Origin of the sequence: Streptomyces kronopolitis (assembly GCF_014646275.1) — a bacterium.
Classification (GTDB): Bacteria; Actinomycetota; Actinomycetes; order Streptomycetales; family Streptomycetaceae; genus Streptomyces; species Streptomyces kronopolitis.
This window is the reverse complement of record NZ_BMND01000004.1, coordinates 138514-194191: the sequence shown is the minus strand read 5'-3', so window position 1 is coordinate 194191 and position 55678 is coordinate 138514. Positions and strand designations below refer to the sequence as shown.

Below are 55678 nucleotides of genomic sequence, written 5' to 3'. Positions count from 1 at the left end.
TGGGTGGTGGCTTCCTCTTCGGTGATCCGGCCCTCGTCGACCAGCCGCTGGACCCAGGTGTGGTCCTGGGTGATCTGGGTCAGCACGCCGTCGCGCAGCAGGTACGCGCGCGAGTCGCCGACGTGCACCAGGCCGAGGCGCTGACCGGTCCACAGCAGGGCGGTCAGGGTCGTGCCCATGCCCTCCAGCTGGGGGTCCTCCTCGACCATCACCCGCAGCTGGTCGTTGGCGCGTGTGACGGCCGTGCCCAGGGAGGTGAGGAGGTCGGAGCCGGGTACGTCGTCGTCGAGCTGGACGAGGGTGGAGATCACCTCGGAGGAGGCGACCTCACCGGCGGCCTGGCCGCCCATGCCGTCCGCGATGGCGAGCAGCCGCGGCCCGGCATAACCGGAGTCCTCGTTGCCCTCGCGGATCATGCCCTTGTGCGATCCGGCGGCGAAGCGCAGGGACAGACTCATGCGCACCTCACCCGTCGGCTCGGGGTACAGCCGGTCTCGTCGAGCCACACTGCCCACCCTCCGGTCGGGAGCCCACCGTGGTCCGTCGAGTGGACCGCCGCGGCTCGCTCGCTCCGCTCGCTCATTGTCGTACTACTTCCGCAGCTCGATGACGGTCTTGCCGATGCGGATCGGGGCTCCCAGCGGAATCGGTGTCGGGGTCGTCAGTCGGGTCCGGTCCAGGTACGTGCCGTTGGTGGAACCGAGGTCCTCGACGATCCACTGGCCGTCACGGTCCGGGTAGATCCTGGCATGCCTGCTGGACGCGTAGTCGTCGTCCAGCACGATCGTGGAGTCGTGCGCGCGGCCCAGGGAGATGGTCTGGCCTTGGAGGGCGACGGTGGTGCCGGTCAGCGAGCCCTCGGAGACCACCAGCTTGGTGGGGGCTCCTCGGCGCTGCCGGTTGTTGCCGCGGCCGCCTTCCTGGCGGCGCTGCTGCTGCTGCGGTGGCGGTGCGGCCGCCTGTCGCTGCGTACGTGCTTCCTGCCCGCCGCGCCGGGCGGCACCGCGCTGTGTGACGCGCGTGCCGAACAGATCGCTGCGGATGACCTGAACGGCCACGATGACGAACAGCCACAGTACGGCGAGGAAACCCAACCGCATGACCGTGAGGGTCAGCTCTGACATTGCCCCCGCTTCACCCTTCGGCTTGCCGGTAAACGATGGTGGTACTGCCCACGACAATCCGCGAGCCGTCGCGGAGATTAGCGCGAGTGGTGTGCTGCCCGTCCACCACGATGCCGTTCGTGGAGCCCAGGTCCTGGACCATGGGGGGCGTTCCGACCCGGATCTCGCAGTGACGCCGGGAGACACCCGGGTCGTCGATCCGTACGTCGGCGTCGGTGCTGCGGCCCAGCACGAGGGTGGGTCGCGAGATCTGGTGGCGGGTGCCGTTGATCTCGATCCAGCGCCGGGTCTGTGCGTGGGGCTGCGGTCCTGCACCGGGCGGTGCCGTACGGGGTACGGGCTGTGCGCCGCCGGGAGGCGGGGACGACGGCATCGGGGGCGGGCTCACGTGCCCGCCGCCGGGCTGGCTGCCGCGGGGCGCCGAGCCGGCGCGCTGGGCGGCCGCCGGGCCCGCGGGCTCCTGGGATGAGCTGGAGGCGAGCGTGCGGCTGCGGACGCGGTACAGGCCGGTGTCGAGATCGTCGGCCTTCTCCAGATGGACCTTGATCGAGCCCATGAAGGTGTAGCGCTGCTGCTTCGCGTAGTCGCGGACCATGCTCGAGAGCTCGTCGCCGAGCTGACCGCTGTAGGGGCTCAGCCGCTCGAAGTCAGGCGTGCTCAGCTCGACGATGAAGTCGTTGGGAACGACCGTGCGGTCGCGGTTCCAGATGGTGGCGTTGTTGTCGCACTCGCGCTGAAGGGCGCCGGCGATCTCAACGGGCTGTACCTCGGACTTGAACACCTTGGCGAAGGTGCCGTTGACGAGACCTTCGAGCCGCTGCTCGAAACGCTTCAGTACTCCCACGGGGCACCTCCTTCCTCAGTCTTCGTCGGGGTCGTCCTGATCGAGTCGTCCTGATACTGCTTACTGATCGTATCCACGCGTAGGGAAATCGGCTGGTTCCCCTTTCCCGCCTTGAGGACGAGTGTCGCCCCTCACAGGGTTGCCCGGTGCTTGTCTGCTCCTTGCCCACTGCTCGTGCACTGCGATCGTAGATGTGCCCCGTGAACAGTGTCCCGCAACCGCCGACCGGTCCGGCCGGGCGGGGCCCGGAGTCGGTCGTGGCACGGGGCCCCGGTACGGAGCCTGCCCTTCCGGCCGGCCCGTAGGCAGGCCGGTGCGCGCGCTCCGGTTGCGGCTACCGCGAGTGTGACCCCTCGGGGCAGCCCACGGCCAATGTCCGAGGCACGGAGGGGTGCGGCCCGGAGGTCCCCGCAGGTCGGGGACCGGGGGAAAGGCATGTGAAGGCACCCCCGACAGCGTGCTAATGTTCTGCATGTCGAAAGGCGCTCGCACAAGACCCGGACCGAACGGCCCGGATCAGGTGAGAGAATCAGTCGGCAGCACCCATGCGCGGGTGGCGGAATAGGCAGACGCGCTGGATTCAGGTTCCAGTGCCCGAAAGGGCGTGGGGGTTCAACTCCCCCCTCGCGCACAGATGAGACCCCCGGTCTCCGGAGAAATCCGGAGACCGGGGGTCTTTCGTTGTCTTCGTCACGTTGTCGGCTGTGTCACGGTGCGGTAGGGGTTCGCCGGGTGTGTGGCGGCCGGTGTGAGGCCTGCGTCACATATTTGATCTTGGGTGCGCGTGCCCGCGGGGCCGGGCGGACGGCTTCCGGGGGCGGGGCGCCGGGCGGTGCGCCGGGCGGTGCGGGCTAATCGGGCTTCCGGGGGCGGGAGTTGGGGCCCGGGGTCTGGGCGAGGGGCCGCGTCCGGCAGCTCTCTCCCAGGGCCCCGGGCCCCGTTTCTGTTCCGTCTTCCCCAGGCTGCTCCCGTTCCGGGCCTGGCTCAGGCGGCGAGGCGGGTGGCGAGGGCCTTCGCCTTGGCCGTCGCGTCCTCGTGCGCCTTGTCGCGGGAGGTCTCGTACAGCGGCACCAGCTCGGCCATCGCCGGGTTGCTGGGGGCCATGGTCAGCTCCGGGACGATGAAGTCGACGTCCAGGCCCAGCCCGCCGCCCAGCACGGCCTCCAGGTAGTTCTGCACGTACTCGAAGGGCTCACGGGGCGTGCCCGGCGCGTAGGAGCCGCCGCGGCTGGCGACGACGGTGACCGGGGTGCCCTTGGCGGACGGCTGCGCGCCCGATGTGCGGCCCATGAGGATCACCTGGTCGAGCCACGCCTTGAGCGTGGAGGGGATCGTGAAGTTGTACATCGGTGCGCCGATGACGATCGCGTCGGCCTGCTCCAGCTCCTCGGCGAGCTGAACGCGCAGCGCGAAGGCCGCCTGCTGCTCGGGGGAGTGGGTGGCCGGGTCGGCGAAGCCGGCGGAGGCGGCGACCGCGTCGAGGTGCGGCAGCGGGTCGGCGGCCAGATCGCGGTGGATGACGGTGCCGTCGGGGTGCTCCGCCTCCCAGGCCTTGCGGAAGGCGGCGGTGACCGAGCGGGAGGCGGAGCCGCCCTCGGGGAAGACGGAGGAGTCGATGAGCAGAAGCGTGGCCATGGGATCGGTCCTTCGGTACGCGGCCGGGCGGTGCGCGACCACAGGTTGAATTCCGTACGTCACTATTCATACCACAGGAGCTTACTTTTCCGCAGTAGCAAACGGGAGGGCGGTACGCTGGGCGTATGGCGGACCAGGGCGAGGCGATGTGCAGGCAGGTCGACGGCGGCATGACGCGCGTCTTCGAGGTCTTCGGGAAACGCTGGACGGGGCTGATCGTCGCCACTCTCATGCCGGGCCCGGTGCACTTCGCCGAGCTGCGGCGGGCCATCCCCGGGATCAGTGAGCGGATGCTCTCCGACCGCTTGATGGAGCTGTCGTCGACCGGCCTGGTCGTGCGCGAGGTGGACGCGGGGCCTCCGCTGCGGGTCTCCTACCGGCTGACGGAGGCCGGTCTGGCCATGGAGCCCTCGCTCAAGGAGCTGGCGCGGTGGGCGGAGACGTATCTCACCGACGGCGGGCAGTGCCCGGAGCGGTTCCGGAAGTAGGCCGGAGGCGGGCCGGAAGCAGGGTGATGGGCGCCTCGGGGCGGGCCGGGGCGGGTGTGTGGCGGTGCGGGAGCTGTCCCGGCGGTCTTGACCCCGGCCGGTGGCCTGATTCCTATCCCTGCCCTTCCTGGGCGGCGTTGTAGCGCTGCAGGTAGGTCGCGAAGCGGTCGAGGTCGTCCTCGTTCCAGTCCGCCAGCCGTTCGCGGAACGCCAGGCGGCGGCGGGCGGTGACGTTGGCGAGCACCTGGGCGCCCTGCTCGGTGGGGTGCAGCACCTGAACGCGCTGGTCGTCCGGGTCGATACGGCGCTCGACGAAGCCGAGCTTCTCCAGTGCGGCGATCTGCCGGCTGACCGTGGACTTGTCCAGGAGGTAGTGCGCGGCGAGGTCCGTGGCGCGGCATCCCTGCTGGTCATCGAGGTGGGCCAGCAGCGTGTAGGAGACCAGTGACAGCTCGGGGTGCATCCGGGCGGCGCTGGCGCGGGCCCGGCGGGCGAACGCGGTCATCTCCTGCTGGATGGTCTCGACGGAGTCGTCGCGATGGGCCACGGGTTGCCTTTCGTAGAGCTAGTTGTATAGTACAACGTGATTTGAGAGTTGTAATAGCCAACTACTGGATTCCGCCAGTGGCGACAGCTGAGCCGACGAGCTGAGAAGGCCTGCCCCATGAGTACGGACCGACGTCCCGACCACCGAAGTGATCACCCGCACGCCCACCGCTCCCGGCGGTCCCCGCACTCCGCCGGGCTGCGGCACGTCCTGACGCACCTGATCACCCCGCTGCTGATGTGCGTCGGGATGGGGCTGGCGTACCTGGGTGCCTTCGCCAACCCGGCGCCGCACCACCTGCCCGTCGCAGTCGTCGGTTCGGGCCGCAGCGCGCAGCTGCTCGCCCAGTCGATCAACGACAAGGCGGACGGCGCGCTGGAGGTGCGGACCGTCGCCGACCGGTCGGCGGCGATCGACGGGCTCAAGCACCAGGAGATCTTCGGCGCGTATGTGAGCAACGCCCATGGTGCGAAGGGCGCTTCGGGTGCTTCGGACGTTTCTGGTGCTCTGGGGGCTTCGGGTGGGGCGCGGGCGCGGGCGGGTGCCGACGGGGCGGCGGGGTCCGTGCGGCCGGCTCCCGAGTTGCTGGTGGCGACCGCCGGATCCGACACCAGCGCCACCGTCGTGCAGAAGGTCTTCACCCCGATCGCGGCGCACCAGGGCGCGCCGCTGAAGGTCACGGACGTGGTGCCGACGGTTGGGGACGATCCGACCGGGCAGGGCATCTTCTTCCTGCTGGTCGCGATCAGCATCGGCTCCTATGCGTCGGTCGCGGTGATCGGCGGCGCCGGCGCCGTGCTGCCGATCCGGCTGCGGGCGGGGCTGGCAGTGGGGATGTCCTTCGTCGTCGGCCTCATCGGCACGGCGTTCGCCGGTCCGGTCTTCCACCTCGTCGACCACGGCCTCGAGGGTCTGTGGGGCATGGCGTGGCTCTACTCCGCCGGCATCCTGCTGATCGGCACCGGTTTGCACACCTTCCTCAAGCGTTGGACCACGCTCGGTGTGATGGCCCTGTTCGTGATGCTCAACTTCACGTCCTCCGGCGGGATCTTCCGCCCCGAGATGCAGAACGGGTTCTTCGCGGCGCTGCACTCGTTCTGGAACGGTGCGGGCTTCGTCGAAGGCACCCGCAGCCACGTCTACTTCGACGGCTACGGCCTGTCCGGACACGTCTGGACGCTGGTGGGGTGGCTGGTCGCCGGTGTGGTGACGGTCGGTGCGGCGGCGCTGGCCGAGCGGCGGCGGCGCGGTGCGGAGGCCGAGGCGGTGGCCAACGCGGAGGCGTTGGCGGCGGCCGCGGTGCGGGCCGCGGTGCCGGAGCCGGTTTCGGTGTCGGGTGCGGCGTCCGGTCCGACGGCTGGACGGCCGGCTCGGGCGAGGGTGGACGAGGAGAGGGAAGAGGAGATGGAAGAGGCTGTGGGGGTTTGAGGGAGGGGGACCACGGGGGTGGGCTGGTTGCCTGTGCGGTGCGGTGGTGCGGTTGTGGGGCGGTGGGGCGGCGTTGGTCGAGAGGTGGCGGCGCGGTGTGGCCGTGTGACGGGTGTGCTGGGGGTGCTGTGGGGCGGCCGCTGGGGCCGGTGTCCTTGATGAGGCGTCAGGTTCGGGTCGGTGCAGTCGGGTTTGGTGCACTCCGGTCGGGTTCGGTCGCTCCGAAGAGTTATCCACAGGCCCTGCGTGCCGTGCGGGGATCTCGGTAACGTCGTTGCCGTCGGAGCGCAGGACCGTCCGCCGCTGGCGGGCCGGTGATCGCGAAGACAGGGACACAGCAGCGCAGTTCGTGAAGGGGGAGGTGGCCGCGATGTCGCGTGTGCCGTACGTACCGGGGTTCGCGAAGGCGGACGCCCAAGGGCCGTCGCCCAAGGCGGTCGGAAAGGCGCTGCGGGAGCGTCTTCCGCGCGCCGAGCAGGCCGCACTGTCGATCGCGCCCGGGCGACCGGATGCGGTGGCAGCGGTGGAGGCATCGAACGCCGGCCGGTTGCCCGAGCTGACACCGATACGGGTCGGCCGGATGGCCGCGAGTCCCTTCGCCTTCCTCCGCGGCTCGGCCGGGCTGATGGCGTACGACCTGACGGCCGACCCCACCACCGGCATCGGCGCGCAGATCTGTGGAGACGCGCACGCCGCCAACTTCGGGCTCTACGGCGATGCCCGGGGCGGCCTGGTCATCGATCTCAACGACTTCGACGAGACCTTGTACGGCCCGTGGGAGTGGGATGTGAAGCGGCTCGCCACCTCGATGGTGCTGGCGGGCCGGGAGGCGGGCGCGAGTGACGACGACTGCCACCGGGCCGCGCAGGATGTGACGGGCGCGTACCGGCGCACCATGCGGCTGCTGGCCAAGCTTCCGGTGACCGAGGCGTGGAACGCGATCGCCGACGAGGAACTGGTCTCCCACACCGACGCCCGGGATCTGCTGGGGACGCTGGAGCGGGTCGCGGACAAGGCGCGCAAGAACACCAGCGCGCGGTTCGCGGCGAAGGCGACGGAGCGGACGGCGGACGGCGGCCTGCGGTTCGTGGACGCGGAGCCGGTATTGCGGCGGGTGCCGGATGCCGAAGCCGCAGCGGTGGCCGCTTCCCTGACCGACTATCTGGACACGCTTCCCGAGGACATGCTGCCCCTGCTGGCCCGGTACGCCGTGCAGGACGTGGCATTCCGTGTGGTCGGCACGGGCAGCGTGGGCCTGCGGTCCTATGTGGTGCTGCTCCTGGACCATCGGGGCGAGCCGCTGGTCCTCCAGGTGAAGGAGGCACGCGCCTCGGTGCTGGCACCGTATGTGGAGAAGGCCGGCTTCCCGGTGCCGCCGGTGATACACGAGGGGCGCCGGATAGTGCTCGGACAGCGCCGGATGCAGGTGGTCAGCGACATCCTGCTGGGCTGGACGACGGTGCGGGACATAGCCTCACCCGGCTCGGTCGGCACGCCTCCGGGCACTGCCCGACAGGACGGACTGCCCTTCCAGGTCCGCCAGTTCAGAAACCGCAAGGGCAGTGTGGACCCGGCACAGCTCTCCGACGACCAGCTGGACGACTACGCCCGAATGACCGGAGCCCTCCTGGCCCGGGCCCACGCACACAGCGCCGACCCCCGCCTGGTGGCCGGCTACTGCGGAAAAAACGAGGAACTCGACGAGGCCATCGCCACCTTCGCCCTGTCCTACGCCGACCGCACCGAAGCCGACCACGCAGCACTGACCACAGCCGTAAGAAACGGCCGCATCCCGGCAGAGACCGGGGTCTGAGAGCGGGCTGGCCCGGGTGGACGCCGGGGTCGGAGGGTGCGGTTGTTTGGTGCGGGAGCCGGGAGCCGGGAGCCGGGAGCCGGGAGCCGGGGGCCGGGTGACAGGTGCGGGGCTGGGCTGGGGGCCGGCGCCGGGTGGCGGGTGCGGGCCTTGGGTGCTGGCAGCTGCCAGGTGCCAGGTGCCAGGTGATCGGTCCGGGCGATGGGCCCGGGTGTCGGGCAGCTAGGCGCGGGCTCGGGCTCGGGTGACGCGGGTGAAACTGCTGCGTACCGAGTACGGCATTTCGCGGGGCGGCCGTCGCACCGGAAGCCTCTCGCTGACCGCTGACCGCTGACCGCTGACCGCTGACCGCTGACCGCTGACCGCTGTCGCCGTTCGCTGACGTCTGGTGCGGGGGTCTGGCGCGGGGCGCTGCCGTCGGAGGGTCGGTGGCTGACTTCAGCTGGTCGGTTGGTTGGCCGGTTGCCCGGTTGCTCAGCTGATCGTGCGCTTGATTGAGGGGGAGGAGGGGTGGGGCGGGGGGGGAAGGGCCCCGGTCAGGAAGGGGGCGGGCGACCGTGGAAGCCCCGGTCCGGCATGGGCCGTACGCTGACCGGGTGACGAACTCGCACGCGGAGAACGCGCAGGACGGCCAGCACCGACCGGACGTATCGGGTACCCCGGACGACCAGGCCGACCCGCGGGCAACGGACGCCCGCGGCGGCGGTCAGGGCGCCCCGCTCGGTGACGGCGGCGGCCCGGAAGACCAGCCCGCGAGCCCCGAGGGGGGCAGCGCGGGCCAGGGCGAGACGGTCGGCCCGCCCGCCGGTCAGGCCGGGGCAGGTGCCGAGACGCCCGCCGGCTCGGCCGGGGCAGGGGGAGCGCCTGGGGCGGGTCCGGGCGACCCGGGAGCAGAGCAGGTCGACGTGCAGGATCAGCAGGCGGCGCAGGACGAGGCGACCAAGCGGCTGGCAAAGGCGGTGCTGGCCGCGGAGCAGGCGCTGATCGAGTTCGAGATCGCGGTGGAGACCTTCCGGGTGGAGGTCGAGAACTTCTCCCGCCTGCACCACCAGCGCCTCGGCCCCATGTACGCGCGGCTGGACGAGCTGGACGCGCAGATCGCCGAGGCGGTGGCCGCGCGTACGGGCGCTCCCGAGGACATCCGCAAGGCGCAGGAGGCCCGGGCCTCGGTGCTGCCGATGCCGGAGGTGGAAGAGCTGTTCCACGGCTGGATGGGGCCGGACGGGCTGTTCCCGGAGGCGCAGGCGATGCTCACCGAGCAGTCGGTGCAGCCGCCGCAGAAGGTGCGGCCCAGTGAGGAAGCCCGCAAGGTCTACCGCGACCTGGTGCGCAAGGCGCACCCCGACCTGGCGCGGGAGGACGCGGAGCGGGCACGGCGGGATGAGTTCATCGTGCGGGTCAATGCCGCGTACGCGCGGGGCGACGAGGCGCTGCTGCGTGAGCTGGCGCGGGAGTGGGAGGAAGGTCCCGTGCCCGAGGAGCGGCTCAGCGAGAGCGAGGAGCTCTACGCCCGGCTGGAGTGGCTGGCCGAGCGCAAGGAGCTGCTGGCTGCCGCTGCCGCCGAACTGGAGGAGAGCGCGATCGGCGCGATGATCAAGATGGCGCCGGAGGACCCGGACGCGCTGCTGGAGGAGATCGCCGAGAAGCTGCTCGCCGATGTCTCAGAACGCGAGGCCTACCTCGCGCAGCTGGTCGGGTAGCGTCGGGGCCATGCATTTTGGTTCTGTGCCCACGGTCGGTGTTGATGCGCTCACGTCGGAGGACTTCCTTCTGGATGTGCGCGAGGACGACGAGTGGGAGGCGGGGCACGCCGAGGGTGCGTTGCACATCCCGATGAGCGATTTCGTCGCCCGCTACGGCGAGCTGACCGAGGCGGCTCCCGCGGACGGCAAGGTGTATGTGCTGTGCCGGGTCGGCGGGCGTTCTGCGCAGGTCGCCCAGTATCTGATCCAGCAGGGCGTCGACGCGGTGAACGTCGCCGGCGGCATGCAGGCCTGGGAAGCCGCCGGCCGGCCCGTCTCGGACGGTAAGGGCGGCTCGGGGTCGGTCGTCTAGCCGGGAGGCGAGAGCCCGCACGGGGCGGACGGCCCGCCAAACGGCGGCGGCGAAGTCCTCGGAGGAGGCGGCCGGCGTTCGCGCGGCCTGCATCCGTGGCGGCGTCTCCCTGAAAGCGGCGCTGGTTTCACGTGAAACCAGCGCCGGGGCTCCTGTTGTCCCGGTACCCCGGCCTCCCGGGGCGCGTGGTGGAGTCTCTTTCCCTTCAGCCCAGTGGATGGGTCGCGAGCAGGTCGCCGAGGGCTTCCTCGTGGACGGCGGCGGGGCCGAGGGAGAGTTCGAGGTGTTTGGCCCAGGCGTGGTAGCGGTGCAGGGGATAGTCGGTGTCGGCGCCGAAGCCGCCGTGCAGATGCTGGGCGGTCTGGACGACGCGGCGGACGCCCTCGGAGGCCCAGATCTTGGCGACCGCCACATCTCCGGCGGGCGGTAGCGGGCCGCTCGCGTCGGTGGTGAGGCGCCAGGCCGCCTGCCAGAGGGTGGCCTCCATGGCGCGCAGGTCGATGAAGCGGTCGGCGGCCTGGACGGCGACGGCCTGGAAGGTGGCCACCGGGAACCCGAACTGCTCGCGCTTGCCGGTGTAGTCGCTGGTCATGGCGAGGACGCGCTCGCCGAGCCCCAGGGCGAGTGCACAGGTGCCGGTGGTCAGCACGTTGCGCAGCGACGCCCAGGCGGTGGCGTCGCCGATCATTTCCCGGGTGCTGATGCGTACGGAGTCCAGGTGGACCTCGGCGAGGCGCTCACCGTTGGTGGATGTCTGCTCGTCGAGTGTGACGCCGGGGTGGGTGCGGGGGACGAGTGCGAGGACGGCGCGGCCTTCGGGGGTGTGGGCGGGGAGCAGGATCCGGTCCGCCGTCCGGGCCCAGGGGACGGCGGTCTGGACGCCGTCGATGATCCAGTCGGTGCCCTCCGGGCGGGCCTGCACGGCGAGTTCGGCCGGTTCGTGTCCGGTGCGGCCGGCGGTGGCAACGGTCACGACGAGGTCGCCGGTGGCGATCCCGGGGAGGACTTCCGCCCGTAGTTCATCGGATGCGTGGCGCTGGAGGGTGAGTGCGGCGGCGCCGCATTCCAGCAGCGGGACCCGCGCCAGAACCTTGGCCGATTCGCGGAGGACGAGGCAGAGCGCGATCGTGTCCAGGCCTGCGCCGCCGTGCTCGGGTGCGATCAGCAGGCTCAGCAGACCGGCGTCGGCGAGCTTGCTCCACAGCGTCCGGTCGAAGTCGTCGGCGACCGCACCGGGGGTGAGCGCGGGGCTCGGCACGCTGTCCGGTGCGACCCCGGAGAAGACGGCCTTCGCGGCTTCGGTGGCGGCCTGCTGCTCCTCGGTGAAGGTGAAGTCCACTGGTTTGTCCTCCCACGCGGCGCCTCGTCCTGACGAAGCGCCAAGGTAGAACAGGTTCCAGGAATTGGGAATGGTGTGGTGGGGCGCGAATGCCGTGGAGGGTGGAGGAGTTGGCGTTTCGGGCCGGGCGGCGTGCCACGGGCAAGGTGTCGCGCCCGGCCGGTGGGACGAGAGCCTCAGCGGTCGAAGTCCAGCTCGACCTTTTCCGTGGCCGGGTGGGACTGGCAGGCCAGGACGTATCCCGCGTCGACCTCGTCGGACTCCAGGGCGAAGTTGCGGTCCATCCGGACCTCGCCCTTGACCAGGAATCCGCGGCAGGTGCCGCAGACGCCGCCCTTGCAGGCGTAGGGGGCGTCAGCGCGGTTGCGCAGGACCGCTTCGAGCAGCGACTCGCCGTCGTGGACGGGCCAGGTGCCCGAGCGGCCGTCGAGGGTGGCGGTCACCGTGCTGTGGGCGGGGGTGGGGACGGCAGGGGCTGTAGCGGTGCCGTTGTCGACGTGGAAGATCTCTTCGTGGATACGGGTGCGGGGCACGCCCAGGGTGTGGAGGGCGCGTTCGGCACCCTGCACCAGACCGTAGGGACCGCAGAGGTACCAGCCGTCGACGGAGTCGATCGTCAGCAGGGCGGGCAGGAGGGAGCGCAGCCGGTCCTCGTCCAGGCGGCCGGAGGGCAGGCCGGCCTGTTGTTCCTCGCGGGAGAGCGTGTGGAGGAGCTGGAAGCGCTGGGGATAGCGGTCCTTGAGGTCGGCGACCTCTTCCAGGAACATCGTCGATGCCGCCGTGCGGTCACTGCGGATGAGGCAGAAGCGGGCGTCCGGCTGCCGGGCGAGCAGGGTGGTGGCGATGGACAGCACGGGCGTGATGCCGCTGCCGCCGACGATGCCGACGAAGTGGCCGGGGCGGGGGGCGAGGGTGAACCGGCCGGCCGGGGCCATGACCTCCACGGTGTCGCCCACCGCGAGTTCCTTGAGCGCGTACGTCGAGAAGGCGCCGTCCTCGACGAGGCGGATGCCCACGCGCAGCACCGGCTGGTCGGTGGCCGGGGCGCAGATGGAGTACGTGCGGCGGATCTCCTGGCCGTCGACCGAGCGGCGCAGGGCGATGTGCTGCCCGGGGGTGTGCCGGAAGGTGGCGTGCAGCTCGGGGGGGACCGTGAAGGTGACGGCCACCGCGTCGTCCGTGAGCCGCTCGATCTCCCGGACCTGGAGCGGGTGGAACATCACAACTCCTTGAAGTGGTCGAAGGGTTCACGGCAGGACTCACAGCGGCGCAGGGCCTTGCACGCGGTGGAGGAGAACCGGCTCAGCAGGGTGGTGTCGGTCGATCCGCAGTGCGGGCAGCGCAGGGTGAGGTCGACGGCGACGGGTCCGCCGGCCGGTCCCGTGGGGCGTGGGGGTGCGATGCCGAACTCGGCGAGCTTGCGGCGACCCTCGGCGGTGATGGCGTCCGTGGTCCACGGCGGGCTGAGGACCGTGCGGACCTCCACCTCGGGGATGCCGTGGTCGTGCAGCACCTGCTCTATGTCGGCCGACATCGCCTCGATGGCGGGGCAGCCGGTGTAGGTGGGGGTGAGGAGCACCTCGGCCCGGCCCGGGGCCGTCAGCTGCACTCCGCGCAGCACGCCCAGCTCGGCGAGGGTGAGCACGGGCAGCTCGGGGTCGGGAACGGAACCGGCCAGGGCCAGCAGTTCCGCTTCGAGGGCGGTGGTGGTCACCATGTCGCCCCCGGGTGGCTGCGGTGGAGGTGCTGCATCTCTGCGAGCATCCGTCCGAACGACTCGGTGTGCAGCCCCTGGCGGCCCGTGCCGGCCGTCCAGCCGCCGCGTCGGGGGCCGTCGGGGATGGTGAGGGTCGCTTGCTCCAGGGTGTGGGTGATGCGGGTGGCCCAGCTGTCGTGCAGAGCCGGCCAGGGCACCGTTTCCAGTCCCTCCACCGGCTCGAACATCTCGCCGGTGAAGCGCCAGAGGGCGTCCAGCGCGCGCTGCATCCGGACCCGGCTCTCGTCGGTGCCGTCGCCCAGGCGCAGGGTCCACTGGTGGGCGTGGTCGCGGTGGTAGGCGACCTCCTTGACGGCCTTGGCTGCCAGGGGCGCCAACTCGCTCTCCGTGGTGGCGAGATGCTCGAACAGCAGCTCCTGGTAGGTGGAGAAATAGAGCTGGCGGGCGATGGTGTGGGCGAAGTCGCCGTTGGGCTGCTCGACGAGCTGGAGGTTGCGGAACTGCCGCTCCTCGCGCAGATAGGCCAGCTCGTCCTCGTCGCCGGCCAGGGAGAGCAGGACGCGGGCCTGACCGAGCAGGTCCAGTGCGATGTTGGCCAGCGCGACCTCCTCCTCCAGGACCGGGGCATTCCCGGCCCACTCGCCCAGGCGGTGGGAGAGGATCAGGGCGTCGTCCCCGAGGGGCAGGGCCGGGGTGGCGGTGGCGTTCCTCAAAGGTGATGCACCCCGTCCGGGATCTCGTAGAAGGTCGGGTGGCGGTAGGGCTTGTCGCCGGCCGGCTCGAAGAAGGCGTCCTTCTCGTCGGGCGAGGAGGCGGTGATCTGCGCGGAGGGCACCACCCAGAGGGAGACGCCTTCCGAGCGGCGGGTGTAGAGGTCCCGGGCGTTGCGCAGCGCCATCTCGGCGTCCGGTGCGTGCAGGCTTCCGGCGTGGGTGTGCGAGAGGCCGCGGCGGCTGCGCACGAAGACCTCCCACAGGGGCCAGTCGCCGGGCCGGGGAGCGGCGGCTGCGGCGGTTGCGGCGGTCTCGGCGGGGCGGGGTGTGGTCATCGGGTGGCCTTCCCGTGCTTGGCCGCGTGTGCGGCGGCGGCTTCGCGCACCCAGGCGCCTTCCTCGTGCGCCTGCCGCCGGCGGTTGATCCGCTGGGCGTTGCAGGGGCCGTTGCCCTTGAGGACCTCGCGGAACTCGGTCCAGTCGATCGGGCCGAAGTCCCAGTGGCCGCGCTCGTCGTTCCACGTCAGATCCGGGTCGGGGAGGCTGAGCCCGAGGGCCTCGGCCTGGGGGACGCAGATGTCCACGAAGCGCTGGCGCAGCTCGTCGTTGGAGTGCCGCTTGATCTTCCAGGCCATGGACTGCGCGGAGTGCGAGGACTCGTCGTCGGGCGGGCCGAACATCATCAGCGACGGCCACCACCAGCGGTTCACGGCGTCCTGTGCCATGGCGTGCTGGGCTTCGGTGCCGCGGCTGAGGGCCAGCAGGAGTTCGTAGCCCTGTCGCTGGTGGAAGGACTCCTCCTTGCAGACGCGGACCATCGCGCGGGCGTAGGGGCCGTAGGAGCAGCGGCACAGGGGGACCTGGTTGGTGATCGCCGCGCCGTCCACCAGCCAGCCGATGGCGCCGACGTCGGCCCAGGTCAGGGTCGGGTAGTTGAAGATCGAGGAGTACTTCTGGCGGCCGGAGTGCAGCTTGTCGAGCAGCTCGTCGCGGCTGGTGCCCAGGGTCTCGGCGGCGCTGTAGAGATACAGGCCGTGGCCGGCCTCGTCCTGCACCTTCGCCATCAGGATCGCCTTGCGGCGCAGGGACGGCGCGCGGGTGATCCAGTTGGCCTCCGGCTGCATGCCGATGATCTCGGAGTGGGCGTGCTGCGCTATCTGCCGCACGAGAGTCGAGCGGTAGGCGTCCGGCATCCAGTCCCGCGGTTCGATGCGCTCGTCCGCGGCCACGGTGGCGTCGAATACGGCCTCGCGGGCCGTGTCCTCCGGCGCGATCGTCGTCATGTGGTGCCCCCTCGCTGCTCCCGACCGACCGATCGTTCGGTTCAATGGTGAGTGGGCGGACCTCGGGTGTCAAGCCTGTGGATAACGCGGGTGAGGGTGTGCCCGGCGGGGCCGCGTAGGTACCGTTCCGGAGCGGAGTGGACCGCATGGATTCTGGGAACGGGGCGGGAATGCAGTCATACGGGGACGAATCGCGGCCACTGGCCGCGCTCTCGCTGCCCTCGCGGATCATCATCGGGGTGGCGGCGTGCGTCGTCGCGGTCGTCGTCGCGATCCATCTCGCCATGATGTTTCTGCACGTCGCGCCGTCGAACACGCTCAGCAAGCAGCAGGGCGGCCTGATCAGCGACTACGTGTATCCCGAATACGAACAGAACTGGAAGCTGTTCGCGCCCAACCCCCTCCAGCAGAACATCGCGGTCCAGGTCCGCGGGCAGCTGCGTACCGCGGACGGCGCCGTGCGGACCACGGGCTGGACGGATCTGACCGCCCGCGACGGCCAGGCCATCCTCCACAACCCGCTGCCCAGTCACACCCAGCAGAACCAGCTGCGCCGGGCCTGGGAGCTCTTCAGCAGCAGCCACAACGCGCAGAACCGCCCGGTGGGCACCCGCGGTGAGCTGTCCGAGCGCTACATCCGGCGGCTGGTGCTGGCGCGGATGGAGGGTGAGTGGACCCGGGGCGGCGGCCGCGTCGAGCAGATCCAGGTCCGCTCGCAGACGACCGCGGTCACCCCGCCGCCGTGGAGCTCCGAGAAGATCAGCGACAAGCCCGTGTACCGCGTACTGCCCTGGTGGCAGGTCACCGCTGACGACCTGCCCGAGGGGGCGAAGCACCAGTGACGTCACCGAAGCCCCAGCAGCCTCAGCAGACGCCGGACGACGACCGGCAGCCGCCGCACACCACGGAGCCGACCGACGTGCCTCAGCAAGCACAGGCGCCACAGACGCCCCAGGAGGCCTCCCCCTACGAGGAGACCCGCATGGAGCGCGCCATAGGCCGTGGCTTCGGGCTCGTCACCGCACGCGCGCTGGCGCCGTACCAGACCGCCCTGATCCGGATCGGCTTCTCGGCGACCTGGCTGCTGTTCCTGCTGCGCGAATGGCCGCACCGCGCGGTGCTCTACGGGCCCGACAGCCCCTGGAGCCTGGACATGGCGCGCCGGCTCCTGGCCGGCAACCACGCCTTCTCCGTGCTGCCCTGGTCCGACAGCGGCGCCTGGTTCGAGTGTGTCTACCTCCTGGCCGTCGTGGCCTCCGCGCTGCTGATGCTCGGCTGGCGCACCCGCACCATGTCGGTGCTCTTCATGGTGGGCGTGCTCTCGCTGCAGAACCGCAGCATCTTCATAGGGGACGGCGGCGACAACGTCATCCACCTGATGTCGATGTATCTCGTGCTGACCCGGTGCGGGCAGGTCTGGTCGCTGGACGCGCGGCGCGCCCGGCGGGCCGCGGCCGGCGCCCCTGATGGCGCTGCCGGCGGCCCCACCGCCTCCCGCGACCTGACCGGCGTCGTGCTGTGGACCGTGCTCGGCCTCGCCCTGGCCGTCGCCCAGCTGACCGGTGGCGACGGCCTCACCTGGTTCGGGCACGGCCCGTTCCCGCACCTCGGCTGGAGCCTGGTGCTGTGGGGCCTGTGGCTGACCCACGGTCTGTGGTGGGCGGTGCAGCGGTACGCGCCCGGTGAGCCGCGGATCGTTCTGGACACCCTCGCCAAGCTCGCGCACAACGGCGCACTGCTGGTGATCATGGTCGAGGTGTGCCTGATCTACGCCACCGCCGGCTGGTACAAGATCCAGGGAAACCGCTGGCAGGACGGCACGGCGGTCTACTACCCGATGCACCTGGACTACTTCTCCCCCTGGCCCGGGCTGTCCGACCTGCTCGGCAGCAACGGCGTGATGGTCATGCTGATCACCTACGGCACGGTGATCGTGCAGGTCGCGTTCCCCTTCACGCTCTTCAACCGCCGGCTGAAGAATGTGCTGCTGGTCGCGATGATCTGCGAGCACCTCTCGATCGCGTTCCTGCTGGGACTGCCGTTCTTCTCGCTCGCGATGATCACCGCGGACGCGGTCTTCCTGCCGACGAACTTCCTGACCTGGGTCTCCGGGCGCCTCTCCGGCCTGCGGGAACGGCTCTTCACGCGGGACCGGAAGACCGATCCCGCTCCGGGATCCGGGGACGGTGAGCCGCCGGCCCGTACGGAGCACGGCGGCGGGGGCCATACGCTCGTGGGGTGAGCAGCGAGAACACCGCCCCCGCCGAGCCCCTCCAGTACGACGAGGGGTACGGGACCCAGATCGGCGTCGGGCCGCACCCCGAGCCCTGGCCGCAGGACGAGCGGCTCGACCCCGAGCTGCTCGCGCACGGCGACCGCCGCAACGTCGTCGACCGGTACCGCTACTGGACGCGGGAGGCGATCGTCGCCGATCTGGACACCCGGCGCCACGACTTCCATGTGGCCGTCGAGAACTGGAGCCACGACTTCAACATCGGCTCGGTGGTCCGGACCGCCAACGCGTTCCTGGCGAAGGAGATCCATATCGTCGGGCAGCGCCGCTGGAACCGCCGCGGCGCGATGGTCACCGACCGCTACCAGCACGTCCGCCACCACCCGGACACCGCGGATCTCACGGCCTGGGCGGCGGCCGAGGAGCTGCCGATCATCGGGATCGACAATCTCCCCGGCTCCGTGCCGCTGGAGACGACCGAGCTGCCGCGGCGCTGTGTGCTGCTGTTCGGCCAGGAGGGGCCGGGGCTGACCGAGGACGCGCGCCGGCACGCCTCGCTGGTCTGCTCGATCGCGCAGTTCGGCTCGACCCGCTCGATCAACGCGGGGGCCGCGGCCGCCATCGCCATGCATGCCTGGATCGGCCGCCACGCACGGATCGAGGGGCCGTCTGCCCCCTGACGCCGTCTGCCCGCTGACCGAACGGTGAGAGGCCCGGAACAACGCTCCGGGCCCCCGTCCGGCCCCGGCGGCCCTCACGCCTGCCGGCGCACCTCCACCGTCCGGAAGCGGTTCGCCACGAAGGCGCCGTCGCACAGCACCGCGTTGGCCGCCGGGTTGCCACCCGAGCCGTGGAAGTCCGAGAACGCCGCGGTCTGGTTCACATAGATCCCGCCGGTCAGATTCAGCGACAGCTGGGCGCACTCCTCCAGACAGGCCTCCTCCACCAGCTGCTCCACCTCCGCGGAGGTGGTGTACGCGCCGACCGTCATGGCGCCCTGGTCGCGGATCGTGCGCCGCAGGAGTGCCACCGCGTCGGCCGCGGAATCGACGGCCACGGCGAAGGAGACCGGGCCGAAGCACTCCGACAGATAGGCCGCCTCGTCGTCCGGCTTGGCGCCGTCGAGCTTGACGATCACCGGCGTGCGGACCGTGGCCCCGGGGAATTCGGGGTTGGCCACCTCACGGGAGGCCAGCGCCACCTCGCCGAGCCCGGACGCGGCCTCGAGCCGCTCCTTGACCTGCGGATTGACCAGGGCGCCCAGCAGCGCGTTGGCTCGGGCGTCGTCGCCCAGCAGCCCGCCCACCGCGGCCGCGAGATCGCTGACGACCTCGTCGTACGACTTGGGCCCGGCGTCCGTGCTGATGCCCTCGCGCGGGATCAGCAGATTCTGCGGGGTGGTGCACATCTGGCCGCTGTAGAGGGACAGCGAGAAGGCGAGGTTGCCGAGCATGCCCTTGTAGTCGTCGGTGGAGTCGATGACGACGGTGTTGACGCCGGCCTTCTCCGTGAAGACCTGCGCCTGCCGGGCGTGCGTCTCCAGCCAGTCGCCGAAGGCGGTCGAGCCGGTGTAGTCGATGATGCGGATCTCGGGGCGGACGGCCAGGGTCTTGGCCAGGCCCTCCCCCGGCCTGTCCACCGCCAGGCACACCAGATCGGCGGGGAAGCCGGCGTCCTCGAGGACCTCGCGGGCCACCTTGACGGTCATCGCCAGCGGGAGCACGGCCCGCGGATGCGGCTTGACCAGCACCGGGTTGCCGGTCGCCAGGGACGCGAACAGGCCCGGATAGCCGTTCCACGTCGGGAAGGTGTTGCAGCCGATCATCAGGGCGACGCCGCGCGGTACGGGCGTGAAGCTCTTGCTCAGCTCCAGCGGATCGCGCTTGCCCTGGGGCTTGGACCACGGCGCCTGCCGCGGGGTGCGGACCTGCTCGGCGTACGCGTACGCCACCGCCTCCAGGCCGCGGTCCTGGGCATGCGGCCCGCCCGCCTGGAACGCCATCATGAAGGCCTGTCCGCTGGTGTGCATCACGGCCTGGGCGAACTCATGGGTGCGCGCGCTGATCCGGGCCAGGATCTCCAGGCACACCGCCGCCCGCGCCTCCGGGCCGGCGTCCCGCCAGACGGGGAGCGCGGCGCGCATGGCCGGCAGCAGCACCTCCGCGTCCGGATGCGGATAGGTGATGCCCAACTCCGGTCCGTACGGGGAGATCTCCTCGCCCGTCCAGTCGTCGGTGCCGGGCTGGTCGAGCTCGAACCGCTTGCCGCGCAGCGCCTCGAACGCGGCGAGCCCGTCGGGAGCGGCGGTCTCGCCGTACGCCTTGGGGTGCTCGGGGTGCGGGGACCAGTACGCGCGGGTGCTGATCGCCTCCAGCGTCCGGTCGAGCGTCGGACGGTGCTTCTCGATCAACTGCGCTGCGGTCATTTCGGCGGCCATCGAAGACCAACTCCTCGTCGAGCCGGGCGGAGAGTGGACAGGGGCTGGGTGCGCACGGGCAACAGAGTTAGAGTAACCGAACGATCGGTCGGGGCAAGAGGGCCCGGCCAGGCTGTGGAAAAGTCGGTCGGGGAGGATCAGCTGGCATGACGGCACTCGGGACCAGCAACACCGTGGCAGTGGTGGGTACCGGCACCATGGGACAGGGCATCGCGCAGGTGGCGCTGGTCGCCGGCCACCGCGTACGCCTCTACGACACGGCCCCCGGGCGCGCCGGGCAGGCCGCCGGGGCGATCGCCGGGCGCCTGGACCGGCTCGTCGAAAAAGGCCGGATCACGGCGTCCGAAAGGGACGCCGCCGCGGACCGGCTCTCCCCCGCGGCGGATCTCGCGGAGCTGGCCGACGCGGCGCTGGTGATCGAGGCGATCCTGGAACAACTCCCGGCGAAGCAGAAGCTGTTCACCGCCCTGGAGGACATCGTGGCGGCGGACTGCCTGCTGGCCACCAACACCTCCTCGCTGTCCGTGACGGCCGTCGCGGGAGGGCTGCGCCACCCCGGCAGGTGCGTGGGCCTGCACTTCTTCAACCCCGCGCCGCTGCTGCCCCTGGTCGAGGTGATCAGCGGCTTCGCCACCGACGAGACGGCCGCCACCACCGCGTACGACACCGCCGCGGCCTGGGGGAAGACACCGGTGCGCTGCGCCGACACCCCCGGTTTCCTCGTCAACCGCATCGCCCGCCCCTTCTACGCCGAGGCCCTGCGTGCCTATGAGGAGCGGACCGCCGACCCCGCCACCCTCGACGCGGTGCTGCGCGAGGGCACCGGCTTCCGTATGGGGCCCTTCGAACTGACCGACCTCATTGGGCAGGACGTGAACGAGGCGGTCACCCACTCCGTGTGGAACGCCTTCTTCCAGGACCCGAAGTTCACGCCCTCCCTGGCGCAGCGCCGTCTGGTGGAGTCCGGACTGCACGGCCGCAAGGCGGGGCGCGGCTGGTTCGACTACTCCGAGGGCGCGCCCCGGCCCGAACCGCTGACCGCAGACCCGTGCCCGGCGCCCGCGTCCGTCGCCCTGCACGCGGCGCTGCCCGGCCCGGCGGCGGTGCTGCGGGAGCTGATCGAGGAGGCGGGCATCAAGGTCACCGAGGAGGGCACGCCGTACGGACCGGAGGGCTTCCTCCGGCTGCCCGGAGGGGCCCGCCTGATACTGACCGACGGCCGTCCGGCGACGAGCCGGGCCGACGGCCGGTACCTCTGCTTCGATCTGTCGCTCGACTACCGGGCCGCTACCCGGATCGCCCTGGCCGCCTCGGCGCAGGCCTCCGAGGCGGACCGCACGGAGGCCGTGGGGCTCTTCCAGGCGCTCGGTAAGCAGGTCAGCGTGATCGACGACGTGCCCGGCATGATCGCCGCCCGGACCATCGCGATGATCGTCGACTTCGCCGTGGACGCGGCGGCCCGCGGGGTGGCGACCCCCGAAGACATCGACACGGCCATGCGGCTGGGCGTGAACTATCCCGGCGGCCCCATGGAGTGGGCCGAGAGGCTGGGCGCCCGGTGGGTGTGGCAGCTGCTGGACGCGATGTACCACCACAACGCCGGCGGACGCTATGTACCGTCCTGGGCACTACGGCGCCGTGCGGACCTCGAGGAGTAGGTGCTCTAATCATGACCATGGCCAAGCGCGACACCTATACGCCCGATTCGCTGCTCGCGGTCGCCGTCGAGGTGTTCATCGAGCGCGGCTACGACGGCACCTCCATGGAGCACCTCTCCAAGGCGGCCGGCATCTCGAAGTCCTCGATCTACCACCACGTGCGCAGCAAGGAAGAGCTGCTGCGGCGCGCCATAAGCCGTGCCCTGGACGGGCTGTTCGGCGTGCTGGAGGAGCCGGGCGCGCTCCAGGGGCGGGCGATCGAGCGGCTGGAGCACGTCACCCGGCGGGTGGCCGAGGTGCTCATGGACGAACTCCCCTATGTGACGCTGCTGTTGCGGGTGCGGGGAAACACGGACACCGAGCGGTGGGCCATGGAGCGCCGCCGGGAGTTCGACCACGAGGTCGCGGATCTGCTCAAGCGGGCCGCCGCCGACGGTGACCTGCGGGACGACGTGGACATCCGGCTGGCCACCCGGCTGCTCTTCGGAATGATCAACTCGATCGTGGAGTGGTACCGCCCCGGGCGCGGCGGTGCGGCGCGCCGTGACGAGGTCGCCGAGGCCGTGGTACGTACGGCGTTCGCGGGGCTGCGCAAGGTCTGAGACGCCCGCCGGGGGCGTCTCCCGGGCCCGTCGCGGCACGCCCCGGGGCCGCCGGGCGGGCGCGGGCGGTCAGTCCCCCTCGGGCCCGAGGTCGGTCTCCTCGAAGACCAGCAGCGTGCGGGTGCTCAGCACCTCCGGGATCGACTGGATCCGGGTGAGCACGAGCTCGCGCAGCTCGCGGTTGTCCTTGGTGTGGACCAGTAGCAGTACGTCGAAATCGCCGCTGACCAGCGCGATGTGGGTGGCTCCGGGCAGCGTGGTGAGCTGCTTGCGCACGGTGCGCCAGGAGTTCTGCACGATCTTCAGCGTGATGTACGCGGAGGCGCCCTGACCTGCCCGTTCCTGGTCGACCAGGGCGCTGAAGCCGCGGATCACCCCGTCGTCCAGCAGCCGGTTGATCCGGGCGTAGGCGTTGGCGCGCGAGACATGGACCCGATCGGCCACGGAGCGTATCGAGGCGCGGCCGTCGGTCTGGAGCATGCGCAGGATCGAGCGGTCGATGGTGTCCAGCGGGCGCGCGGGCGGGACGGGCGGTGCGTCGTCCGCGGGCGGCTGTCCGCCGGACGGTGCCTGCCCGCCGGAATTGGCCATCTGTTCGTCCGGCATGTGCTCCCGCCTCCCCTTTGTGGACGCCCTGCCTTCATCTGAAGCTGTGGAGAACCGTTTGTCCACAGGCTGAACCCACCCGTAGCCAAAATGCATCAGCGACCGAACAATCGGTAGGGAAGGGCGATCCCGTCGTCCTGACCCGATGCATCCTGCCCACCCGCCGTCGGCCCACCACCCACATGAGGCGCATCGCGCCACCCCTTCGATCAGAGGAGGTGCTCGACATGACGGTCCTTGAGCAGCCCGGCAGCAGCAGGAACACGAGCAGCCTGGCCGGCCCGCCGCCTTCCTGGCAGCCGCGCACCGACCCCGCGCCCCTCCTGCCCGACCCGGAGCCGTACCGCCTCCTGGGGACGGACGCCGCCGCCCGGCTCGACTCCGGACTGCTGACCCGGCTCTACACCCAGCTGGTGCGCGGCCGCCGGTACAACGCGCAGGCCACGGCCCTGACCCGGCAGGGACGCCTGGCGGTCTACCCGTCCTCCACCGGGCAGGAGGCGTGCGAGATCGCCGCGGCGCTGGCGCTGGAGGAGCGCGACTGGCTCTTCCCGAGCTACCGCGACACCCTCGCCGCGGTGGCCCGCGGCCTCGACCCCGTCCAGGCGCTGACCCTGCTGCGCGGCGACTGGCACAGCGGCTACGACCCGCACGAGCACCGCATCGCCCCCCTGTGCACCCCGCTCGCCACCCAGCTCCCGCATGCCGTGGGTCTGGCGCACGCCGCCCGCCTCAAGGGCGACGAGGTGGTGGCGCTGGCGATGGTCGGCGACGGCGGCACGAGCGAGGGCGACTTCCACGAGGCGCTGAATTTCGCGGCCGTGTGGCAGGCGCCGGTGGTCTTCCTCGTCCAGAACAACGGCTTCGCCATCTCCGTGCCGCTGGCCAAGCAGACCGCCGCGCCGTCCCTCGCCCACAAGGCGGTCGGCTACGGCATGCCGGGGCGCCTGGTCGACGGCAACGACGCCCCCGCGATGTACGAGGTGCTCGGCGAGGCGGTGCAGCGGGCCCGCCGGGGCGGCGGCCCCACCCTGGTCGAGGCCGTCACCTACCGGGTCGAGGCACACACCAACGCCGACGACGCCACCCGCTACCGCAGCGCGGCCGAGGTCGAGGCCTGGCGGGCGCACGACCCGATAGCCCTGCTGGAGCGCGAGCTGGCGGCCCGCGAGCTGCTGACCGACGCCTTCGTCGACGACATCAAGGAGGGCGCCGAGCAGCTGGCGGCCGACCTCCGGGAGCGGATGAACGCCGACCCCGCACTGGACCCGATGGACCTGTTCACCCACGTATTCGCCGAGCAGACCAGCCAACTGCGCGCCCAGGCGTCCCAGTTGCGTGCCGAACTGGACGCCGAGGCCGCCGGGCACACCGAGGACGCGGCGGGCGCCGGCGGCGTCGCCGAGGAGGCCAGGCCATGACGACCACCGTTCCGGCGACCGCGCGCAAGCCCGCCACCATGGCGCAGGCGCTGACCCGCGCGATGCGCGACGCGATGGCCGACGACCCGTCCGTTCATGTCATGGGCGAGGACGTCGGCACCCTGGGCGGCGTCTTCCGGGTCACCGACGGCCTCGCCAAGGAGTTCGGCGAGGACCGCTGCACGGACACCGCGCTCGCCGAGGCCGGCATCCTGGGCACCGCCGTCGGCATGGCGATGTACGGGCTGCGGCCGGTCGTCGAGATGCAGTTCGACGCGTTCGCCTACCCGGCGTTCGAGCAGCTGATCAGCCATGTCGCCAAGATGCGCAACCGCACCCGCGGCGCCCTGACGATGCCGCTGACCATCCGCGTCCCCTATGGCGGCGGGATCGGCGGGGTCGAGCACCACAGCGACTCCTCCGAGGCGTACTACCTGGCCACCGCGGGCCTCCAGGTCGTCACCCCGGCGACCGTCGAGGACGCCTACGGGCTGCTGCGGGCGGCCATCGCCTCCGACGACCCGGTCGTCTTCCTGGAGCCCAAGCGGCTGTACTGGTCCAAGGCCGACTGGTCGCCGGACGCACCCACCGAGGTCGCTCCCCTGGGGCGGGCCGCGGTCCGGCGCCGCGGCAGCAGCGCCACCCTGATCACCTACGGCCCGTCGCTCCCGGTCTGCATGGAGGCCGCCGAGGCCGCCCGGTCCGAGGGCTGGGACCTGGAAGTGGTCGACCTGCGCTCCCTGATGCCGTTCGACGACGACACGGTCTGCGCCTCGGTGCGGCGCACCGGGCGGGCCGTGGTCGTGCACGAGTCCAACGGGTTCGGCGGTCCCGGAGGGGAGATCGCCGCACGGATCACGGAGCGCTGCTTCCACCACCTGGAGGCGCCGGTCCTGCGCGTCGCCGGGTTCGACATCCCGTACGCGCCGCCGATGCTGGAGCGGCACCATCTGCCGGGCGTGGACCGGATCCTGGACACCGTCGCCCGCCTCCAGTGGGAGTCGGACTGGACCGCCGGAGGTGGTGAGTGATGGCCGTGGTCCGCGAATTCACCCTGCCCGACCTGGGGGAGGGCCTGACCGAGGCGACCATCGTGCACTGGCTGGTGGAGGTCGGCGAGGTGGTGGCCATCGACCAGCCGGTGGTGGAGGTCGAGACGGCCAAGGCGATGGTGGAGGTGCCCTGCCCCTACGGAGGCGTGGTGACCGCCCGCTTCGGTGAGGAGGGGGCGGAAGTCCCGGTCGGCGATCCGCTGGTGACGGTCGCGGTGGGGGCCGTGCCGGATGACTTGGCCGAGGCCGGACCGGGCGCGGAGCCGGGCTCCGGCGGGTCCGCGGAGGACGCGGCTGATTCCGGGTCGGGGAATGTGCTTGTCGGCTACGGCACGGCCGCGGCGGCGGCCCGGCGGCGCCGGATCCGTCCCGGGGGAGCGAGCCCCCTCGGCGGAGCACAGCGACCGCCGGCACGGGCGGCGCACGGACCGGCCGGGGCCGCGGTGGCCGGTGACGCGCCGGGTGGCTCGGAGACGGTGCACGCCGGGGCGACCGCCGTGGGGGCGGCCGGTGCCGGCGGGCAGGCCGGGGCGGCCGGCACCACTGGCACCACTGGGGCGAACGGGTCCGTCGGGGCCGGGGTGGACGAGGCCGACAGCCGCACGGTGGCCGTCATCTCGCCGCTGGTGCGCCGGATGGCGCGGGAACACGGGCTGGATCTGCGGGAGTTGACGGGGTCCGGGCGGGACGGGCTGATCCTCCGTACGGACGTGGAGTGCGCGATCCGCGAGCGGGACCGGGAGGTGACGGGCGCCGCGCCCGCCACCGGGGCCGGGGCCGCGACCGGGGCCGTGGTGCCCGCCGGGTCCGTGGTGCCCGCCGCGGCCGCTGCCGGGACCGGTGTCGTGCCGGGCGAGGAGCGGATCCCGTTGAAGGGGATGCTCGGTGCGGCCGCGGAGAAGTTCAGCCGCAGCCGCCGGGAGATCCCGGAGGCGACCTGCTGGGTGGACGCCGATGCCACCGAACTCCTCGCCGCCCGCAGGGCGATGAACGCCGCGGGTGGCCCCAAGGTGTCCCTGCTCGCCCTGCTGGCCCGGATCAGTACGGCGGCCCTCGCCCGGTTTCCGCAGCTCAATGCCACCGTCGACACCGCGTCCCAGGAGATCGTGCGGCTGCCCGCCGTGCACCTGGGCTTCGCGGCCCAGACCGATCGTGGCCTGATGGTGCCGGTCGTACGGGACGCGCATACCCGCACGGCCGAGGAGCTGTCCGCGGAGATCGCCCGGCTCACGGAGACCGCCCGGGCCGGCGGGCTCTCCCTGGCCGACCTGACGCGCGGCACGTTCACCCTCAACAACTACGGGGTGTTCGGCGTCGACGGCTCCACGCCGATCATCAACCACCCGGAGGCGGCGATGCTCGGCGTCGGCCGGATAACCGCCAAACCCTGGGTGCACGAGGGCGAGTTGGCCGTCCGGCAGGTCGTGCAGCTTTCGCTCACCTTCGACCACCGGGTGTGCGACGGCGGCACGGCGGGCGGCTTCCTGCGGTTCGTGGCCGACTGCGTGGAGCAGCCCGCGATGCTGCTGCGGACGCTGTGACCGGTTGACGGCCGGTGGCAACGGCGAGCCGGCCGGCGAGGGCAAGCCGGCCGGCAACGGCGGGAGGGCTGACTCGACGGCCGACTGGAAGGTGCTGCCAGAGGTGGGAACCCGCTGCCAACGGCGGGACCATCTCCGAGAGCCGAGAGCCGAGAGCCGAGAGCCGAGAGCCGAGAGCCGAGAGCCGAGAGCGGGACCGGTGCCGCTGTGGCCGATCTGACACCCGTCCCGGCTCCGGCGGCGGTGTGACCCCCGTGCCCCTGGCGATACTCAAGGGGTGAACGAGCACACCACCGACTACGACGCGATCGTGCTGGCCGGGGGTGCGGCCCGGCGGCTCGGCGGGGCGGACAAACCCGCGCTGTCCGTCGGCGGCCGTGCCCTCCTGGACCGGGTGCTCGCCGCCTGCCCTGACGCGGCGCGCACCGTCGTCGTCGGCCCTGGCCGTCCGACCGTCCGGCCCGTCGTCCATGCCCTGGAGGACCCGCCCGGCGGCGGCCCGCTCGCCGCGCTGGAAGCCGGGCTGCGGCACACCACCGCCCCGGTGGTGCTGGTGCTCTCCGCCGACCTCCCGTTCCTGACCACCGAGACCGTCCACCGCCTCCTGGCGACAGCGACCGCGACGACCACGGCCACAGCGACGGCGACGGCCTCAGCCACCGCCGACGGCCCCCGACCCGGCGCGGACGGCGCACCATACGACGGGGCGATGCTCCGGGACCCCTCCGGCCGGGACCAGCCGCTGGTGGCCGCCTACCGGGCCGGTCCGCTGCGGCGCGAGCTGGCGCGGCTGCGGGCCGGGCACGGCACCCTGGCCGGGCTGCCGCTGCGTGCCCTGTGGACCGCGCTGCTGCTCGCACGGGTTCCGGACGCCGCGGCCACGGCCTCGTTCGACTGCGACACCTGGGAAGACCTCGGCGCGGCACGTGCCCGCATCAGGGAGCATGGCACCGTGCTGGACGAATGGATCACCGCAGTCAAGGCCGAACTGGGCATCGAGCTCGATGTCGACGCGGCAGCGCTTCTCGACCTCGCGCGGGACGCGGCGCACGGCGTCGCCCGCCCGGCCGCCCCGCTGACGACCTTTCTGATCGGTTACGCGGCGGGCCGGCAGGGCCGGGACGTGCAGGAGCTGTCCGACCGGGCGGCCGCGCTGGCCCATCGCTGGGCGGCGGAGTCCGAGGAGTCCGAGGGCGCGGCCCGGTCCGGCGGCGGCGCCACCCACGACGATGCGAAGCCCGCGGAATGACCGGCGGGCAGCGGGACGACACGGCGCGAGGGGCGGCAGGCACCACCCCGGACGAGGGAGACTCCCACGGCGGCGACCCGTTCGACGATGCGCTCGCGCTGGTCAACGGCCCGCGCCGACCGCCTGAACGCCCCGGAGCCGGAGCCGGAACCGGATCTGCGACTGGAGCCGAGGCCAGGTCCGGCTCCGGTGCCAGGCCCGGACCCGGCACCGGAGCCGAGGCCCCGACCGTCCGGATGTCATACACCGCCCGCGCGGCCACGCCCGGCGACGCCGGTGACACCCCCCGGACGCCCCCCACCTCCGACGTCCCCTACACCCCCGACGACCCGTTCGCCCCCGACGACCCCTTCGCCTCCCGTACCCCCTCCCCCTCGGACGCCCGCCACGCCTCCGACACCCCCGCCCCCACCGGCAACCGCCCCGACCCCACGGACCCCACGGCACCCACCCCCGCCCTCCCCTGGCACGCCGCCCGGGACATCGCCCGGCGGGCCGTGACCGAGCCGCCCGCCCCGTGTACGTCGGCGCTCGCCGCGGCGCTCGGCCGGACGCTGGCCGCGCCCCTCACCGCGCTGACCGACCTGCCGTCGTTCGACACCTCGGCGATGGACGGCTGGGCGGTCGCCGGCCCCGGCCCCTGGCGCCTCGACCACCCCGCCGGCACCCCCGAGTCCGGCCCCGCGGCCGGCATCCTCGCCGGTCACGCGCCCACCGAGGTGCTCCTGGACGGCCAGGCGATCGCGATCGCCACCGGCGCCCGCGTCCCGTCCGGCGCCACCGCCGTCCTGCGCAGCGAACACGGCGAGGTCCGTGCGTCCGGCGGCGGGCAGCGGCTGTACGCCCCGCGGCCGGTGCCGCCCGGCCAGGACATCCGTCCGCGCGGCCAGGAGTGCCGGCGCGGCGACCAACTGCTGCCGGCCGGCGCCCTGGTGACCCCCGCCGTCCTCGGCCTGGCCGCGGCGGCCGGCTATGACGAGCTGACGGCCCATCCCCGGCCGCGCGCCGAAGTCTTCGTCCTGGGTGACGAGTTGCTTGCCAGCGGGCTGCCCGAGGAAGGCCGGATCCGCGACGCGCTCGGCCCGATGCTGGCGCCCTGGCTGCACGCGCTGGGCGTCGAGACGGCCCCGGCGCGCCCGCTCGCCGATGACGCCGGCGCCCTGTACGAGGCGCTCGCGGCCTCCACCGCGGACGTGGTGATCACCACCGGCGGTACCGCGTCGGGCCCCGTCGACCATGTGCACCCCACCCTGCGCCGCTTGGGCGCCGAGGTGCTGGTGGACGGGGTGGCGGTCCGCCCCGGGCACCCCATGCTGCTCGCCCGGCTGGCCCCGGGCCGGCATCTCGTCGGCCTGCCGGGCAACCCCCTCGCGGCGGTGTCCGGGCTGTGCACGCTCGCCGAGCCGCTGCTGTCCGCGCTGGCCGCGCGCCGCCCCGCTCCGCCGTACCGGGTGCCGCTGGCCGCCCCCGTCCACGGGCCCCCGCGCGACACCCGGCTCGTCCCGGTGGCCTACCGCGACGACGAGCGGTACGGCCTGATGGCGGCGCCGCTGCATTTCCACGGCCCCGCCATGCTGCGCGGGATCGCCGCCGCCGACGCGCTGGCGGTCGTCCCGCCCGGCGGTGCGCAGCGCGGGGACGAGCTGGAACTCCTGGAACTCCCCTGGCCGGCGGGCTGGTCGGCGGGCTGGACCCCCGAGGCACCGACGGACTGGAACGCCTCGGGGGAGCGGTAGGACGGCTCCCTTCCTCGGCGGCCGCGCGGCCGCGGCCGGTCCGGCGGGTCAGCCGCTCGGCACCGCCTGCCGGATGGTGATCACACGGTCGGTGAGTTCCAGGGTGGCGGCCTGCGGGTCGGTGTAGTTCAGGACGCGGTGGCCCCGTACGACCGCCACGACCAGGTCGTCGAGCTCGCGCGGGGAGCGGCCCGCCTCGCTCCGGGTCACCGGCCGTTCGTCGAGGTCGAGCCCGCTGCCGTAGGTCAGCAGGTCCTCCAGGATGCCGCCCACGTTCGGGCTGGCCATCGACATGCCCAGCAGCCGGCCCGCCGAGCTGGAGCTGGTGATGACGAGGTCGGCGCCGCTCTGCTTGAGCAGCGGCACGTTCTCGTCCTCCCGGACCGCCACCACGATCGTGGCCTGCCGGGTGAGCTGGCGTGCCGTCAGGGTGACCAGCGCGGCGGTGTCGTCGCGCTGGGTCGCCACGACCACGCGCGCGGCCCGCTGCACCTCGGCCCTGGTGAGGGTGTCGGAGCGGGTGGCGTCGCCGTGCACCGCCACGAAGCCGTCGCTGCTGGCGGCGTCCACGGCGCTCTGCTGCGGATCGACCACGACGATCTGGTCCTTGGGGACGCCCTGGACGGTCAGGGTCTCGATGGTGTGGCGGCCCTTGGTCCCGTATCCGATGACGACGGTGTGGTCTCGCATGCGGGATCTCCAGCGGTGGATGCGTACCTGGTGGCGGGTGCGTGTGGTGAGGACTTCGAGGGTGGTGCCGACCAGGATGATCAGGAACAGCACCCGGAGCGGCGTGATGAGCAGGATGTTGGTCAGCCGCGCGCCTTCGCTGACCGGGGTGATGTCGCCGTAGCCGGTGGTCGAGAGGGTGACCGTCGCGTAGTAGGCCGCGCCGAGGAAGGTGAGTTCGTCGTGGGCGTTGTCGCGGTACCCGTCGCGCTCCAGCCAGACGAGCAGGGTGGTGACCGCCAGCACCGCCAGCGCCATCAGCAGCCGGCGCGCCACCTGCTGGAGCGGCGGGGTCATGCCCTGCGCGGGCAGGACGATGGAGCGGCCGGCCTCGGTGTCGTCCTTGGCCTCGGCGCGGGAGAGCGACCAGAGCGAGCGGAGGATCGGGAATCTGCCGGGCCTGCGGGGCGGTTGCCGCACGTCGCTCATCCGGCCGCCTTCCGGGGAACGGCCCGCTCCGCGGCGGTTCGTGAGGGGGACATACCTCCCATGGTCCGCGATGCCGACGCTCGCGCGCGCACGGCGGTCGCCGGGAGCGGCGGTGGGCGGTGGCGCCGGGTGGCCGGCGGTGGTGCCGCGCCGCCGGCGGTACGGCCGAGGAGGCCGGCGGGCCCCTTGCCGGTGCCGGGGCGAAACGGCGGGGCGGAGGCGTGGGTGGGGGCGGTCGTGTCGATCACGGGTTGTTGATATCGCGGCCCGCGGGGGCGTCGTGGGTCAATGCCGCGGCGGTCACCCAGGGGAGTGGCCGTCGTGGCCGCACACGGCGGGAACGCCCGGGCCCCCACGCCCCGCCGCCTCAAGAGCGCGGTGGACTCCGGTGCCCGGGGTGCCGGGTTCGGCGGGTTCTGCGCAGGTGGGAAGGCCGGGCCGGTGGCGATCCGGGGCCCCCGCACCGTCGCCCCGCGGGCGCACGGCGAGTAGCCTCGCGCCATGCGAGCGATCACTATCCCGGAGCCCGGTGGCCCCGAAGCACTTGTCTGGGCGGATGTGCCCGACCCGCAGCCCGCCGAGGGCGAGGTCCTGATCGAGGTCGCGGCCAGCGCCGTGAACCGCGCGGATCTGCTCCAGCGTCAGGGCTTCTACGACCCGCCGCCCGGCTCCTCCCCGTACCCCGGGCTGGAGTGCGCCGGGCGGATCAGCGCGCTCGGACCCGGTGTGCACGGCTGGGCCGTGGGCGACGAGGTGTGCGCGCTGCTCGCGGGCGGCGGCTACGCCGAGAAGGTCGCCGTCCCGGCCGGGCAGCTGCTGCCGGTGCCGGCCGGCCTGGACCTGGTCACGGCCGCGGCGCTGCCCGAGGTGACCTGCACGGTCTGGTCGAACGTCTTCATGATCGCGCACCTGCGGCCCGGCGAGACCCTGCTGGTCCACGGCGGCGCCAGCGGCATCGGCACGATGGCGATCCAGCTCGCCAAGGCCGTCGGCGCACGGGTCGCGGTCACCGCGGGCGGCCCCGAAAAGCTGGCGCGCTGCGCCGAGTTGGGCGCCGACATCCTCATCGACTACCGCGAGCAGGACTTCGTCCAGGAGATCCGCAAGGCCACCGACGGCGCGGGCGCGGACGTGATCCTCGACATCATCGGGGCGAAGTACCTGCAGCGGAACGTCAAGGCGCTGGCGGTCAGCGGACGGCTGGCGGTCATCGGTCTGCAGGGCGGGGTGAAGGCGGAGCTGAACCTCGCCGCGCTGATGGCCAAGCGCGCCGCGATCACCGGCGCCGGGCTGCGGGCCCGCCCGCTGAACGAGAAGGCGGCCATCGTCGCCGCCGTACGGGAGCACGTCTGGCCGCTGATCGGCAACGGCCAGGTCCGGCCGATCGTGGACCGCACGCTCCCGATGGCGGAGGCCGCCGAGGCACACCGCGTCGTGGACGCGAGTGCGCACGTCGGCAAGGTCGTACTGACCGTCTGAGCCGACCGGAACGAGCACCCGGCACGCGCCCGCCCCTCCCGCGTGCCCGACGGGTAACCCGCCTGATATGTCCGAGATGCCGTGAATCTCGTCACATGTGACGCTGGACGAGTCACTCGACGGCTCGGCACGGGAGGGGCACGTGGTCGCTCCAGGATTCCGTTCGCGCATTGCCACCGGCCTGTTGGTGGCCTCCGTCGTCCTGCCCGTACCTCTGGGCGCCACCTCCGCGGTGGCTGCGGACCGACGGGCCACCGGGGTCGACCGTCCGTCGAACCTCGCCCGCCAGGACGATCCGCACGACGACGGCGGGGACGACTACGGAGCGGACGACTTCGGCCCGGACGGCTACGGCGACGACGACCTGGCGCCCGGTCCCTCGGCCGACGGGCGGGGCCGGGTGCATCACGGGCACTCCGGTCCGTCCGCACGGGAGCTGCCGGACCGCATCCCGGGACTGCCGTACGCCCTTCCGGGCTTCCCGCACCGGTCGCCGCACCACCACCCCGGCAGGCATCGGGGCTACGGAGAGTGGCGTCACCACCCGCATCGTCCGTTCGGCCCCGATTTCCCCGGTCCGGTGCCGCCGTTCGGCCTCCCGGACCCCGAGGACGCGGGCGGAGACCTCTCCTGGCGGGGGCATCACGGGCCGCCCGGTCCTCCGGGTCCGCCCGCCGACCGTGCGCACTCCCGGCCCGGCCGGCACGCGCCGCGCACGCACCACAGGCCCGCGGCCTCCGCATCCCGTGCGGCCCCGACCGGATCGGACGCTGCGCGCCACCACCACGTCGCCGACCGGCACCGTGCGCGCTCTTACGAGAGCCTGCCGCCGCTGCCGCCCGTCGTCCCGAAGAAGCCGGGCGGCTCGGTACCGGACGGCGCGGACGGCGAAGCGGCCGCGAGCGGCCCCTACGCCCTGGAAACGCCGGCAGCCCCCGTGGAGCGGGTCCTGCCGCTGGGCGCCGGCCTTGCCCTCACCGGACTGGGGCTGGCCTTCTTCGCCCTGCGGCTGCGGCGTAGCTGAGGTCCGCGGTTTCACGTGAAACGGCCGGGAAGCGCTTGTTTCACGTGAAACCGCGGCGGCCGGTTCGCGTCAGGAGGGTGGATCACGTTCTTCAGGGGGCACCACCGTTCATAACCCCTTGTACGAGAGAATGGCGGCATGGATATGCCGATGAACGAACGGTCGCAGGAGAACCCGCACGTCCTGGTTGTCGGCCCGGACGGCATGGCGCTCGGCAGCGCCGGCTCCGGTGGCGGGGAGAACGGCGATGAGCCCCGCGAGACGCCGGTGACGGACATGGTCGAACAGCCTGCGAAGGTCATGCGCATCGGCAGCATGATCAAGCAGCTGCTGGAAGAGGTGAAGGCCGCACCGCTCGACGAGGCGAGCCGGGTCCGGCTCAAGGAGATCCACGCCAGCTCGGTCAAGGAGCTGGAGGACGGCCTGGCACCCGAGCTGGTCGAGGAGCTGGAGCGGCTGTCGCTGCCGTTCACCGATGAGTCGGTGCCGACGGAGGCGGAGCTGCGCATCGCCCAGGCCCAGCTGGTGGGCTGGCTGGAGGGCCTGTTCCACGGCATCCAGACCGCGCTGTTCGCCCAGCAGATGGCGGCCCGTGCCCAGCTGGAGTCGATGCGTCGGGCGCTGCCGCCGGGTGTGTCGATGGACGGCGAGGAGGGGCAGCCCGGTCAGGGCGGGGCCCGCTCGGGCCCGTACCTCTAGGGAATTCCTCAGAATGCCGGCTCGGCCGTCGGCGGCCTGAACGACGGAAAGGGCCGGCACGCACCGCGTGCCGGCCCTTGTCAGGCTCCGGGGACCCGTGGGCCGTGTGCCGTCAGCCGCTGCGGCCGGTCGAGACGGTCAGCTCGATGGTGTCGCCCTTGCTCGGGTCCCACCAGCTGATGGCGGCCGGGGTCTGGTCCGTGACGGTGTTCTTGCCCCAGATCGCGCTGTCCTCCTGCTTGACGATCTTGTACTTCCAGCCCGCCGCCTCGATGCACTTCTTCACCGAGTCCAGGTTCTTGAAGCGGAACGACGGGGCGAGGATCTTGCCCTTGTCGCTGTAGCTCTTGGTGGGGTTGGTGCAGTCGGACGTCAGGATCGTCGCCGTCTTGTCCTCGGGCCGGACGCTCTCGGTGGGCGAGGAGTACGTCGAGTACGTCGGCGTCGGGGTCACGTCCCCGCCGTTGTCGTCGCTGGAGCCGGCGCTCAGACCGATGCCGATCGCGATCGCGGTGACCACGACCACACCGACGATCGCCGAGACGACGATCACCGCGGAGTTGCCCTTCCGGCCGCCGGCCGACGGCATCGGGCCCGTCACGGGAGGGGGCGGCGGGGTGTACGCCGGGGGCTGGAAGCCGCCCGCGTTGTACGGCGCGGGGATGGGGCCGGGGGTGGGCGTCGGATAGGCGTTGTTCGGCGGCGGGGGCGTCGACGGCCCGAAGCCGGCCGCCTGGGTCGGCTGGTAGGGCTGCTGCACGCTCGGCGGGGCCGGGGTGTGCGGGGCGCCGGAAGCGGTGGGGAACACCGCGGAGGACACCGAGGCGCCGCTGGTGCGGGCCGGCGGGCCGCCGCCGATGATCAGCGGCGTCGCGCCGGACTGCCCGGACCCGACGATCCGCAGGCACTCGTCCCGCATCGCCTCCGCGGTGGGGAACCGCTCATTGGGGTTCTTCTTCAGCGCCCGGGCCACCAGCGCGTCCACGGCCGGCGGCAGCGCGCTGTTGATGCCCGACGGGACCGGGGGCTCTTCCTGGACGTGCGCGTAGGCGATGGCCAGCGGGGAGTCCGCGTCGAACGGCAGCTGGCCCGTCAGCAGCTCGAAGAGCATGATGCCGACGGAGTAGAGGTCGGAGCGGGCGTCCACACCGCGGCCCAGCGCCTGCTCGGGCGAGAGGTACTGCGGGGTGCCGACGACCATGCCGGTCTGCGTCATCGACGTCACGCCGGACTGCATGGCCCGGGCGATGCCGAAGTCCATGACCTTGACGACGCCGCGCTTGTTCAGCATCACGTTGCCGGGCTTGATGTCGCGGTGGACCAGGCCCATCTCGTGGCTGACCTCGAGCGCGGCGAGTACATCCGCCGTGATCTTCAGGGCTTTTTCCGTCGCCATCGCGCCATGTTGGGCGACGTCGGTGTCCAGATCGGAGCGCAGCGGCTGGCCCGCGACGTACTCCATGACGATGTACGGCACCATGGCGCCGTCGAGCTCGTCCTCGCCGGAGTCGTAGACCGAGACGATGTTGGTGTGCGTGAGCTTCGCCACGGACTGCGCCTCGCGGCGGAAGCGCTCGCGGAAGGCCTGCTCGCGGCCCAGCTCGGTGTGCAGGGTCTTGATCGCGACCTCGCGGTCGAGCACGCTGTCGTAGGCGAGGTGCACGGAGGCCATGCCGCCGGCGCCAAGAAGATCACGAAGCTGGTAACGTCCCCCGCCGACCGCACGGCCCTCGAATTGGCCCTGAGTGCCGTCCTGGCTCATCGCTCCGCTTCCCCCTACGCGCGCACCATCCTGTACGGATAGTGATCAAATCTGGAATTCCGCAGCCAAGTCTGCCCCAGGGCCCGGACACGTCAAGCTGTGTGCCCGTTCCGTGACCAGATGCGCAAGATCCCATCACGGCTGCCAGACGTTTTCGGCACCGGATCGTGCCTGGTGAACTTGCCCTCATTGGCTTCCGGCCGGTTTCCCGGCCTGTCCACGACGGACCGGTGGATGCCGCGGAACCTGTAGCGTGCTCTAGCGAAGACCGATGACCTTACCGCTCTCATGCGGATTGATTCGACGGCGAGGACCGATGGCACCGACGCAGAGCCCCCAGGGCCCGTCCGATCCTGACGCCACCGGCTCCAATATCCCCGACGCACCGGAGATGTGGGGCAACGGCGGGCTGGTCGGCGACGGCCGCTACCGGCTCACGCGACGGCTGGGCCGCGGCGGTATGGCGGAGGTGTTCGCCGCCGAGGACGTCCGTCTCGGCCGCACCGTCGCCGTGAAGCTGCTGCGCGCCGACCTGGCCGAGGACCCGGTCTCCAAGGCCCGCTTCACGCGTGAGGCGCAGTCCGTGGCCGGGCTGAACCACCACGCGGTCGTGGCGGTCTACGACTCGGGTGAGGACCTGGTCGGCGGCAACACCGTGCCGTACATCGTGATGGAGCTGGTCGAGGGCCACACCATCCGCGACCTGCTGCTCAACGCGGACGCCCCGCCGGCGGACCAGGCGCTGATCATCGTCTCCGGGGTGCTGGAGGCGCTGGCCTACAGCCACCAGCACGGCATCGTGCACCGTGACATCAAGCCCGCGAACGTGATCATCACGAACAGCGGCGCCGTCAAGGTCATGGACTTCGGCATCGCCCGTGCCCTGCACGGCGCCCAGTCGACCATGACCCAGACCGGCATGGTCATGGGAACGCCCCAGTACCTCTCCCCGGAGCAGGCGCTCGGCAAGACCGTCGACACCCGCTCCGACCTCTACGCCACCGGCTGCCTGCTCTACGAGCTCCTGACGCTGCGGCCGCCGTTCACCGGCGAGACACCGTTGTCGGTCGTCTACCAGCACGTCCAGGACATGCCGGTGGCGCCGTCCGAGGTCGCCGACGCGGTGCCGCCGGAGCTGGACGGCCTGGTCATGCGGTCGCTGGCCAAGGACCCGGACGACCGGTTCCAGTCCGCCGAGGAGATGCGCGGCCTGGTCCAGTACTCGCTGCAGATGCTGCACGAGCAGGGCGGTCACACCGGCACCTGGAACACCGGCCCGGTCGCCCTGCACGAGGGCGGTCACACCGGGGCCATGGGCGCCGCGGCCACCACGGCGCTGCCGCACCCCGACACCGGCCAGACCACGGCGCAGCCGATCTTCACCCCCGGCATGCGCGACGACGACGGCGGCTTCGACGGCGGGCCCCGGCCCGCCCGGGGCGGCCGCGGCAAGATCTGGCTGATCGCGGCGCTCGCGGTGATCGCCATCGCGGTGGGTGTGGCCTTCGCGCTACAGAACACCGGTGGCCAGGACCAGAAGAAGGAGACCCCCGCCACGCACTCCCCGTCGCCGTCCAAGGACGACAAGACGGACGAGCCGCAGACGGAGGAGCCGAGCACGCCGGAGACCGACCCGGGCACCACGGGCGGCGACGGCGGCACGTACAGCAATCCGCCGCCGGAGCAGCCCAGCACGCCCAAGTCGCCCGAGCCGTCCACCCCCGAGCCCTCGACGCCGGAGCCCTCGACGCCCCCGCCGTCCACCGGATCCACCGGCGGGACGTCGGACGGTGGCACCGCGGACGGTGGCACCGCCAACGGGGGCACCGCGGACGGCGGCACCAGCGACGGCGGCACGTCCACCGGCACGGACAGCGGGACCACCACCGGCACCGGCACGGACACCGGCTCGACGCTCGGCCCGACCGGCTGACCGGCGCCCCGCTCGCGGTTCAGCGGGTGAAGGCGTTTTGTACGGCCCGGTATTCGCGGGTCCACCACACGGCCAGCGCGGCCGCCGCCGGGAACTGGGGATCGGTGCGGCGGTCGCCGAGCTGGTAGCGCCAGGTCAGCATCCAGAAGTCGTTCAGCCGCTCCCACCACACCCGGTGGACGGCCGCGGCCAGTTCCTCGGCGCCGGCCCCGCAGGCGCTGCGGTAGGCGCCCGCGTACGCCGCGACCTTGGCCAGGTCCAGGGTCCCGCAGGGCCGCACGAAGAAGATCGCGGCGGCCCGGACCGCCTCCTCGGCGCGCGGCTGGACGCCCAGCCGGTCCCAGTCGACGATCGCGGTCGGTTCCGTGCCGCGGTAGAGGACGTTCAGCGGGTGGAAGTCGCCGTGCACCCAGCCCGCCGGGGGCTCGGCGCCGGGCGGCGGGCGGTGGTGGGCCTGCTCGGCCAGCAGGGCCCGGCGCTCCAGCAGGCGGTGCTCGGCGAGCTCGTCGAAGCTGGTGCGCGGGCGGGCGCCGCGGGCCAGCGCCAGCAGCTCCTCGATGGTCTCGACGGTCCGCTCCGGGTCGGCGCCGGCGTCCGCGCCGGGTGGCCGCGGCGGAGGCGGCTCGTCGGCCATCACCTGCTCCAGGGCGGTGTGGACCAGCCCGAGCAGCGCGCCCAGCCGCCGGGACTGGCCGCGGGTCAGCGCCGCGCCGTCGAGGTGCCGGCCCACGACCCAGGGGTGCAGGGCGTAGCAGCGGCCGTCGAGGACGGTGACGGTGCGGCCGTCGGCGTCGGCGAGAGGCGGTGCGACCGGCAGGCCTAGCGCGGCGAGCCGGCGGGTGGCGCGGTGCTGGCGGGTGAGGGCGGCGCGGTCGCCGTCGAGGTGGTGCTTGAGGAAGTAGCGGCCGCGGGTGGTGGCGAGGAAGTAGCCGTGGTTGAGCAGGCCCTCGGCGACGGGCTCACAGGACAGCGGCGCGCCGGCGCCGGTGTAGTGGCGGAGCAGGACTCCGAGGGTGTCTTTGTCGGGCGTCGCCGCCGTCCGGACTACAGATGAGCGCAGCACCCACCAGATGTTAGATCAACGGCATCCGTCGGAGCGGGCGCGCCGGAAAGCCTCACACAGAGTGCACGCCCCGCAGGGCCGGCACATCGCTGAGGCAGTGCAGGGTCACGAACTCCGGCTCGATGCGCAGGAAGACCGGGGCGAAGGGGGCACCGTCGGCCAGCAGGGGCGGGCGGCCGAAGAGCTCCCGCTCGACGGGGGTGGGCTCGATGACCCGGGCGGTGCCGGTGAACTGCACCGACCAGGTCTCGTCCTCACCGCTGTTGACGTTGTCGGCCTCGTAGGAGACCACGCTGCCGTCCAGGGCCTGGTGGTAGTCGTAGCCCTGGTGCAGCCGCAGCACCAGCCGTCCGTCGAGGACGAGGTGCCGGGCGACGGTGGTGAAGGGCAGTGCCCGCCGACTGGCGGAGACGCGCCCGTACGGCGTGCGGCTCAGCAGCTCGATGGCACGGTGGTTGTCGGTGGGCATGGGACCACCTTGCCCGGCCGGAGTGACCGGCACGTAGGGGCCAGCAGCCCCGTGCTGCGGGGCCGATGGTCCTGAATCGCCATGAGCCGGGCGAGGCGTCCGTTGTCGGCGTTGGGCGGCGTCAGTGCCGCTCCGCCTGCATGCGCGCGACATACGCGGCGGCCTGGGAGCGCCGTTCCATGCCGAGCTTGGACAGCAGGGAGGAGACGTAATTCTTGATCGTTTTCTCGGCGAGATGCAGCCGCTCGCCGATCACGCGATTGGTCAGCCCCTCGCCGATCAGATCGAGGATCCGGCGCTCCTGGTCGGTGAGGCTCGCCAGCCGGTCGTCGCCCTTGGTGGTGCTGCCGTCGCGCAGCCGCTCCAGCACCCGGGCGGTGGCCACGGGGTCGAGCAGGGACTTGCCGGCCGCCACGTCGCGCACCGCGGAGAGGAGTTCGTTGCCCCGAATGGCCTTGAGGACATATCCTGACGCACCGGCCATAATCGCATCGAAAAGGGCCTCGTCATCCGCGAACGAGGTGAGCATCAGGCATTTGATGTCCTCATCCTGTGAACGGATCTCGCGACAGACCTCGACACCGCTCCCGTCGGGCAGCCGGACGTCGAGCACCGCCACGTCCGGGCGGGTCGCCGGGATCCTGACCAGGGCATCTGCCGCCGTACCCGCCTCGCCCACCACCTCGATGTCGTCCTCGACCGAGAGCATTTCGTGGACGCCGCGCCGGACAACTTCGTGGTCATCGAGCAGGAATACCGTGATTTTTCCGTCTTCGCGCACCACCCCAGTCTCACACATCAAGTCTTCCCGTGCTCCAGGTCACCGATATAACGTGCCGTTGTCCCGGCGGCCTGCAACGCTGTGACCAGGAGTTGTTCCAAGCCTTAGCGATTTACTTGGAAATCCAAGCAAAATCGCAGGTCAGCGCCGTTTCCACTTCGGCTTTGACAATGGGTAACGTGCAATGAGCAGGCCACTGTCCGGGAGCTTTGTTCCACCCGGAGCCGGGCCGCGATCGCACACACCCCGTGCGCCGTATCGGATACCGGGTGAGCCGCAATACGGCCACCGGCGGACCCCGGGGGCCGGACAGACGGAGGAGCAGCACGTGACCGTGGAAGGCACTGCGCAGCGGAAAAACACCCGCGGCAGCAGCAAGCGCACCGCCGCCAAAAAGGCGACGCCGGCCAAGAAGGCGTCCCCGGACCGGGCCCGGAATTCCGGCCGGACCGAGCAGGCGGAGCAGGATCAGCTCGTACAACTGCTGACCCCCGAAGGGGAGCGGGTCGAGCACCCCGATTACTCGATCGACCTGTCCCCCGACGAGCTGCGCGGTCTCTACCGCGACATGGTGCTGACGCGGAAGTTCGACGCCGAGGCGACCACCCTCCAGCGCCAGGGCGAGCTGGGCCTGTGGGCCTCGCTGCTGGGCCAGGAGGCCGCCCAGATCGGCTCCGGCCGCGCGCTGCGCGACGACGACTACGTCTTCCCGACCTACCGCGAGCACGGCGTGGCATGGTGCCGCGGCGTCGACCCGACGAATCTGCTGGGCATGTTCCGCGGCGTCAATCACGGCGGCTGGGATCCCAACACCAACAACTTCCACCTCTACACCATCGTCATCGGTTCGCAGACGCTGCACGCGACCGGCTATGCGATGGGGGTGCAGAAGGACGGCGCGGATTCCGCGGTCATCGCGTATTTCGGTGACGGTGCCTCCAGCCAGGGAGATGTCGCCGAATCCTTCACCTTCTCCGCGGTCTACAACGCCCCGGTCGTGTTCTTCTGCCAGAACAACCAGTGGGCGATTTCCGAGCCCACCGAGAAGCAGACCCGGGTGCCGCTCTACCAGCGCGCCCGCGGCTTCGGATTCCCCGGTGTGCGGGTCGACGGCAATGACGTGCTGGCCTGTCTGGCGGTGACCCGGGCGGCGCTGGAGCGGGCCCGCACCGGCCAAGGCCCGATGCTCATCGAGGCGTTCACCTACCGCATGGGTGCCCACACCACCTCCGACGACCCGACGAAGTACCGGGAGGACGAGGAGCGGGCGGCCTGGGAGGCCAAGGACCCGATCCTGCGGCTGCGGACGTACCTGGAGTCCGAGGGCATCGTCGACGCGGCCTACCTCGCCTCGATCGACGAGGAGAGCGACGCCCTCGGCAAGCGGGTGCGCGACGCGGTGCGTGCCATGCCCGACCCGGACGACATGGCCATCTTCGAGAATGTCTATGCCGACGGGCACGCGCTCGTCGACGAGGAGCGCGCGCAGTTCGCCGCCTACCAGGCGTCGTTCGTCGATGCCGACGCCGCCGCGGAGGGGAACTGACCATGGCCGTCTTCGAGAAGATCACCATCGCCAAGGCGATCAACGAGTCGCTGCGGGCCTCCATGGAGGCCGACCCCAAGGTCCTCGTCATGGGCGAGGACGTGGGCAAGCTCGGCGGCGTCTTCCGCGTCACCGACGGCCTGCAGAAGGACTTCGGCGACGACCGGGTGATCGACACCCCGCTCGCCGAGTCCGGCATCGTCGGCACCGCGATCGGCATGGCCCTGCGCGGCTACCGGCCGGTCGTGGAGATCCAGTTCGACGGCTTCGTCTTCCCCGCCTACGACCAGATCGTCACCCAGCTCGCGAAGATGCACGCCCGCGCGCTGGGCAAGGTCAAGGTGCCGGTCGTCATCCGCATCCCCTACGCGGGCGGCATCGGCGCGGTCGAGCACCACTCCGAGTCCCCCGAGGCGCTGTTCGCGCATGTCGCGGGCCTCAAGATCGTCACTCCCTCGAACTCCACGGATGCCTACTGGATGCTCCAGCAGGCCATCGCCGGTGACGACCCGGTCATCTACTTCGAGCCCAAGCGCCGCTACCACGACAAGTCGCGGCTGGACACCGAGTCGATCCCGGACCCGCTGCACAAGGCCCGGATCGCGCAGAGCGGCGGCGACCTCACGCTGGCCGCCTACGGCCCGATGGTGAAGGTCTGCCTGGACGTCGCCAAGGTCGCGGCGGAGGAGGGCAAGTCGGTCGAGGTCGTCGACCTGCGCTCGCTCTCCCCGATCGACTTCGACACCGTGCAGTCGTCGGTGGAGAAGACCGGCCGGCTGGTCGTCGTCCACGAGGCCCCGGTCTTCTTCGGCGCGGGTGCGGAGATCGCCGCCCGGATCACCGAGCGGTGCTTCTACCACCTGGAGGCTCCGGTCCTGCGGGTCGGCGGTTTCCACTCCCCGTATCCGCCCTCCCGTCTGGAGGACGAGTACCTTCCGGGGCTGGACCGGGTGCTCGACGCCGTTGACCGTGCGTTGGCGTACTGAGGGTTTGAGGAGAGTTCGTGACCATGACTGCAAGTCCCGCCCGCGCTCAGCGCTTCCGCGAGTTCAAGATGCCCGACGTGGGCGAGGGCCTCACCGAGGCCGAGATCCTCAAGTGGTACGTCCAGCCGGGCGACACGGTCGCCGACGGCCAGGTCGTCTGTGAGGTCGAGACCGCCAAGGCAGCCGTCGAACTGCCCATCCCCTACGACGGGGTGGTGCACGAGCTGAACTTCGGCGAGGGCGTCACCGTCGATGTCGGCACCGTCATCATCTCGGTGGACACCGACCCCGGAGCGGGGCCCGCCGCGGCCCCGGCGGCGGACGCCCCGCAGCAGCCCGCGCCGTCCGCCGAGGAGGACGCCGAGCCGCAGGGCCGTCAGGCGGTGCTGGTCGGCTACGGCGCCGCGCCGTCCTCGACCAAGCGCCGGGCGCGCAAGCAGCCCGCGGTGCCGGCCCAGCCGGAGGCCGCGGGCGCCGCGCTCCAGGCGGAGCTGAACGGGCGGGCCGCGCCCGCCCCGGCGGTCACCCCGGTGCCCGTGCCTGCCGCACCTCCCGCTCCCGCGGCCCCGGCCGCGGGTGCGGTGCCCACCGCCGGCCGTCCGCTGGCCAAGCCGCCGGTGCGCAAGCTCGCCAAGGACCTCGGCATCGACCTGGCGACGATCGCGCCGACCGGGCCGGACGGCATCATCACCCGCGAGGACGTGCACGCCGCCGCGGCGCCGGCAGCGGCGGCGTCCGCGGCGGCCGCCCCCGCGCCGGTGGCGGTGGCTCCGGCGGCGGTCCCGGCCGGCGGCGGCGAGCGGCGGGTGCCGGTCAAGGGCGTCCGCAAGGCCACCGCGCAGGCGATGGTCGCCAGTGCCTTCACCGCGCCGCACGTCACGGAGTTCATCACCGTCGATGTGACCCGCACGATGAAGCTCGTCCAGGAACTCAAGCAGGACCCGGACATGGCGGGGCTGCGGGTCAACCCCCTGCTGCTCGTCGCCAAGGCCTTCCTGGTCGCTCTGCGGCGCCACCCGGAGGTCAACGCGGCCTGGGACGAGGTGAACCAGGAGATCGTCTACAAGGACGACGTCAATCTCGGGATCGCGGCGGCCACTCCGCGCGGGCTGATCGTCCCGAACATCAAGGACGCCGGATCCAAGACGCTCCCCGAGCTGGCCGCGGAGCTGGGTGACCTGGTCGCCACCGCGCGCGACGGCAAGACCTCCCCGGCGGCGATGTCCGGCGGCACGGTCACCATCACCAACGTCGGCGTCTTCGGCGTCGACACCGGTACGCCCATCCTCAACCCGGGGGAGTCGGCGATCCTGGCCTTCGGCGCGGTCAAGCTCCAGCCGTGGGTCCACAAGGGCAAGGTGAAGGCGCGTCAGGTGACCACCCTCGCGCTGTCCTTCGACCACCGCCTCATCGACGGTGAGCTGGGCTCCAAGCTGCTCGCCGATGTCGCCGCGGTGCTGGAACGGCCGAAGCGGCTGATCACCTGGGGATGAGCCGGGACGCGGGGCCGGGCGGTGCGATGCGGTGTTTCACGTGAAACGCCGTCCGGGCCCCGTCCAGGCCCCGCGGAGGCGCGTCCGCGGAAGGCTCGCCGAGGAATTCCGAAAGGTCCCGGCCCGGGGGTGCGGCGGGGAAGCTGAGGGCAGCGGCTCATCGATGGCCGCCCGTCCGAGGCAGGAGGTCCGGCGACCATGTCCGACACCACCCCCGCACCCCAGGTATGGCCGACGCTGCGGGCCCGCGACGCCCGCGCGCTGATCCGGTTCCTGGTCGACGCGTTCGGCTTTGAGGAGACCGTGGTCATCCCCGGCGAGGGCGGGCGCATCGAGCACGCCCAGCTCTCCTGGCCGGAGGGCGGTGGCATCATGCTCGGCTCCGTCCGGGACGAGCAGGACGACCACTGGCCGCTGCGGCCGGGGACCTTCGGGGCCTATGTCGTCACCGACCGGCCCGACGAGTTGTACGCCCGCGCCACCGCGGCCGGTGCGGAGATCACCGATGAGCCGGCCGTCACCGACTACGGCTCACGGGGCTTCGGTGCCCGCGATCCCGAGGGCAACCGCTGGTCGTTCGGGACCTATCGCGGGGAGCCGCGGACGGTGTAGCGAGCACTACGGGCCGGTGGTCAGCCGTGGATGAGCTGGACCGCGCGGCTGAAGTGCCCCACCGGGCCGTTGGTGCCTGACTCCTCGGCGCGGGCGGCGCCGCGGGTCAGGGTGACGCCGGCCCACAGGCCGGCCACGATCAGGGCCACCACGACGGTGTTCCGCGTACGGCGGCCGGCGCTCGTCCTGGGCTGCATGGTCCACTCCCCTTGGCTGTCGGAGCCTCCCCGGCTCCCTGTCTCTATTCACCCATGAGATGCGCGCTCCTTCGTACGCGGCAGGTACGGACTCGTGTCAGACCTGAGGGGGACAGGGCATCAGCCTGTGGTCTGCCGTCCGGCGGGGCCGGGCCCGCCGGGAGAAAGCGGAATGGCGTCTACCGTCCGCCGCTCACGGTGGGCACCTCGGTCGCCGCGCGGACGGCGGGCCGCGGCCGGGGCGCTGACCAGGACATCCGCACCGGCCCGGGTGCGGTCCTGGGAGGGAAGGCAGGCGCCCCCGTTCAGCGCGGAGGAGGGCGGAGGCGCACCGGCCCGGTCCGCCGTGAGATGTACCTCGTTGGGGCGTGGTTCGTGTCCGCATCGCGGACCGGGTTTCGCACGTATACCTGTTGTATCTATCATGTGTGCATGCCTTCCGCCGCCACGCCCACCGCCCCTGTCCGGGAGTCCGCCGCCAAACAGCCGCCCGCCGCCGAGCGGGTCTATGCGCACGTCAAGGACGCCGTTCTCGACCGCCGCTACGAGGGCGGGATGCTGCTCACCGAGGGGGAGCTGGCCGAGGCCGTCGGGGTCTCGCGGACCCCGGTGCGGGAGGCGCTGCTGCGGCTGGAGGTCGAGGGGCTGATCAAGCTCTACCCGAAGAAGGGCGCGCTGGTGCTGCCGGTCTCCGCGCAGGAGATCGCCGATGTCGTCGAGACCCGGCTGCTGGTGGAGAAGCACGCCGCCGCCAAGGCGGTGCCCGCGAGCGAGGCGCTGCTCGGCGAGCTGACCGAGCTGCTGGAGACGATGCGGGAGCAGGCCGCCGCCGGCGATCTGGCCGCCGTCTCCGTCACCGACCGCGCCTTCCACGCCGCCATCGTGCGCAGCGCCGGCAACCAGATCCTGGACCGCCTCTACGAGCAGCTGCGTGACCGGCAGTTGCGGATGGGGGTCGCGGTGATGCACGCCCACCCGGACCGGATCGCCAAGAACATCTCCGAGCATGCGGAGATCCTGGAAGCGCTGCGGGCCGGTGACGCGGACGCCGCGACCGATGTCGTGCAGCGCCACGTCAGCTGGGTCCGCCACCTCGCGCAGGGGGATGTGCGATGAGCGCCGGTACGGGGGCGGCCGACGGGGCCGGGAGTTCCGGCATAGGCGGCGGCAGCGTCCGGGCGCTGCCCGCCGATCCGCCCGGCGGTGCCCGGGCCATGGCCGTCTGGGGCATCGGCGTCGCGGTCTACTTCGTCGCCATCACCTACCGCACCAGCCTCGGTGTGGCCGGGCTGGACGCCGCCGAGCGCTTCCACATCAACGCCTCGGCGCTGTCCACCTTCTCCATCCTCCAGCTGCTGGTGTACGCGGGGATGCAGATTCCGGTCGGGCTGCTGGTGGACCGCCTCGGCGCCAAGAAGGTGCTGACCATGGGCGTGGTGCTCTACACCGTCGGCCAGTTCGGCTTCGCGCTCTCCTCCTCGTACTCCATGGCGCTCGGCTCCCGTGCGCTGCTCGGCTGCGGGGACGCGCTGACGTTCATCAGCGTGCTGCGGCTGGGCTCCCGGTGGTTCCCGGCCCGTCGCGGCCCGATGATCGCGCAGATCGCCGCGCTGGTGGGCATGGCGGGCAACCTGGTCTCGACGCTCGTCCTGGCCCGGTTCCTGCACAGCTTCGGCTGGACGCCGACCTTCGTCGCCAGCGCCGCCGGCGGCATCGTCGTGCTGATCGTGCTGCTGGTGTTCCTCAAGGACCACCCGGAGGGCTTCGCCCCGCCGCCGCCCGCCGCCGAGAACGTCGGCCCGGGCTTCGTCCGCCGGCAGATCGCCGCGGCCTGGCGTGAGCCCGGCACCCGGCTGGGCATGTGGGTGCACTTCACCACCCAGTTCCCCGCGATGGTGTTCCTGCTGCTCTGGGGCCTGCCGTTCCTCGTCGAGGCCCAGGGGCTCTCCCGTGGCACCGCAGGCGAGCTGCTCACCCTGGTGGTGCTCTCCAACATGGCGGTGGGCCTGGTGTACGGCCAGGTCATCGCCCGCCATCATGCGGCCCGGATGCCGCTGGCCCTGGGCACGGTCCTCGCCACGGCCCTGATGTGGGTGATCGTGCTGAGCTGGCCGGGCGACCATGCGCCGATGGGGCTGCTGATCACGCTGTGCGCGGTGCTGGGCGCCTGCGGTCCCGCCTCGATGATCGGCTTCGACTTCGCGCGGCCCGCCAATCCGCCCGAGCGCCTGGGCACCGCCTCCGGCATCGTCAACATGGGCGGCTTCACCGCCTCGATGACGACCCTGTTCGCCATCGGGGTCCTGCTGGACGCCACCGGCGACAACTACCGGATCGCCTTCGCCTCGCTCTTCGTCGTGGAGGCGCTCGGTCTCTCGCAGATGCTGCGGCTGCGCCGGCGTGCGGTACGACGCGAGCGCGAGCGGCTGGTGGTCAGCCGGGTCGAGGCGGTGCACGTCCCGGCGTGACGCCGGACGGTCAACTGGCCGTCGGGCGGGCCCGTTTCACGTGAAACGGACAGCGCGGTTTCACGTGAAACAGCTCGCTCGGGGACTCACCTTCCGTGCACCGGCCGGCCGGTGGGGGGAGGGGTGTCGGCCGGTGCCACGCCGGCCGGGCCGCCGCTACGGCGTGACGGCGAAGTGGTGCAGGACCGCGTCGGCCAGCTCGCGGTCACCGTCGATCTTGATCTGCTCGGCGACGGCCGCCGCGCGGACCCGGCCACAGGCCAGCTGGTGGAAGGTGTCCCAGTCCAGGGCGAGCGTGACGGTCGGGCCGAGCGAGACACTTCCGTCGATCGTGGCGTTGCCCTCGGCGTCGAGACGGACCGTGCGCAGGAACTCCAGCGCCCCGCTGACATCGAAGACCACCGCGGAATCGGCGGGTGCCTGGGCCCTCTTGGCGACGATGCCGGGCAGGGCCTTCACCAGCAGATCGCGCGTCACATGGGCGCCGGGGGAGTCGAGGTTGCCGGGCTTGCCGAGCGCCCGGCGCAGGTCCTGCTCGTGCACCCAGACGTCGAAGGCCCGCTGCTGGAGGACGAACTCCAGTGAGCGCTCCTCACCGAGCGGGCTGCGCACCACGGCGTCCGGCTGACGGGACTCGTTGCGCAGCTGCCGGGAGCGGCGGATGACGGTGTACTCGAGTTCGCTGAGCATCTCCGGCGCGGTGTGGTGCCGGCGGACGTCGACCTGCACCTCCATGCGCCGCGCCGACTCGCTGCGGACGTGGTAGAGGTCGCGCGGCAGCGTGTGGATCGGCCGCGGATCGCCCAGCATTTCGCATTCCAGGCCGATGACATGGGAGACGACATCGCGCACGGACCAGCCTGGCAGGCCCGTCGCCCGGTTCCACTCGCCTTCGACGAGCGGAGTCACCAGCTCGGTTATCGCTTCTATGGAGTGGGACCAGGCATCGACGGAGGACTGAAGGCTGGGATGGACGGTCACGGGACCCCTCGGACGGTTCGTACGCGGGCTGCGGTCTGTGCAGTTAAGTTACGCTGCGCGCGAGCACCCCGGCAGTGCTTTCGGGTGACCATCGTAGGCCGATGTCCCCCGGCCGCAGAGGGGTGCGACGCGGGGCGGAACGCCCGCTTCTCAGTCCTCGCCGCGCTCCCGCTCCGCCAGCCGGATCACACAGACCGCGACGGCGATGAGCAGCGCCGGATCCGCGTCCTCCCGCACCACGCTGACCGCGTAGGTGTCCCGCACGGTCAGCCAGCGCCGTGAGATGTCGGCGAGCAGCTCCCCCTCGTACTCGACCGCGAACTCCCGGTCGAGGATCTTGCCGCTGACGTCGAGTTCGGTGCCGTCCACCAGCTCGACGCGGTAGTGGTTGCGCAGCAGCGAGAGCCGCTTGCGCTTGATCGTGGCCAGCGGCTGGTCGTCCCGCTCGATGGTCATCGTGTCGCGCAGGCTGAGCATCTTCTTGCGGATGGTGATCAGCACCCGCCGCTCGGGGTCCTTCAGCTCGAAGGTCTCCCGCAGCCGTAGCGCCTTGCCGTCGACGAGGAAGGCGTGCCGCCCGTGCTCGTCCTCGATCCAGTAGTCGTCACCGATGCCGAAGATGCGGTCGCGGACCAGGTACTTGCGCGAATGCGGGGCCGGCTCCCCGGGAGATTGCAGCATGGGTGACGTGTTCCCTGCGGGCCCTGCGGAATGCGCACGCACCGGAGTGACGTTGAATGGCGTCATGGCTTCACGTGCACGCGTCCGCGCCCCCGAGCTGATCGGCAAGGGCGGCTGGCTGAACACCGGCGACAAGGAACTGACCCTCTCCGACCTGCGCGGACGCATCGTCGTCCTGGACTTCTGGACCTTTTGCTGTGTGAACTGCCTGCATGTCCTGGACGAGCTGCGGGCGCTGGAGGAGCGGCACCGCGACACGGTCGTGATCATCGGCGTGCACTCCCCGAAGTTCGTGCACGAGGCCGAGCACCAGGCGGTCGTGGACGCCGTCGAGCGCTACGAGGTGGAGCACCCGGTCCTCGACGACCCCGAGCTGGCCACCTGGAAGCAGTACGCGGTGCGGGCCTGGCCCACGCTCGTGGTGATCGACCCCGAGGGCTATGTCGTCGCCCAGCACGCCGGCGAGGGCCATGCGCACGCCATCGAGAAGCTGGTCGAGGAGCTGGAGGCGGCGCACACGGCCAAGGGCACGCTGCGCCGCGGCGACGGCCCCTATGTGCCGCCGGAGCCGGTCGCCACCGATCTGCGCTTCCCCGGCAAGGCGGTCCGGCTGCCGCACGGCGGCTTCCTGGTGTCGGACACCACCCGCCATCAGCTGGTGGAGCTGGCGGCCGACGGCGAGCAGGTGCTGCGCCGGATCGGCTCCGGTGAGCGCGGGCTGACCCCGGACTCCTTCAACGAGCCGCAGGGCCTGGCGCTGCTGCCCGACGGCAGGGTGGCCGTGGCGGACACCGTCAACCACGCCCTGCGCGTCCTCGACCCCGAGAGCGGCACGCTGGAGACGGTGGCCGGCACCGGCACGCAGTGGTGGCAGGGCTCGCCGACCTCGGGCCCGGCCCGTGAGGTGGCGCTCTCCTCGCCGTGGGACCTCGCCTGGTGGCGGGACCGGCTGTGGATCGCGATGGCCGGGGTGCACCAGCTGTGGACCTACGACCCGGCCACCGGCACGGTCGAGGTCGCGGCCGGCACGACCAACGAGGGACTGGTGGACGGCCCGGCCGCGGAGGCCTGGTTCGCCCAGCCGTCCGGGCTCGCGGCGTCCGGCGAGCGGCTGTGGGTCGCCGACTCGGAGACCAGCGCGGTCCGCTGGGTGGAGCCCGACGAATCGGGCGACGGCTATGTCGTCCGCACCGCCGCCGGCACCGGCCTCTTCGACTTCGGGCACCGCGACGGCCCCGCGGGGCAGGCGCTGTTGCAGCATCCGCTGGGCGTGACCGCGCTGCCCGACGGCTCGGTGGCCGTCGCGGACACCTACAACCACGCGCTGCGCCGCTACGACCCCGCGAGCGGTGAGGTGACGACGCTGGCGACGGATCTGCGGGAGCCGTCCGCCGCGGTGCTGGCCGGCGACGACATCGTGGTCGTGGAGTCGGCCCGGCACCGGCTGACCCGGCTGCGGCTGCCCGAGGAGGCGGTCCGGGTCGAGGCGGTGGCGCACCACACCCGGCGCGCGGCGACCCCGGTCGCCCCGGGGGCGCTGCGGCTGGAGGTGGTCTTCCAGGCTCCCGCGGGCCAGAAGCTCGACACCCGCTACGGCCCGTCGACGCGGCTGCTGGTCAGCGCGACCCCGCCGGAGTTGCTCGCCGAGGGTGCGGGCGCGGGTACCGACCTCGCCCGGGACCTGGTGCTCGCGGACGGTGTGACCGAGGGGGTGCTGCACGTCTCGGCGATGGCCGCGTCCTGCGATGACGCCCCGGACATCGAGTACCCGGCCTGCCATGTGCACCAGCAGGACTGGGGAGTTCCGGTGGAGGTCTCCGAGGGCGGGGCGGCCCGGCTGGGGCTGGTCCTCGCGGGGCTGGACGCGGAGTAGCCGCGGGGCCGTCCGGGCCGGGCGCGGGTCCGGACGGCCGCCCGGCCGCGGTGCCGCCGCCCGTCGCGGGCGGCTACTTCCCGACGCCCGCCGCCAGCTCGGCGCCGTGGACGCTCGACGTCCAGTTGGTGACCTTGGTCCTGCCGACGGAGAGGTGCAGCCGCTTCTCGGCGAAGTCGACGGTCACCGGGCCGTGGGTGACGGAGCTTGCCGAGACACCCATGAAGTCGATGGTCACCGACTTCCGGGCGGTGCCCTTGGCGGCCGCGGTGTCGGTGGGGATGACCGCGTAGGCGTAGCCGTGAGCGGGCACCGTCAGGCGGGTGCCGCTGAGGTGACCGGGCGTGCCCTGCAGCAGCGGCAGCGCGGACTTGGCGTGGTCGAAGCGCAGCAGGGGGGCGTTGTACAGCTTGCAGCCGCGGGCGGTGGTGTTCTTGAACTGCACCGTGACATGGCTGCCGGGGCCGGTCTGCTGGGAGAACGTCACCTTGTAGGTGCTCGGGTAGCAGTCGGGCACCCGGTGCGAGGCCGCCGTCCCCGCGCCCACTCCGGCCGCGCCACCGCCGATGATCCTGCGCTTCTTGCTCTTGGACGACGACTTGCTCTTGGCGGACGACCAGGACGAGGACGACGAGGAGGACTTCTTCGACGTCTTCGACCGCTTCGACGAGTGGCTGTTGCAGCCGGTCAGCGCGAGCGAGCCGGCCAGTCCGAGCGCCAGCGCGGCATACGCGGCGGAGCGAGGGCGGGAACGGCGTGCGGTCATGGGTGGGTCCCCCCGTGGAGTGCCGCGGTGTCAGCGAGGCGCGTCTGTCATGGCACGGCCACGATATCGATAGCCGCCGGATGCGCCAGGGCAGGTGCGCCGGCCGCCCGGGCGATCTGGCGCCATAGCAGGTCAGATGGGGCGTCGCGGCGGTGCGGAGGTCTCGGGGAGAGGAGACGGAGGGGACAGGAGGGCCCCGGACGCGGCACAGGGCGCCCGCTGGGGGATGCGGGCGCCCTGAGTTCAGGGGGGTGGCTCACCGGAGGAGGTTCCTCAACGGTGGCTCACCAGGCCGTCGCCTCGCTCACGTCCGTGCGCCAGTACGTCACCCAGGCGCTGTCGTCGACGTAGGCCGCGCCGCCGGGCAGCTCCACGGCCGCCGGGCCGCCGATGCTGCCCTTGCCGTCGCGGCCGGGGAGGCTGACGGACAGTGCGGTCCGCATGCGGCCGTGGCGGCCGGAACCGTCGGCGGACGAGGTCAGCACGCCCGCGTAGCCGGACGCGCCGGGGGCGAGGGTGACCACGGCCTGCGGCTTGCTGGCCGGCAGCGCGGGCAGCGGCGACGGGGCGTCGTCGAAGCGCAGGTCCGGGGAGAAGTGGAGGTCGCAGGGGGCGCCGGAGATGTTGGTGGCGGTCAGCAGCAGATGGTTGACCGGCCGGGTCAGCACGGTGGCCGCGAGGCGGACCTTCGCGGCGTCGCAGGTGGTGTGTCCGGCACCGGTGTTGCCGCCGCGGCCGGTGCCGCGGGTGTCGGGTGTGCGGACGGTCGCGCCCGCTGCCGGGGCGCCGCCGGCCTGCCCCGAAGCGGTCCGCTCCTCCCGGCCGCTGTCGGTCTGCAGGCCGCCCGCCACCGCGGCGCCGCCCTGCCGGGCCACCGGGACGGCCTCCTGCGGCCGCGGGTGGAACGGCTTGGCGGCGCTGGTCTGGAGCGGGTTGTCCTGGCCGCCGCAGGCGGTGAGGCCGAGCGCGGCGGCGGCGGTCAGCCCGGCCTCGGCCCGGCGCACCGCGCGGCTGCGGCCGGTGGGCCCCCGGGCCGGGCCACCGGTGGCGGTCCCGGAGGAGACGGTCCCGGATCGGGTGCGGCTGTCCATGTCGGTCTCCCCCGGTCGGTGGCCCGCACCGTGTCCGCGGTGCGCCCTGTGTCCGGCCGGGTGCTCCCCCGCGGCCTGGGCACCAGAGTGCCGCCGGCCGCTGGCGTGCCACTAACGTGCGCCTAACGTCCGCGCGCGGGACGGGCCCGGGCACGGCTCAGCCGCTCTTGGCGCCCCCGTCACCCGTACCGCTCGGGCCCGCCTCCCCGCTCTCGCCGCTCTCCCCCCGGGTGTCCCGGGCGAACAGCTGCGTCAGCGTGCTGATGGTGTAGACGTCGGTGGCCTCCTCGTCCACCAGATGCATCTCCGCGAGCCGGTCCAGGCCGTCCTGGGTGCGCTCCTGGTCGTACCCGGCGAGCGCCGCGGCAGCCGAGGCGTTGAGGTGTCCGTCCGAGGTCGTCGCGAGCGCGCTGAGCAGCCGGGCGTCGTCCGCCGACAGCCGGGCCACGGACATCCGCAGCGCCGCCGCGACGCCGGTGTCTTCCGCCGACAGCAGCGCCAGCCGCCGCCGTTCGTCGTGCAGCGCGGCGGCCAGCCGGGCCAGCCGCCAGCGCGGCCGGGCGGTCAGCTGGGCGGCCGCGGCCCGCAGCGCCAGCGGCAGTCCGTCGCACAGGTCGACCAGTTCGCGCGCGGCGGCCGGGTCCTCGGCGACCCGGTCCGGGCCGAGCATCGCGCCGAGCAGCGCCGCGCCCTCCTCGTGGCCGAGCGCCTGGAGGCCGACCGGCCGGGCCCAGTCGGTGGCGACCAGCCCGTCGAGCCGGCTGCGGCTGGTGACGACCGTGGCGCAGTGCGGGCCGCCGGGCAGCAGCGGGCGTACCTGCGCCGAGCTGCGCGCGTTGTCGAGGACGACCAGCAGCCGGCGCTCGGCGACCAGCGAGCGGAACTCCGCCGAGGCGGCCTCGGCGGAGCGGGGCACCCGCTCCGGCGGGGTGCCCAGCGCCAGCAGGAAGTCGCGCAGGATCTCGGCCGGCGGCGCCTCGTCGCCCTCGCCGAAGCCGCGCAGGTCGGCGAAGAGCTGGCCGTCGGGGAAGGACCCGGCGTGCAGATGCGCCCACTGCACGGCGCAGGCCGTCTTGCCGACGCCGGCCGGGCCCGCCACCACCGCGAGCGGGCTCTCGCCGGTCGTGCGGTCGGTCAACACCTGCGTCAGTGCCGTGAGTTGGTGCTCCCGACCCAGGAAGCGGGCGGGGGGACGGGGCAGCAGCCGGGGCGCGGCACCGGCCCGCTGACCCGGCCCGTTCGCGGCGCCGGTCCGGGCACCGCCGGGCGCCGGTGCGCCGGTCTCCCCGGCGGCCGCGGACGGCGGCTCCGCCGCGGCGGGACGCGCCCCGCCGTCCGTCGCGGCACGAGGCCCACCGGCGGGCCCGGCAGCGGAAGCGCCCGCTCCGCCCGAGGGCGGGGCCGCGGCCTTGCGCACCTTGCCGACCGCCTCCGCCCGCAGGATCTCCTCGTAGGCGCCGCGCAGCCGCTCGCCGGGGTCGACGCCCAGCTCCTCGCTGAGCAGCCGCCGGGTGCGGTGGAACCACTCCAGCGCGTCGGACTGCCGCCCGGTACGGAACAGCGCCCGCATCAGCCCGGCGATCAGGCCTTCGCGCAACGGGTGGTTGACGGCGGCGGAGTAGAGGATCGCGGCCGCCTGCTCGTGCTCGCCGAGCGCGCCGTACGCCCGCCCGAGCGCCTCCACGGCCGTCAGCCGGCGCTCCTCCAGCGCGTGCGCGGCGGCCGCGAACGGCGGGCTGGTGACCGTGCCGGTCAGCGCGGGGCCCCGCCACAGCCCCAGCGCCTCGCGCAGCAGGGGGACGGCGTCGGCCGGCGCGGCCTCGGGCCGGGCCAGGGTCACCAGCTCACCGAACCGGTGGGCGTCGATCAGCTCCTCCGGCAGCCGCAGCAGATAGGCGGAGCCGTGCGTGGTCAGTTCGACGCCGTACGCCTCCGCGCCGCCCTCGGCGAGCGTGGCGCGCAGCCGTGAGACGTGCCCCTGGACGACCGTGCGGGCATGCTCCGGCGGCTCGTCCTCCCACAGGGAGTCGATCAACTGCTCCAGGGGAACGGTGGTGTTGGGCTGGAGCAGCAGCAGTGCGAGCACGCTGCGCCGTTTGGCGGGCCCGAGCGACAGCTCCGCGGAGCCGGTCGTCACGGCGATGGGGCCGAGCAGGGAGAAGTCCAACTCAGCCCTCCAGGAAGGCCGTCAGGGCGTTCGCCAGCAGGTACGGGTCTTCGGCACCGCACAGCTCACGCGCCGAGTGCATGGAAAGGATCGCCACTCCGATGTCGACCGTCGAGATGCCGTGCCGGGCCGCGGTGATCGGCCCGATGGTGGTCCCGCACGGCATCGAGTTGTTGGAGACGAAGCTCTGCCACGGGACCCCGGCCCGCTCGCAGGCCGCCGCGAAGACGGCCCGTCCGCTGCCGTCCGTCGCGTAGCGCTGGTTGACGTTGACCTTGAGGATCGGCCCTCCGTTGGGCATCGGGTGGTGCCCCGGCTCGTGCCGCTCGCTGTAGTTGGGGTGGACGGCGTGCCCGGTGTCGGAGGACAGGCACAGGGTGCCGGCGAAGGCCCGGGCCCGGTCCTCGTACGAGCCGCCGCGGGCGAAGACCGAGCGCTCCAGCACCGTGCCGAGCAGCGGGCCGTCGGCACCGGTGTCGGACTGGCTGCCGTTCTCCTCGTGGTCGAAGGCGGCCAGCACCGGGATGGCCGGTAGCGCGCCGCCTCTGGTCGCGGCGGCGGCCAGGGCGGCCGTACCGGCGTGCACGGACAGCAGGTTGTCCATCCGCGGACCGGCCAGCAGCTCCCGGTCGCGGCCCAGATAGGCGGGGGCCTCGATGCTGTGCACCATCAGGTCCCAGCCCTTGATGTCGCCGGCCGGGACGCCGGTCTCCTCGGCGACGAAGGCGATCAGATCGCCCTCGGCCACCGTCCCCAGGCCCCAGATCGGCGTCATGTGGCGCTGCTTGTCGAGCTTGAGGCCGTCGGAGTTCACCGAGCGGTCCAGATGCACGGCCAGTTGCGGCACGCGCAGCAGCGCCCGGTCGACGTGCACCAGCCGGTGGCTGCCGTCCGCCAGCGTCACCCGCCCGCTGAGCCCCAGATCGCGG

General features: G+C 72.4%; 51 protein-coding genes and 1 tRNA gene (2 of these 52 running past the window's edge). 27 read left to right on the top strand and 25 right to left on the bottom strand.

Annotated features, from left to right (window positions below; translation table 11 throughout):
* The 3 genes from IEY78_RS07025 to IEY78_RS07015 all read right to left on the bottom strand — a co-directional run.
* Nucleotides 1–458 carry the start of a PP2C family protein-serine/threonine phosphatase gene (locus IEY78_RS07025; protein WP_189096875.1) on the bottom strand. Its footprint begins 1114 nt before the window's first position, so only the first 458 of its 1572 coding nucleotides appear in the window; it begins with the start codon at nucleotides 456–458; its stop codon lies off the left edge, out of view.
* A gap of 132 nt (nucleotides 459–590) precedes the next feature.
* Nucleotides 591–1124: an FHA domain-containing protein FhaB/FipA gene (locus IEY78_RS07020; protein ID WP_189096707.1), complete on the bottom strand. Its 534-nt coding sequence runs from the start codon at nucleotides 1122–1124 to the stop codon at nucleotides 591–593.
* Nucleotides 1125–1134: 10 nt separating this feature from the next.
* Nucleotides 1135–1968: an FHA domain-containing protein gene (locus IEY78_RS07015; protein WP_189096706.1), complete on the bottom strand. Its 834-nt coding sequence runs from the start codon at nucleotides 1966–1968 to the stop codon at nucleotides 1135–1137.
* Nucleotides 1969–2515: 547 nt separating this feature from the next.
* Between IEY78_RS07015 and IEY78_RS07010 the strand changes: the two genes are divergently transcribed.
* A tRNA-Leu gene (locus tag IEY78_RS07010) sits at nucleotides 2516–2599 on the top strand.
* A 353-nt stretch (nucleotides 2600–2952) separates the two neighbouring features.
* Here IEY78_RS07010 and IEY78_RS07005 read toward each other — a convergent pair.
* Nucleotides 2953–3603, bottom strand: a complete 651-nt coding sequence (locus tag IEY78_RS07005; RefSeq protein ID WP_189096705.1) for an FMN-dependent NADH-azoreductase — start codon at nucleotides 3601–3603, stop codon at nucleotides 2953–2955.
* A 125-nt stretch (nucleotides 3604–3728) separates the two neighbouring features.
* Here IEY78_RS07005 and IEY78_RS07000 point away from each other — a divergent pair, with 125 nt between their 5' ends.
* Nucleotides 3729–4091, top strand: coding sequence for a winged helix-turn-helix transcriptional regulator (locus IEY78_RS07000; protein ID WP_189096704.1), 363 nt, complete (start codon nucleotides 3729–3731; stop codon nucleotides 4089–4091).
* 112 nt (nucleotides 4092–4203) lie between these two features.
* On the opposite strand, the gene IEY78_RS06995 is transcribed toward IEY78_RS07000, so the two are convergent.
* On the bottom strand, nucleotides 4204–4638 hold the full coding sequence (locus tag IEY78_RS06995) for a MarR family winged helix-turn-helix transcriptional regulator (RefSeq protein ID WP_189096703.1): 435 nt from the start codon (nucleotides 4636–4638) through the stop codon (nucleotides 4204–4206).
* Nucleotides 4639–4755: 117 nt separating this feature from the next.
* On the opposite strand from IEY78_RS06995, the gene IEY78_RS06990 reads away from it, so the two are divergent.
* The 4 genes from IEY78_RS06990 (at nucleotide 4756) to IEY78_RS06975 (ending at nucleotide 9934) form a co-directional block, all read left to right on the top strand.
* Nucleotides 4756–6066 carry a YhgE/Pip domain-containing protein gene (locus IEY78_RS06990; RefSeq protein WP_189096702.1) on the top strand — a complete coding sequence of 437 codons (1311 nt, stop codon included), beginning with the start codon at nucleotides 4756–4758 and terminating at the stop codon, nucleotides 6064–6066.
* Nucleotides 6067–6436: 370 nt separating this feature from the next.
* A complete protein-coding gene (locus tag IEY78_RS06985; RefSeq protein WP_189096701.1) occupies nucleotides 6437–7879 on the top strand; it encodes a DUF2252 domain-containing protein in 1443 nt (480 codons plus the stop codon).
* Nucleotides 7880–8475: 596 nt separating this feature from the next.
* Nucleotides 8476–9579, top strand: coding sequence for a J domain-containing protein (locus tag IEY78_RS06980; protein ID WP_229699748.1), 1104 nt, complete (start codon nucleotides 8476–8478; stop codon nucleotides 9577–9579).
* Between the two features lie 10 nt (nucleotides 9580–9589).
* Nucleotides 9590–9934, top strand: a complete 345-nt coding sequence (locus tag IEY78_RS06975; RefSeq protein WP_189096700.1) for a rhodanese-like domain-containing protein — start codon at nucleotides 9590–9592, stop codon at nucleotides 9932–9934.
* A 205-nt stretch (nucleotides 9935–10139) separates the two neighbouring features.
* Here IEY78_RS06975 and IEY78_RS06970 read toward each other — a convergent pair whose 3' ends face one another.
* The 6 genes from IEY78_RS06970 to paaA all read right to left on the bottom strand — a co-directional run bounded on the left by IEY78_RS06970 (nucleotide 10140) and on the right by paaA (nucleotide 14985).
* Nucleotides 10140–11273, bottom strand: coding sequence for an acyl-CoA dehydrogenase family protein (locus IEY78_RS06970; protein WP_189096699.1), 1134 nt, complete (start codon nucleotides 11271–11273; stop codon nucleotides 10140–10142).
* 176 nt (nucleotides 11274–11449) lie between these two features.
* A complete protein-coding gene (paaE, locus tag IEY78_RS06965) occupies nucleotides 11450–12493 on the bottom strand; it encodes a 1,2-phenylacetyl-CoA epoxidase subunit PaaE (RefSeq protein WP_189096698.1) in 1044 nt (347 codons plus the stop codon).
* Nucleotides 12493–12990 carry a 1,2-phenylacetyl-CoA epoxidase subunit PaaD gene (gene paaD / locus IEY78_RS06960; RefSeq protein WP_189096697.1) on the bottom strand — a complete coding sequence of 166 codons (498 nt, stop codon included), beginning with the start codon at nucleotides 12988–12990 and terminating at the stop codon, nucleotides 12493–12495. The genes paaE and paaD overlap by 1 nt, the downstream gene beginning before the upstream one ends.
* The gene (paaC, locus tag IEY78_RS06955) at nucleotides 12984–13703 is read right to left on the bottom strand and encodes a 1,2-phenylacetyl-CoA epoxidase subunit PaaC (RefSeq protein ID WP_189096696.1); all 720 of its coding nucleotides are present in this window, start codon (nucleotides 13701–13703) and stop codon (nucleotides 12984–12986) included. The genes paaD and paaC overlap by 7 nt, the downstream gene beginning before the upstream one ends.
* Nucleotides 13700–14038 carry a 1,2-phenylacetyl-CoA epoxidase subunit PaaB gene (paaB, locus tag IEY78_RS06950; RefSeq protein ID WP_189096695.1) on the bottom strand — a complete coding sequence of 113 codons (339 nt, stop codon included), beginning with the start codon at nucleotides 14036–14038 and terminating at the stop codon, nucleotides 13700–13702. Before paaB ends, paaC begins: the two co-directional genes overlap by 4 nt.
* Complete coding sequence (gene paaA / locus IEY78_RS06945; protein ID WP_189096694.1) at nucleotides 14035–14985, bottom strand: 1,2-phenylacetyl-CoA epoxidase subunit PaaA; 951 nt, start codon at nucleotides 14983–14985, stop codon at nucleotides 14035–14037. Before paaA ends, paaB begins: the two co-directional genes overlap by 4 nt.
* 170 nt (nucleotides 14986–15155) lie before the next feature.
* Here paaA and IEY78_RS06940 point away from each other — a divergent pair, with 170 nt between their 5' ends.
* From IEY78_RS06940 to IEY78_RS06930, 3 genes are read left to right on the top strand one after another with little or no spacing between them, the layout of a single operon-like run.
* On the top strand, nucleotides 15156–15827 hold the full coding sequence (locus tag IEY78_RS06940; protein WP_189096873.1) for a DUF5819 family protein: 672 nt from the start codon (nucleotides 15156–15158) through the stop codon (nucleotides 15825–15827).
* Nucleotides 15824–17227, top strand: a complete 1404-nt coding sequence (locus tag IEY78_RS06935; RefSeq protein WP_189096693.1) for an HTTM domain-containing protein — start codon at nucleotides 15824–15826, stop codon at nucleotides 17225–17227. Before IEY78_RS06940 ends, IEY78_RS06935 begins: the two co-directional genes overlap by 4 nt.
* Nucleotides 17224–17898: a TrmH family RNA methyltransferase gene (locus tag IEY78_RS06930; RefSeq protein WP_189096692.1), complete on the top strand. Its 675-nt coding sequence runs from the start codon at nucleotides 17224–17226 to the stop codon at nucleotides 17896–17898. Before IEY78_RS06935 ends, IEY78_RS06930 begins: the two co-directional genes overlap by 4 nt.
* Nucleotides 17899–17972: 74 nt before the next feature.
* Here the strand turns inward: IEY78_RS06930 and paaN are convergent, their stop codons facing one another.
* Entirely contained in the window at nucleotides 17973–19655 is a 1683-nt protein-coding gene (gene paaN, locus IEY78_RS06925; RefSeq protein ID WP_189096691.1) for a phenylacetic acid degradation protein PaaN, read from the bottom strand.
* 146 nt (nucleotides 19656–19801) lie between these two features.
* On the opposite strand from paaN, the gene IEY78_RS06920 reads away from it, so the two are divergent.
* Both IEY78_RS06920 and IEY78_RS06915 read left to right on the top strand, forming a co-directional pair.
* Nucleotides 19802–21313: a 3-hydroxyacyl-CoA dehydrogenase gene (locus tag IEY78_RS06920; RefSeq protein ID WP_189096690.1), complete on the top strand. Its 1512-nt coding sequence runs from the start codon at nucleotides 19802–19804 to the stop codon at nucleotides 21311–21313.
* 11 nt (nucleotides 21314–21324) lie between these two features.
* A complete protein-coding gene (locus tag IEY78_RS06915) occupies nucleotides 21325–21915 on the top strand; it encodes a TetR/AcrR family transcriptional regulator (protein WP_189096689.1) in 591 nt (196 codons plus the stop codon).
* A gap of 69 nt (nucleotides 21916–21984) precedes the next feature.
* Here IEY78_RS06915 and IEY78_RS06910 read toward each other — a convergent pair whose 3' ends face one another.
* Nucleotides 21985–22521 carry an Lrp/AsnC family transcriptional regulator gene (locus IEY78_RS06910; RefSeq protein WP_189096688.1) on the bottom strand — a complete coding sequence of 179 codons (537 nt, stop codon included), beginning with the start codon at nucleotides 22519–22521 and terminating at the stop codon, nucleotides 21985–21987.
* Between the two features lie 227 nt (nucleotides 22522–22748).
* Between IEY78_RS06910 and pdhA (IEY78_RS06905) the strand changes: the two genes are divergently transcribed.
* From pdhA (IEY78_RS06905) to IEY78_RS06885, 5 genes are all read left to right on the top strand, one after another.
* Nucleotides 22749–23942 carry a pyruvate dehydrogenase (acetyl-transferring) E1 component subunit alpha gene (gene pdhA, locus IEY78_RS06905; RefSeq protein ID WP_189096687.1) on the top strand — a complete coding sequence of 398 codons (1194 nt, stop codon included), beginning with the start codon at nucleotides 22749–22751 and terminating at the stop codon, nucleotides 23940–23942.
* Nucleotides 23939–24973: an alpha-ketoacid dehydrogenase subunit beta gene (locus IEY78_RS06900; protein WP_189096686.1), complete on the top strand. Its 1035-nt coding sequence runs from the start codon at nucleotides 23939–23941 to the stop codon at nucleotides 24971–24973. Before pdhA (IEY78_RS06905) ends, IEY78_RS06900 begins: the two co-directional genes overlap by 4 nt.
* Entirely contained in the window at nucleotides 24973–26535 is a 1563-nt protein-coding gene (locus IEY78_RS06895) for a dihydrolipoamide acetyltransferase family protein (protein ID WP_189096685.1), read from the top strand. Before IEY78_RS06900 ends, IEY78_RS06895 begins: the two co-directional genes overlap by 1 nt.
* 277 nt (nucleotides 26536–26812) lie before the next feature.
* Complete coding sequence (locus tag IEY78_RS06890) at nucleotides 26813–27784, top strand: DUF6457 domain-containing protein (RefSeq protein WP_189096684.1); 972 nt, start codon at nucleotides 26813–26815, stop codon at nucleotides 27782–27784.
* Nucleotides 27781–29520, top strand: coding sequence for a molybdopterin molybdotransferase MoeA (locus tag IEY78_RS06885; RefSeq protein ID WP_189096683.1), 1740 nt, complete (start codon nucleotides 27781–27783; stop codon nucleotides 29518–29520). Before IEY78_RS06890 ends, IEY78_RS06885 begins: the two co-directional genes overlap by 4 nt.
* Before the next feature lie 48 nt (nucleotides 29521–29568).
* On the opposite strand, the gene IEY78_RS06880 is transcribed toward IEY78_RS06885, so the two are convergent.
* Nucleotides 29569–30678: a potassium channel family protein gene (locus tag IEY78_RS06880; RefSeq protein ID WP_189096682.1), complete on the bottom strand. Its 1110-nt coding sequence runs from the start codon at nucleotides 30676–30678 to the stop codon at nucleotides 29569–29571.
* Between the two features lie 501 nt (nucleotides 30679–31179).
* Between IEY78_RS06880 and IEY78_RS06875 the strand changes: the two genes are divergently transcribed.
* From IEY78_RS06875 to IEY78_RS06865, 3 genes are all read left to right on the top strand, one after another.
* The gene (locus IEY78_RS06875) at nucleotides 31180–32157 is read left to right on the top strand and encodes an NAD(P)H-quinone oxidoreductase (protein WP_189096681.1); all 978 of its coding nucleotides are present in this window, start codon (nucleotides 31180–31182) and stop codon (nucleotides 32155–32157) included.
* 142 nt (nucleotides 32158–32299) lie between these two features.
* Nucleotides 32300–33181, top strand: coding sequence for a hypothetical protein (locus tag IEY78_RS06870; RefSeq protein WP_189096680.1), 882 nt, complete (start codon nucleotides 32300–32302; stop codon nucleotides 33179–33181).
* Between the two features lie 138 nt (nucleotides 33182–33319).
* Nucleotides 33320–33880 carry a bacterial proteasome activator family protein gene (locus tag IEY78_RS06865; protein ID WP_189096679.1) on the top strand — a complete coding sequence of 187 codons (561 nt, stop codon included), beginning with the start codon at nucleotides 33320–33322 and terminating at the stop codon, nucleotides 33878–33880.
* 112 nt (nucleotides 33881–33992) lie between these two features.
* Here the strand turns inward: IEY78_RS06865 and IEY78_RS06860 are convergent, their stop codons facing one another.
* Nucleotides 33993–35642 carry a protein kinase domain-containing protein gene (locus IEY78_RS06860; protein WP_189096678.1) on the bottom strand — a complete coding sequence of 550 codons (1650 nt, stop codon included), beginning with the start codon at nucleotides 35640–35642 and terminating at the stop codon, nucleotides 33993–33995.
* A 316-nt stretch (nucleotides 35643–35958) separates the two neighbouring features.
* On the opposite strand from IEY78_RS06860, the gene IEY78_RS06855 reads away from it, so the two are divergent.
* Nucleotides 35959–37575, top strand: coding sequence for a protein kinase domain-containing protein (locus IEY78_RS06855; RefSeq protein ID WP_189096677.1), 1617 nt, complete (start codon nucleotides 35959–35961; stop codon nucleotides 37573–37575).
* Nucleotides 37576–37594: 19 nt separating this feature from the next.
* Here the strand turns inward: IEY78_RS06855 and IEY78_RS06850 are convergent, their stop codons facing one another.
* The 3 genes from IEY78_RS06850 to IEY78_RS06840 all read right to left on the bottom strand — a co-directional run bounded on the left by IEY78_RS06850 (nucleotide 37595) and on the right by IEY78_RS06840 (nucleotide 39888).
* Nucleotides 37595–38638 (bottom strand): phosphotransferase, encoded by a 1044-nt coding sequence (locus IEY78_RS06850; protein WP_189096676.1) that lies wholly within the window; start codon nucleotides 38636–38638, stop codon nucleotides 37595–37597.
* A gap of 52 nt (nucleotides 38639–38690) precedes the next feature.
* Nucleotides 38691–39107, bottom strand: coding sequence for a pyridoxamine 5'-phosphate oxidase family protein (locus IEY78_RS06845; RefSeq protein ID WP_189096675.1), 417 nt, complete (start codon nucleotides 39105–39107; stop codon nucleotides 38691–38693).
* A 121-nt stretch (nucleotides 39108–39228) separates the two neighbouring features.
* Nucleotides 39229–39888 (bottom strand): response regulator, encoded by a 660-nt coding sequence (locus tag IEY78_RS06840; protein WP_308426863.1) that lies wholly within the window; start codon nucleotides 39886–39888, stop codon nucleotides 39229–39231.
* A gap of 328 nt (nucleotides 39889–40216) precedes the next feature.
* Between IEY78_RS06840 and pdhA (IEY78_RS06835) the strand changes: the two genes are divergently transcribed.
* The 4 genes from pdhA (IEY78_RS06835) (at nucleotide 40217) to IEY78_RS06820 (ending at nucleotide 44525) form a co-directional block, all read left to right on the top strand.
* A complete protein-coding gene (gene pdhA / locus IEY78_RS06835) occupies nucleotides 40217–41434 on the top strand; it encodes a pyruvate dehydrogenase (acetyl-transferring) E1 component subunit alpha (RefSeq protein WP_189096673.1) in 1218 nt (405 codons plus the stop codon).
* Between the two features lie 2 nt (nucleotides 41435–41436).
* A complete protein-coding gene (locus IEY78_RS06830; RefSeq protein WP_189096672.1) occupies nucleotides 41437–42420 on the top strand; it encodes an alpha-ketoacid dehydrogenase subunit beta in 984 nt (327 codons plus the stop codon).
* Nucleotides 42421–42443: 23 nt separating this feature from the next.
* Nucleotides 42444–43913 (top strand): dihydrolipoamide acetyltransferase family protein, encoded by a 1470-nt coding sequence (locus tag IEY78_RS06825; RefSeq protein WP_189096671.1) that lies wholly within the window; start codon nucleotides 42444–42446, stop codon nucleotides 43911–43913.
* Nucleotides 43914–44111: 198 nt separating this feature from the next.
* Nucleotides 44112–44525, top strand: coding sequence for a VOC family protein (locus IEY78_RS06820; RefSeq protein WP_189096670.1), 414 nt, complete (start codon nucleotides 44112–44114; stop codon nucleotides 44523–44525).
* 20 nt (nucleotides 44526–44545) lie between these two features.
* On the opposite strand, the gene IEY78_RS06815 is transcribed toward IEY78_RS06820, so the two are convergent.
* On the bottom strand, nucleotides 44546–44722 hold the full coding sequence (locus IEY78_RS06815) for a hypothetical protein (RefSeq protein WP_189096669.1): 177 nt from the start codon (nucleotides 44720–44722) through the stop codon (nucleotides 44546–44548).
* Between the two features lie 432 nt (nucleotides 44723–45154).
* Here IEY78_RS06815 and IEY78_RS06810 point away from each other — a divergent pair, with 432 nt between their 5' ends.
* Nucleotides 45155–45838 carry a GntR family transcriptional regulator gene (locus tag IEY78_RS06810; protein ID WP_189096668.1) on the top strand — a complete coding sequence of 228 codons (684 nt, stop codon included), beginning with the start codon at nucleotides 45155–45157 and terminating at the stop codon, nucleotides 45836–45838.
* A 98-nt stretch (nucleotides 45839–45936) separates the two neighbouring features.
* Nucleotides 45937–47190, top strand: a complete 1254-nt coding sequence (locus IEY78_RS06805) for an MFS transporter (protein ID WP_189096872.1) — start codon at nucleotides 45937–45939, stop codon at nucleotides 47188–47190.
* Between the two features lie 156 nt (nucleotides 47191–47346).
* Here IEY78_RS06805 and IEY78_RS06800 read toward each other — a convergent pair whose 3' ends face one another.
* Entirely contained in the window at nucleotides 47347–48171 is an 825-nt protein-coding gene (locus tag IEY78_RS06800; protein ID WP_189096667.1) for a maleylpyruvate isomerase family mycothiol-dependent enzyme, read from the bottom strand.
* 150 nt (nucleotides 48172–48321) lie between these two features.
* Nucleotides 48322–48852 (bottom strand): LURP-one-related/scramblase family protein, encoded by a 531-nt coding sequence (locus IEY78_RS06795; protein WP_189096666.1) that lies wholly within the window; start codon nucleotides 48850–48852, stop codon nucleotides 48322–48324.
* A 64-nt stretch (nucleotides 48853–48916) separates the two neighbouring features.
* Here IEY78_RS06795 and IEY78_RS06790 point away from each other — a divergent pair, with 64 nt between their 5' ends.
* Complete coding sequence (locus IEY78_RS06790) at nucleotides 48917–50725, top strand: NHL domain-containing thioredoxin family protein (RefSeq protein ID WP_189096665.1); 1809 nt, start codon at nucleotides 48917–48919, stop codon at nucleotides 50723–50725.
* 73 nt (nucleotides 50726–50798) lie between these two features.
* Here the strand turns inward: IEY78_RS06790 and IEY78_RS06785 are convergent, their stop codons facing one another.
* The 4 genes from IEY78_RS06785 to IEY78_RS06770 all read right to left on the bottom strand — a co-directional run.
* Entirely contained in the window at nucleotides 50799–51491 is a 693-nt protein-coding gene (locus tag IEY78_RS06785) for a DUF4232 domain-containing protein (protein WP_189096664.1), read from the bottom strand.
* Nucleotides 51492–51775: 284 nt separating this feature from the next.
* Nucleotides 51776–52582, bottom strand: coding sequence for a DUF4232 domain-containing protein (locus IEY78_RS06780; protein WP_189096663.1), 807 nt, complete (start codon nucleotides 52580–52582; stop codon nucleotides 51776–51778).
* A gap of 157 nt (nucleotides 52583–52739) precedes the next feature.
* Complete coding sequence (locus tag IEY78_RS06775; RefSeq protein ID WP_189096662.1) at nucleotides 52740–54749, bottom strand: AfsR/SARP family transcriptional regulator; 2010 nt, start codon at nucleotides 54747–54749, stop codon at nucleotides 52740–52742.
* Between the two features lies 1 nt (nucleotide 54750).
* Nucleotides 54751–55678: the 3' portion of a M18 family aminopeptidase gene (locus tag IEY78_RS06770; RefSeq protein ID WP_189096661.1), read on the bottom strand. It continues 368 nt past the right edge of the window; 928 of the gene's 1296 nt are visible here — the last part of the coding sequence; its start codon lies beyond the right edge, outside the window; its stop codon occupies nucleotides 54751–54753.

Bases quoted from the DNA above. Each gene is read 5' to 3' on its own strand.
- IEY78_RS06920 (WP_189096690.1), top strand. From the start codon at position 19,802: ATGACGGCACTCGGGACCAGCAACACCGTGGCAGTGGTGGGTACCGGC.
- IEY78_RS06900 (WP_189096686.1), top strand. From the start codon at position 23,939: ATGACGACCACCGTTCCGGCGACCGCGCGCAAGCCCGCCACCATGGCG.
- IEY78_RS06865 (WP_189096679.1), top strand. From the start codon at position 33,320: ATGGATATGCCGATGAACGAACGGTCGCAGGAGAACCCGCACGTCCTG.
- IEY78_RS06785 (WP_189096664.1), bottom strand. From the start codon at position 51,491: ATGACCGCACGCCGTTCCCGCCCTCGCTCCGCCGCGTATGCCGCGCTG.
- IEY78_RS06880 (WP_189096682.1), bottom strand. From the start codon at position 30,678: ATGAGCGACGTGCGGCAACCGCCCCGCAGGCCCGGCAGATTCCCGATC.
- IEY78_RS06940 (WP_189096873.1), top strand. From the start codon at position 15,156: ATGCAGTCATACGGGGACGAATCGCGGCCACTGGCCGCGCTCTCGCTG.
- IEY78_RS06825 (WP_189096671.1), top strand. From the start codon at position 42,444: ATGACTGCAAGTCCCGCCCGCGCTCAGCGCTTCCGCGAGTTCAAGATG.
- IEY78_RS06805 (WP_189096872.1), top strand. From the start codon at position 45,937: ATGGCCGTCTGGGGCATCGGCGTCGCGGTCTACTTCGTCGCCATCACC.
- IEY78_RS06845 (WP_189096675.1), bottom strand. From the start codon at position 39,107: ATGCCCACCGACAACCACCGTGCCATCGAGCTGCTGAGCCGCACGCCG.
- IEY78_RS06790 (WP_189096665.1), top strand. From the start codon at position 48,917: ATGGCTTCACGTGCACGCGTCCGCGCCCCCGAGCTGATCGGCAAGGGC.
- IEY78_RS06985 (WP_189096701.1), top strand. From the start codon at position 6,437: ATGTCGCGTGTGCCGTACGTACCGGGGTTCGCGAAGGCGGACGCCCAA.
- paaA (WP_189096694.1), bottom strand. From the start codon at position 14,985: ATGACGACGATCGCGCCGGAGGACACGGCCCGCGAGGCCGTATTCGAC.
- IEY78_RS06830 (WP_189096672.1), top strand. From the start codon at position 41,437: ATGGCCGTCTTCGAGAAGATCACCATCGCCAAGGCGATCAACGAGTCG.
- IEY78_RS06795 (WP_189096666.1), bottom strand. From the start codon at position 48,852: ATGCTGCAATCTCCCGGGGAGCCGGCCCCGCATTCGCGCAAGTACCTG.
- paaN (WP_189096691.1), bottom strand. From the start codon at position 19,655: ATGGCCGCCGAAATGACCGCAGCGCAGTTGATCGAGAAGCACCGTCCG.
- IEY78_RS06820 (WP_189096670.1), top strand. From the start codon at position 44,112: ATGTCCGACACCACCCCCGCACCCCAGGTATGGCCGACGCTGCGGGCC.
- IEY78_RS06810 (WP_189096668.1), top strand. From the start codon at position 45,155: ATGCCTTCCGCCGCCACGCCCACCGCCCCTGTCCGGGAGTCCGCCGCC.
- IEY78_RS06895 (WP_189096685.1), top strand. From the start codon at position 24,973: ATGGCCGTGGTCCGCGAATTCACCCTGCCCGACCTGGGGGAGGGCCTG.
- IEY78_RS06860 (WP_189096678.1), bottom strand. From the start codon at position 35,642: ATGAGCCAGGACGGCACTCAGGGCCAATTCGAGGGCCGTGCGGTCGGC.
- paaB (WP_189096695.1), bottom strand. From the start codon at position 14,038: ATGACCACACCCCGCCCCGCCGAGACCGCCGCAACCGCCGCAGCCGCC.
- paaE (WP_189096698.1), bottom strand. From the start codon at position 12,493: ATGTTCCACCCGCTCCAGGTCCGGGAGATCGAGCGGCTCACGGACGAC.
- IEY78_RS07000 (WP_189096704.1), top strand. From the start codon at position 3,729: ATGGCGGACCAGGGCGAGGCGATGTGCAGGCAGGTCGACGGCGGCATG.
- IEY78_RS07005 (WP_189096705.1), bottom strand. From the start codon at position 3,603: ATGGCCACGCTTCTGCTCATCGACTCCTCCGTCTTCCCCGAGGGCGGC.
- paaD (WP_189096697.1), bottom strand. From the start codon at position 12,990: ATGGTGACCACCACCGCCCTCGAAGCGGAACTGCTGGCCCTGGCCGGT.
- IEY78_RS06780 (WP_189096663.1), bottom strand. From the start codon at position 52,582: ATGGACAGCCGCACCCGATCCGGGACCGTCTCCTCCGGGACCGCCACC.
- IEY78_RS06815 (WP_189096669.1), bottom strand. From the start codon at position 44,722: ATGCAGCCCAGGACGAGCGCCGGCCGCCGTACGCGGAACACCGTCGTG.
- IEY78_RS06910 (WP_189096688.1), bottom strand. From the start codon at position 22,521: ATGCCGGACGAACAGATGGCCAATTCCGGCGGGCAGGCACCGTCCGGC.
- IEY78_RS06915 (WP_189096689.1), top strand. From the start codon at position 21,325: ATGACCATGGCCAAGCGCGACACCTATACGCCCGATTCGCTGCTCGCG.
- pdhA (WP_189096687.1), top strand. From the start codon at position 22,749: ATGACGGTCCTTGAGCAGCCCGGCAGCAGCAGGAACACGAGCAGCCTG.
- IEY78_RS06975 (WP_189096700.1), top strand. From the start codon at position 9,590: ATGCATTTTGGTTCTGTGCCCACGGTCGGTGTTGATGCGCTCACGTCG.
- IEY78_RS06885 (WP_189096683.1), top strand. From the start codon at position 27,781: ATGACCGGCGGGCAGCGGGACGACACGGCGCGAGGGGCGGCAGGCACC.
- IEY78_RS06855 (WP_189096677.1), top strand. From the start codon at position 35,959: ATGGCACCGACGCAGAGCCCCCAGGGCCCGTCCGATCCTGACGCCACC.
- IEY78_RS06875 (WP_189096681.1), top strand. From the start codon at position 31,180: ATGCGAGCGATCACTATCCCGGAGCCCGGTGGCCCCGAAGCACTTGTC.
- IEY78_RS07020 (WP_189096707.1), bottom strand. From the start codon at position 1,124: ATGTCAGAGCTGACCCTCACGGTCATGCGGTTGGGTTTCCTCGCCGTA.
- IEY78_RS06990 (WP_189096702.1), top strand. From the start codon at position 4,756: ATGAGTACGGACCGACGTCCCGACCACCGAAGTGATCACCCGCACGCC.